A 57,671-nucleotide genomic window follows, 5' to 3' on the forward strand; every position below is an offset into this window, starting at 1 on the left:
CCTCGTTTCATTCAACGCGCGCGCCGCTTCGCGCAGAGCCTGATGATCCTTAAGCGACTTGCCCAATTGGCGGAATGCCGCGAATCATCCTCCTCGGATGATGCACAGATTTGTTTCTCCCGTCATCCGGTCTGACACATCGAGCAAAGGAAGACCTTTACCGCTGTTCGGGCGGGTTCAGGCCGAACCACTTGTCCTTGACGGCTTCGTAGTGATCTTCTGGCCGGTATTCTGCCACCTTGAGGTTCTGTCCGCGCACCGTCAGGACGCCCATGCTGGCGAGGAGCGAATAGCTTGCGACCACGGCATTGCGCTGCGAGGCGGCCAGGCTCTCGCGAGCAACGAGCACCGACTGCTGAGCATCGAGAACATCGAGGGTGGTGCGCTGGCCGACCTTCCGCTCCTCGATGACGCCGGCGAGCGCCTGGTTTGCGGCCCGGATCTGCTCCTTGTTGGCCGAAATGGACGCGCGGGCGGCATCCAGCTGGGCATAGGCACTGACGACGGTCTTCTGCACATCGAGACGGACACTGTCGACGGCAATCCGCTGCTGGCCGGCACGCTCCTTGGCTTGCCGGATCTGACCGTATTCCGCACCGCCCTGGTACAAGGGCACTTGCAGGCGGGCGGTGATCGATCCGGAGCTGTTGTCGATGCCGCCATTGCTGCTGGCATCGCCGGTGTTGCGGCTGACAGAGCCCTGGATCGTCACACCCGGCAGCATCGTGCCCTCGGCCTGTTTGACCTTGTAGCCTGCCGCGTCCACGGCATATTCCGCGGCAATGATCTGCGGGTTATCGCGGAAGCCTGCAGCGACCGCCTGATCCAGCGTGCGCGGCATGCCCGCCTTTGCAGGTGATGCCGCCTTGATGTTTTTGGGAGCGTCGCCGACGACCTGCACATAAACCGCTTCGCTCTGCGTCAACTGCGAGACGGCGGTTGCCAGCAGCGCCTTGGCGCTCGCCAGCTCCGCTTCTGCCTGGCTCACATCCGTCCGCGTGCCCTCGCCCACCGTCAGGCGGGCATTGGCCGCCTTCAGCTGTTCCTTGAGGAACGCCAGGTTCTGGCGCCGGATGCCGACGACCTGCTGGTCGCGCACGACATTGGCATAGGATTCGGCGGCGGACAGAAGGATGGAGATCTCGTTGGCCTTCAGGTTCTCGCGACTGGAGAGCACCGTCGACTCGGATGCCCGGACCTCGTTCAGGGTCTGGAACCCGTCGAAGATCTGCTGGGTGATCGTCAGGCCGGCAGATCCCTGATGAAAGTTCTGGGGCCGTCGCTGGAATTCGCTGTCATAGCGCGTCTGGGTAGCGCTCGCCACGGCCGAGACCTGAGGCCGATAGCCCGATTTGGCGATCGTGACGGACTCGTCGACGGCGCGAAGCCCCGCGCGCGCGGCGTTCAGGTCAGGATTGTTGACGTACGCCTTTGCCATGGCGTCCGCGATCGTCTCGGCCGCGGCAGGCGAACCAAAAGCCAGAGCGAGCACAACAGTGGTGCGCAGCATTTTCATGCGATGCCTCCAGTATGACAGGATCCAGCACTCCGGCACCCGCAGATCGGTATAAGGGTTCCCGGCGCAACAGTCACGCCGATGATCCGCCGGACATCCCGATCGGACCCCGCACGCCCATCCGAGACCGCGACAGGATGATTCCCTTATCGCATCTCAGTATCCAAGGCAGGTCTAATTGTCGAGAATGGCGCCGGGCTGACCATGCCGGGGATCCCGTCCATCGAGAAGGGGACGGGTCTCCGCCTGCAAACAGAAAAGCCGGATCGCATGTCGGCGATCCGGCCTGTCCAAGAAACTGATAAACCGTTCTTCTGTCGGGACGACCGGTCAGAAAACGAATTCTTTGGCGACGCGGAAGCCCGGCAGGGGCTTCACGGCCGTGTTGAACGCCTTCCGCTCGGATGTCCTTCCGCCTTCGCGCATGAACACCTTGGCGCGCGAGGCGTTGCCGAAACCCACCACGGCGATGAGACGCCCCCCATCTCGCAGCTGCGACGACAACGCTTCCGGGACCATCTCGATCGCGCCATTGACGAAAATGACGTCATAAGGTGCTTTCGACGAATAACCGGCTTCGAGCGGTCCCGTGACGACCTCGACATTGACGTAGCCAAGGGCAGAGAGGTTGGCTTTCGCTTCGGCAGCGAGCGCCGTGTCGCTCTCGAGCGCCGTCACGTCCTTGCCGAGCAGCGAGAGAAGCGCAGATGTGTAGCCCGTCGTGCAGCCGACCTCGAGCACGGTATCGGTCTTGGCGATCTCGCCAAGCTGCAGCAATTTGGCAAGCGGTGACGGCTCCATGACGTAGCGTCCGCCATCGGCCTGAGAGACTGCGATATCGGTGTCGATATAGGCCAGCTGCTTGCGGTTTTCCGGGACGAAAGCCTCGCGGGGTACGGCGAGGAACGCGGAAAGGACCGTATGAGAGGTGACATCCGTGGTGCGAACCTGGTTGTCGACCATCTTGATACGTGCTGCTTCGAAATCCATCGCGCGTGCCTCTTCGATCCGCTTTAAACGTCGCCCCTTTGGATCCTGATCCGGACGACCTGCGCTCGCCTTGATGGCGGGCTGCCTGTCAAAGCTCATAAATCGCCGAACCGCACGTTTCAAGCGGCGAATGCAGGGATGAAGAAATCGCCCGGCATCCCGGCGTCATCAACGGCCCACGGCGTGTCATGGCGCGGGAACGGCGCCCTCCAGGCCAACGAGCGCGATCTTGCTGTAGCCTGCCTGCTGGATCCGGTTCATCAGATCCATCAGGGCACCATAATCAACCGTTTTGTCCGCTCGCAGGAGGATGCGCGTCTGTTTGTTCCCGGCGGTCATTCCGTCGAGATCGGCAGCAAAGCGCGCCTTGTCCGTCGTTTCGTTGCCGAGCGCCAGCGTCAGGTCCGATTTGAGGGTGATGAACACCGGCTTGTCGTCGCTCCGGGGGCTCGGTTTGGCTGCGGATTGCGGGAGATCCACTTTCATGTCCACCGTGGCCAGCGGCGCTGCGACCATGAAGATGATCAGGAGCACCAGCATGACGTCGATAAAGGGTGTGACGTTGATCTCGGCGTTCTCCTCGAGATCACCGCCGCCGCTGTCGCCAAGACGCGTTGCCATGGTCACCTCCCCCGTGCAGCGGGCAGGTCGCCCTGCCGGTTCGCGTCGGAAAACCGCGGCGCGACGCGGCGCGCCAGTCGGAAATCGAGATCGCGGCTGACCAGACGGTCGACGGCCGCGGCGGTATCCGCCAGGATCAGCCGATAGCCGGCAATCGACCTTGCGAAGTAATTGTAGATGACGACAGCCGGAATGGCCGCCACGAGACCGATTGCCGTCGCCAGCAAGGCTTCCGCGATGCCCGGCGCGACGATGGCGAGATTGGTCGTCTGTGCCTGGCTGATGCCGATGAAGGAATTCATGATGCCCCACACAGTGCCGAACAGGCCAACGAAGGGCGAGATGGAGCCGACCGTCGCCAGCACACCCGTGCCGGCTGCGATCTTCTTGCCGGCGCCCGCTTCGATGCGCTGCAGACGGGAGGCGACCCGTTCCCGCACGCCCTCGCCCGGCACGAGATCGAGGATCGGCTCAGACTTGCTAAGCTCCTGTCCCGCGGCCGTCAGCATGTCGACGGCCGGCCCGGTGCGGACAGGACGGCCTTCCGACGCATCCCGCAAGCCAGTTGCCTCCGAGAACTGGAAAAGCGCCTGTCGGAGACGGGTCTTGGCCGCAGACAGTTCGAAGACCTTGACCAGCAGAATGGCCCAGGTCGCCACTGACGCAAGCGCCAAGGCCATCATGACGCCTTTGACCACATAGTCCGCCGCGAGGAACATGCCGACCGGCGACAAATCGTGCGGCAGAGCGGGATCTGCGCCCTCGGCGACCGCCGGCTCCGGCTGCCCTTGCGCGACATCGCCCGTTACCATTGTGCTTGGCGCCGGCGCTTCGGGTGCGACGGAGGGCGCACTCACTGATGGCGTCGGCGATGTCGCTGTCTGTGCGGCGGCCGTGAGCGGGAGGGCAAGCATCCCTATCAGCGCGACGGCGAATTTGAGCATGGAAAATATGCGGTTCGACATGATTCGTCCGTTTCAAGCGGGCCATCCGGTCCGTCGGAGCGGAGGATGAACCGGGGCACCGACCGGTGCCGGTTTCGTCACCTTGGTGACGTCATGACGCCCTCATATGCCACCGGAGACGGGTAAGGCAAGATTTGTAGACTAATTTCATCATGATTCTTTGGCAGGAGAAATCTAGGTTGGGGCGACACTCTCCGTCGGCGCTTCGGAATAGCGGTCTTGACGCCAGTCATAGGCGCGATGGCGCTGCCACGGGCGGGTGAGCCCATTCATGGCAGGAACGATCCGCCGCCCGTCCGGAGCTTTCGGATCAGCGTAGACTTCAAGCGCCCCCGTCCGTCAGAGCGACGGCCCGCTTGCCAGCATCGCGCCGGATCGGCACGTCGTGAAAGCCGGGCTTGCCGATGTCACGACGATATCGGCGCGGTCGCAGGCGACGCCGATCAGTCGCCGATCTTCCACGGTCACGATCACCCAGCCGTCACGCGAGGTGGTTGCGCACCATTGACCGGGCACGCAGGAAAAGCGGTCCCGCGTGCCCTCCGCGACGAGCCGTTGAAGCGAGGCTGCGGCTGCCCCGGGCGCAAAAGGCGGTCGCTTGCGCGTTTCGGATGCCCGCGCCGGCGGTTCTGGTAAAGCAAGATCCGCTCGTACAATGGGGGCGACGTGCCGGTCGAGCCGCAGGGCCCGCGTCCACTGGCCGTAGATCAAGGCGGGTGGCCGGCTGCGGTTGCTTGCACCTGCCCCGCCCTCGATGATCGCCGCCAATCGTCCGTCTTCGGCGATGACGAGGACAGGACGTTCCGAAGACGCGAGCCCGGCGACACAGAGACCGGCGGCGACGAGACCAAGACCGGCCAGGGCCAGCCACGTTCGCAGCAGACAGAGAACGAGACCTCCGATGGCGATTAACGCGAAGGCGGACGGCGGCAAACGTCCGGTGAAAATCTGCCCTCCAAGCGACGAGACGAACCGCGCCACCGCCATCATGACCTCAAGACCATAGCCCATGACGATCAGCGGCAGGGTGTCGAGCCCCAGCGGCATCAGAAGCATCGCGATCAGTCCCGCGGGCATGACGACGATGCCGATGACCGGCATGGCGAGCATGTTGCCCAGCAGGCCGTAGGCGGGCAACTGGTTGAAGTGCGCTGCCGAATAGACCATCGTGGAGACGCCGCCCATCAGAGAACTGAGGAAAAGTCCCGCGAGGAAGCTGCGAACCCCGGCAAGGATCTCGTTTCCGCCGCGACGGCCGCCCTTCACCTTGCGCTGCCGCCAGCGGGCATAGCCGGCGACAAGGGCCAGCGTCGCCGCAAAGGACATCTGGAACCCGGGACCGGAGACGGACGACGGATCGACAGCCAGAATGACAAGCGCCGCAACGGCGACATTGCGCAGGCTGATCGACGGCCGGTCGAAGAAGACCGCCACCAGCATGATGACGATCATGATCCAGGACCGAACCGCGGAGACCGCGCCGCCGGAGATCAGAATGTAGAAGCACACCATGGCGAGCGCCCCCGCGGCGGCGATCTTCTTGATCGGCACCCGATGCGCGAGACCGGGCACGAGGCTGAGGCCGGTGCGCAAGCCGACCAGAAGGGTACCGGCCGCCAGCACCATGTTCATCCCGGAAATCGCCAGGACATGGCCAAGGCCGGAGTTTCGCAGCGCCGTGATGCTGTCGTCGCCGATCGCACGCTCCTCTGCGGTCACGAGAGCTGCGCCGATCGCGCCGGCGTCGCCCGGGATGGTCGCCCGGATGCGAATGCCGATCGCTTCTCGCCAGATCGCCAACCCCTGCCATGCCGCCTCGATCGAACCTCCCCGCCCGGCCCTGTCCGGGACGGGGGTTGCAACGACCTGCGGATTGCCCAAGGCGTATCCCACCGCGCCGATACCCTTGAAGAAGCTGTCGAAGCCGAAGTCGTTGAGGCCGGCGAGTGCAGGTCCCGACGGCGGGGAGAGGCGCGCGCGTCCCTTGATCGTCTCCCCGACCCTCGCCGGCCTGCCGCCGCGGACCGTCAGCGTCAACGTGGCCGGCGGGCGCCGCAAAACCGGAGCCTCCGTGCTCTGCAGGGCCACGACGTAGCGGTAGGCGTTCTTGCCGGTGATCTCCCGGCTGACGATCCGACCCGTGAGGGTCGTCGTCACCGGCGAGTCGAGCAGGATGGTCGTCGTTCTCGCGGTCTCGAAGGCGGCGAAGGCAGCACCGAGCAGCAGGAATGTCGCGGCGATAAGCGCCAGGCTCAGCAAGCCCGGCCGTGCATGGAGTGCGACACTAGCTATGCAAAAAACACATGCCAGAACTGCGAGAGTGACCATGCTCGGGGGATCGCGCGCTGAAAACCACAGGATTGCGCCCAAAGCCATCAGCACCGGCAGGACAAGAAACGGATGCCCGAACGCTCTCTCCTCGTCCCAGGCGAGACGGATGCTGTTCGGCCATGTTCGGGGCAGCGACCGGAGCCTCCCAACCAAGGCACGGCCTTGGGGCCGGGAAGCGAACGACCGTCTGGCGGGAAGCGGCACCGGAAAAGGCATGCGAAGGTTGAAGCGGTCGGCTGGGACCGGCGCGCGCCCAGCGGGGCCATCGCTGCGAGGGCGAGCATCCACTGGCGTTTCCGGCACGTCACGCATCACATGCCATGCCCCTCTTGCCGCCCGGCAAAAGTCTCGCAGAAAACAGCGCGGGTTACAATTTTTCGTTCGTGCCTATTTCTTCATCATGTCGATCAAGGAGCGCTGGAAGCCGCAGCTTTCGTGAGCAGGCACGATTGGAACTGCCGCCTATCCATGCAACTATCGCGTCGCGAAATGATTATGCTGCATCGCAAAAGCACCGCCGCCGCACGCTTGGCAGGGGGTATCAAATGCGGTAGCACTGAGGCAACAATGACGAAATGCGGCACGATTTCGTGCCGTTTCGGTGCACATGGAGGATCGCTATATGGCAGGCAAAAGCGCAACGGTAACGGTCAACGATAAATCGGTCGAACTGCCCGTGCGGTCCGGTTCCATCGGCCCGGATGTGGTCGACATCGGCACGCTCTACAAGCAGACGGGTCAGTTCACCTATGACCCCGGCTTCACGTCGACAGCGTCATGTGAGTCCAAGATTACGTACATCGACGGTGACGAGGGCATTCTTCTCCACCGCGGTTTCCCGATCGAGCAACTCGCCGAACAGGGCGATTTCCTTGAGGTCTGCTATCTTCTTCTCTACGGCGAACTTCCGACGAAGGCACAAAAGATCGACTTCGACCATCGCGTCACGCACCACACCATGGTGCATGAGCAGATGTCGCGCTTCTTCACGGGGTTCCGTCGCGACGCCCACCCGATGGCCGTAATGTGCGGCTGCGTGGGCGCGTTGTCGGCCTTCTACCATGACTCGACCGACATCACCGATCCCCATCAGCGCATGGTCGCCAGCCTGCGCATGATTGCGAAGATGCCGACGCTTGCCGCCATGGCCTACAAGTACCACATCGGCCAGCCCTTCGTTTACCCGAAGAACGATCTCGACTACGCGTCGAACTTCCTGCACATGTGCTTTGCCGTGCCTTGTGAGGAATACAAGGTCAACCCGGTTCTCGCGCGCGCCATGGACCGGATCTTCATCCTGCATGCGGATCACGAACAGAACGCCTCGACGTCGACGGTTCGTCTTGCCGGATCGTCCGGTGCGAACCCGTTTGCCTGCATCGCGGCCGGCATCGCCTGCCTCTGGGGTCCGGCCCATGGCGGCGCCAACGAAGCGGCCCTGAATATGCTGGCCGAAATCGGCACCGTCGATCGTATTCCGGAATATGTCGCCAAGGCCAAGGACAAGAACGATCCTTTCCGCCTGATGGGCTTCGGTCACCGCGTCTACAAGAACTACGACCCGCGCGCCAAGATCATGCAGAAGACCACGCATGAGGTTCTGGCGGAACTCGGCCATAAGGACGACCCGCTCCTGCAGGTCGCCATGGAACTCGAGCGCATCGCGCTGACGGACCCCTACTTCATCGAGAAGAAGCTGTACCCGAACATCGACTTCTATTCCGGCATCACCCTGAAGGCGCTTGGCTTCCCCACGACCATGTTCACGGTTCTGTTCGCCCTGGCGCGGACCGTCGGCTGGATCGCACAGTGGAACGAAATGATCGAGGACCCCGAGCAGCGCATCGGCCGTCCCCGCCAGCTCTATGTTGGCGAGCCGAAGCGGGATTACGTCCCCGTTTCCAAGCGTTAAGCCGTTCGCACGGTAATGTGAGACGACAAGCCGCGGGCCTCGAGCCCGCGGTTTTTTTTCGCCGAATTGTCGCGCTCGCTGCGCGCCGCCTGGTTGTCATCCTGTTTTGCAGAGGGCTTGGTTCCGGGCTCGCTCCGACAAACGTAATGAAGCCAGTCTCGATCAGGAGACTGGCTTCATATCCGTGAACCAAACCTGGAACGGCGCGCTCAGCCTTCGATGCGGCGGACCTGGCGCGTGGCGTCGAAAGCACGGTTCATGTACATGTCGCGGTCGTAGACGTCGTCGAAATAGGCGATATGGCCATTCTTGTCCGGCCAGGCCGTGAAGTAGGCGACATAGACCGGGATGCGGCTTGGAACCGACACGCCCTTGTTGCGGCCATCGGCGATCTGCTTGGCGACGTCTTCGACGGTCGTTCCAAGCACGGCAGCCGCCATGCGGCGCGGGTCGGCAAGCCGAACGCAGCCGTGGCTGAGGGCCCGCATGTCCTTCTTGAAGAAGCTCTTGGACGGCGTGTCGTGCATGTAGATCGCATGCGCGTTGGGGAACAGGATCTTCAGTTCGCCGAGTGCATTGTCGTCCGACGGCGGCTGGCGGACAGAGACGGACTTGGTCGAGCCGTACCAGTCGACATCATAGGACGACACCGGACGGCCGCCCACCTCGACCTGATAACCGAGGCGATCGAGATAGCCCGGATCGCTGCGCAGCTTCGGCAGCATCTCGTTGATGATGATCGATTGCGGCACGCCCCAGTAGGGGTTGAACTCGACCGTCTGGATCTCGTCCTCGAAGAAATAGGTCTGGTTCGTTTTCGAACCCACGACGACGCGCATGTTGAACTGCTCGACGCCGCCATCATGATAGGATGCGGTAAATGCCGGCTGATTGATGAAGACATAGCGGCTGCCGAGATCCGCCGGAAGCCAGCGGGCCTGCTCCATGGCAATGCGCAGCTTGGAAATCCTGTCGGCATTGCTGTCGCCGCCGCTGAGGATGCGGATCGAGGCGCGGCCCACGATGCCATCGGGCTTCAGGCCGTTCTCCTTCTGGAAGCCTTCGACCAGCGCCACGAGATCCGGCGTGTAGGCCTCGCTGCCCTGATAGGCGTCGAGCGTCGCGGCATGCTCTGTCTTCAGGGCATCCGAGCCTTTTGCCTTGATGGCAGCCACGACCGCCGGCAGGCCGGGATCGGCGATGCCCGGCTTGAGAAGCGTCCCTTCCGGGATCTCGATGCGGGGCTGACCGTCGGCCGTTGCTTCAAGCCGCTTCAATTCGTTGCGCAGGGCCGTGAACTCGACGTTCGACGGCGTCTGCGTTGCCAGAAACGCCGCAACGTCATGGCTTGCCGCGATCACGCGCATCTTGCCCGCAAGGTTCACGTCCTTGCGCTTGAAATCATGGTAGCCGGAGATCGCGTTCGGATCGATGCGGCCGCGCACCGTATCCTGAACATAGGTCAAGACGGCCGCGCTCAGTCGGATCTCGAAGGAAACCAGGGCTTTCTCGCGGGCCGCCATATCCGTGGCATCCGGCGTCTCCGTGGGCAGGGTGACAGCATAGTCCTGCGGATCAAGGCCCACGCTTGCCGCGTCGGCCAACACGGCCATGGCGGCGCGGGCGCGATCGTTGACGCCCTTGGCGTCGATCCAGATCAGGGCATCGGTACCGGCATAATAGGCTTCGATCGTCTTGGCGACGTCAGGCGCTGCATAGGCCGTGACGGACGGCATATACGGGCGCGCATCGTTCAGCAGCGTGGTATCGCCCGTCGAGACGAGCTCCGGACGAAGCGAGCCGGTGACGACCGGATCGACCAGACGGTCGGTCTCGATGCGTCGGGGCGCTTCCGCCTTGTAGGTGTAATATTTCGGCCCGACGACACGGGGCGCAGGCGACGCGGATGCGCTGCGCCGTGCGGGCTGTTCCTGGGCTGGCGCCGGCGCTGCTTCCGGCAGCGTCTGGAAGGTTTCCGGCGCCCGGTTGCGACGGAACAGGTCCATCAGCGTCATGGCGTCGGCGTGACCGACGTTGAGCGTGGTCAGGGCGCACCCCGACATGAGGGTGACGATCGCTGCTGTCTTCTTCAATGTCATAGCCGAACTTTCCGTATCGCAGTGCCGCCTCATGGCGGGTGGCGCCCGATGCCGTTCATGTCACCAAGCATCCGACTTATAAGAAATGTTGGTGAATGAAAAGGAAACGCAGACGCCCTAAACGCAGTGACAAGCGCACCGAAACCTTGCGGAGCCTTCGCTGAAACATCGCAAGAATCTGATAGTTTACGCTTTTTGCCGCACAGGCCCGGCAGCACCGGCGGAAAATCGGCATCGCCCGCCATCCTTCGTTGCGAAGAGACATGGGGCCTGTGTTCCAAAAGGCACAGCCCTCTCGGGGTGGCCTCGGTCGAGACCTCACACGGTCTTCCGCCGCCGGTCGGTAGAACCGAGCGATTCTCCGCGCATCGCTCCGCCTCTTTCTCTTTACAATCGGGCCGGACCTGGGCCACAGAAGACGCCAGACCAGCCGGACCATGTCGAGACCGGCACGGAGGTTCTTGCGGCGCGCCGCGCGCTGCATCTGACGAAGCAGGGGAAAAGACGATGACGGCGACCCGCACGGAAACAGATACATTCGGCCCGATCGAGGTCGAAAATGACCGCTATTGGGGCGCCCAGGCCCAGCGGTCGCTTGGCAACTTCAAGATCGGCTGGGAGAAGCAGCCGTTGTCCATCGTTCGCGCGCTCGGCATCGTCAAGCAGGCGGCGGCCCGCGCCAACATGGCGCTCGGACGCCTCGACCCCGCCGTCGGCGAACCGATCATCCGTGCTGCGCAGGAAGTGATCGACGGCAAGCTCAACGAGCATTTTCCGCTGGTCGTCTGGCAGACCGGTTCCGGCACGCAGTCGAACATGAATGCCAACGAGGTCATTTCGAATCGCGCCATCGAGCTGCTCGGTGGCGTCATGGGTTCCAAGAAGCCCGTTCATCCGAACGACCACGTCAATATGAGCCAGTCCTCGAACGATACGTTTCCGACGGCCATGCATATCGCCTGCGCCGAGCGCGTCGTCCACGACCTGCTTCCGGCGCTGAAGCATCTTCATGCGGCGCTGGACGCAAAGGTGAAGGCCTTCGATCACATCATCAAGATCGGTCGCACGCACACGCAGGACGCGACGCCGCTGACGCTTGGCCAGGAGTTCTCCGGTTATGCCGCGCAGGTGGCCTCTTCGATCAAGCGCATCGAAATGACCTTGCCGGGCCTGCAGGAGCTCGCTCAGGGCGGCACGGCCGTCGGCACCGGGCTGAATGCTCCGATCGGCTTTGCGGAAAAGGTTGCCGAAGAGATCGCATCGATCACCGGCATCGCCTTCACCTCGGCGCCGAACAAGTTCGAGGCGTTGGCGGCGCACGACTCCATGGTCTTCAGCCACGGCGCCATCAATGCGACGGCGGCGGCGCTCTTCAAGATCGCCAATGACATCCGGCTTCTCGGCTCCGGCCCGCGGTCCGGCCTCGGCGAACTGTCACTCCCGGAAAACGAGCCCGGTTCCTCGATCATGCCGGGCAAGGTCAACCCGACACAGTGCGAAGCGCTGACCCAGGTCTGCGTGCAGGTTTTCGGCAACCACGCCTCGCTGACCTTTGCCGGCAGCCAGGGGCACTTCGAGCTCAACGTCTACAACCCGCTGATGGCCTACAATTTCCTTCAGTCGGTCCAGCTGCTCGCCGATGCCGCCATTTCGTTCACCGACAACTGCGTCACGGGTATCGAGGCGCGGGAAGACAACATCAAGGCGGCGCTCGACCGCTCGCTGATGCTCGTGACGGCACTCGCTCCGAAGATCGGCTACGACAATGCCGCTAAGATCGCCAAGACGGCGCACAAGAACGGCACCACGCTGCGTGAGGAGGCCGTCGGTGGCGGCTATGTCACGAACGAAGAGTTCGATGCCGTCGTTCGCCCGGAGACGATGATCAGCCCTGCCTGACCGTCGCGCCGACCGGGAGGCACGGCAGGAGGACCCGTCGAGGGTCCAGCCGGCTTACGCGCACTGTTGACAACGTAAGGAACCCCGCTTCCCCGAAGCGGGGTTTTTGATGTGCCGCAGGCCCTCCGTTCGAATTCGCCTTAGAAAGCGTCTGCTAACTGTAGTTTCGCGCATTCATTAAACTTTCTCACATCATTTAAACCCTAGAGTAGGGTTATTGCAGGACGGATTTTCGCAAGGCCGGAAAACCGCGCCTGCGGACGCGCGTGATTGCAGGCCGTTGAGGTCATCGTCAGCGATGCCAAGGTCATTTCAGGGAGGGCGACGTGCAGCCTGCGACTTCACCCAAGGGACAAGCACCGGATATCGCTGCGCAGGTCACCTTCGCAATGCGGATCATGGGAATTGCTCCCATTCCGCGCAATTACGAACTCTATTACGAGGCCTATATCGGTTCCAATCCGCGGCTGACGAAGGAACTCGCCGGCCTTGGAAGCAAGGCGACACAGGAGGAGCTGGACGAGATCGGCGCTCGATACTTCGCGCATATCCACCATGCGGCCGGGGTCGAGCGTGCTCATAATCGTCTCGCGGCGCAGCTGAACGATCTCCTCGCGATGATGCGCGAGGAACAGTTTGCGCTGGAAAGTTACAACCGCGTTCTCGGCGAAGCGGCGATGAACATCAACAGCAAGAGTGCTGCCGGTGCAGAAATCCTGCGCAGCGCTGTGACGCTGCTGACGCAGGCCACCGAAGATACGATGACCCAAGGCAAGGAGCTGGTCGAGAACGTCTCGCTCAAGTCGGTGGAGATGGACGTCATCCGGCAGGAACTCGATGAGTACAAGCGCATTGCCAATACCGATTCCCTGACGCGTCTCGCCAACCGTCGAGCCTTCGACGAGAAATTGTCCGCGGTTTACAATTCCGATCAGATCCGCACCTATACGGGTCTCCTGATCTGCGACATCGATCACTTCAAGAAGGTCAACGACACCTTCGGCCATCCGGTGGGCGACAAGATTCTCGCCACGGTCGGCACGGTCATCCGTTCGAACCTGCGACGCGAGGCCTTCGTGGCGCGGACCGGCGGCGAGGAGTTTGCCATCATCCTCAACGACCAGACGGTCGAGGAGTGCGTCCAGATCGCAGACCGCATCCGTCTGGCGCTGGCCAATACGCCGTTCAAGAACTCGAAGACGGGCGTGAATTACGGTCCGATCACGCTGTCGATCGGCGTCTGCCAGGCATCTCTCGCCGATGATCCGGTCGACCTCTACAACAAGGCGGACGTTGCGCTCTATTGTGCAAAGAACGCCGGGCGCAACCGGACCACGCTGTTCGAAGAGGGCATGAAGAAGGACACGGGCCGTAACTGGCTTCTCTACCGCCGTTGACGGTTCTTAACCGTCGCGATCAGGCGACGGTCCCCTGTTGCTCGGCGAGGAGGCGGAGGCATTCGTCAAAGGCCACAAGGTCCGTATAGAGCGCATCAGGGGCCGCCCGGCCGACCACGAGCGCGCCGCCCCGTGCGGCGATACCGCCGTCGAGCATCAGATTATCGGCCATGTCGAAATTCTCGATCGAGATCCCGTCCGGCCCGCGGTGGCGTCCGTCCGTCGTCTCCCGGATGTCGCCGCCGTAATAGGCGGAGCAGCGATCGTAGTGGGATTGCGCGACATTGGTGTAGGCATAGACCAGCTTGCCCTGCGCGCACATGAAACCGACCTCGAATGCCGTGCCGACATCGGCGGCAACGCCGCGAAAGGGCGTGAGGTTGGCAATCACGGCATCGGCCGCCCGCATCATGCCCTCGTTGATCTGGCTGATCGCAAGGCCCATGCCGAACTTCGTCTCGGACGGCGGAATGGCAAGATCGCCCGGACTGAGCGGCTCGAAGCCTGCAGCGCGTGCGCGCGCGGCCTTCAGGTCGAGGATCTCCCGCGCATTGGGCAGAAACACCTCAGGACCGGCAAGATAGACTTTCAGGGGCATGATGCTTCCCGTTTTGCTCGAGTTACGGCGTCGGCGCATCCGCTTGCGCGTTCGCGCTTAGGACCTGGCCTTCAGCGTCACATACTCCCAGACGGCCACGATGACGAGGATGGCGAAGGAGATGATCAGCAGGACATGGGGCTCGACCACGAAGGCGAGCGGCGCGGCCAGGATGAACAGGCCGATACCGCCGAGATGCGAGACCGACAGACGCGGCGCGACCGAGCTTTTGATCCAGACATTGCCGGCGAGGAAGACGATGGGGCCGCCGATGATGGCGCTTGCCGTCTTCAGATCGATCGCGCCGTAAGGGTGCGCGAGAACGAATTCATCCGCAACCGCACAGAGGATGATCCCGGCCACGACCGGTATGTGGGCATAGGTGAAAATGGTGCGCGCGACTTCGCCCGGCGAGTCGTCGCTTTCGATCTGGGCAGCCGCCCGCTCCTGCCCAAACCGGAAGTAGATCCACCACATGGTGACGGTCGAACCGAAGCTGCTGAGAGCGAGCACGAAGACGAGCGGGGTCACGTCCATTTCGGCCAAGGTGCGGCCCGTAACGAGAATCGTTTCGCCGAGGCAGATGAGCACGAAGAGAGCGCAACGTTCGGCCATATGCGCGCCGAGAACATCCCAGTCGTCGAAATCGGAGCGACCCAGTCCGGGCACCCGGAAACCGACGGCAGGCGAGACGTATTCGATCGCAAGGGCTGCCATCCAGATGAAAAGCTGGGCCTCGCCGCCGATCAAGGCGCCGGCAATCCAGAAGACTCCGGACAGCATCAGCCAACAGGTGATCCGCACAAAATCGCGTGCATTGTCCGGGCTGTGACCATGGAGCGCGTAGACAGTAAAGAGAGACCGACCCACCTGCATGCCCACGTAGGACAGGGCAAACAGCAGCGCCTTGTCGCCGAAGGCATCATCGATGGCGGTGGAAAGCAGAAGCGCGCCGAACATGAGCGCGAACAGCATCGCGCGGACCGGCATGCGATCCGGATCGAGCCAATTTGTCACCCAGGTCGTGAAGATCCACACCCACCAGACGGCAAGGATCATCAGCAGCGCTTCCAGCGCGCCCAGCAGCGAGTAATGCCCGGCGAGCGTGTGCGACAGCTGGATCAACGAGAAAACAAAGACGAGATCGAAGAACAACTCGGGGAAGGCGACCTTGTCGTCTTCGCCCTCGCGCCGATCGCGCATCCTGCCGGCTCTATCGCGCAACGACTGGAAAAGCCGGCTCATCGACCACCCTCAGCCTGTCCGCCGCGCTCACGCCCTCGGTCGAGCCCCTTGGCGCCCAGCTCCTGCTCATAGGCGGCAAACAGGGCGGTGCCGTCGGTCGCAAGCGTCCGCAGGTAGGTCCAGGTGAAAATGCCCGTGTCGTGGCCGTCGTCGAACGCGATGCGGACCGCGTAATTTCCCGTCGGCGTCATCGCGGCGATGGCCACGTTGCGCTTGCCCGGAACGGTAATCTTCTGGCCCGGCCCGTGTCCCTGAACCTCGGCCGAGGGCGAGAGCACACGCAGCATCTCGGCGGGCAGGATACCCGCAAGCCCATCATTGAAGGTCACGGTCAGCGTTCTTCGATCCTTGGAGACCCGCAGCTCCTTCGGCCAGATGTCGCTCGTCATGTCCGTTCTCCGCGCGCATCTCGTCATGCGCCTGCTGCCGCTTGATTTTTTCGAGACCTAGCGCAGATTCACCTGCAAGGAAACCGACACGCTCGACGATCCCATGGCGTGAACAGAAACCGTCCCGTCCAAGCCGGCCTTGACGCATCCCGTCGCAGGCACGATGTTTGCACACAGGACGACGGAGACGCTTGTGAACACCATCATCATCGACAGACGCCCGATCGATCAGCGGGGCGCCGCGGCGCTTGCCGCTTCAGCCGCGCCGATGATCGACCCTTTCGGCCGGGCGGTCACGTATCTGCGCGTCTCCGTGACCGATCGCTGCGACTTCCGCTGCACCTATTGCATGGCGGAAAACATGAACTTCCTGCCGAAGAAGGATCTCCTGACGCTCGAAGAGCTAGAGCGCATCTGCTCGGCCTTCATCGAGAAGGGCGTGCGCAAGCTCCGCCTCACCGGCGGGGAACCGCTGGTGCGCAAGAACATCATGCACCTCGTGCGCGCACTCGGCAAAAAGATCGAGGAAGGGACGCTGGACGAGCTGACATTAACGACCAACGGTTCCCAGCTGGCGCGCTATGCGCAGGACCTCGCGGACGCCGGAGTCCGGCGCATCAATGTCTCGCTCGATACGCTCGACCCTGACAAGTTCCGGGAGATCACGCGGTGGGGCGACCTCTCCAAGGTGCTGGAAGGGATCGACGCCGCCCAGGCAGCGGGCATTCACGTCAAGATCAATGCCGTCGCCCTCAAGGGCTTCAATGATCTCGAGATCCCCGACATGATCCGCTGGGCGCATGGTCGGGGCATGGACCTGACACTGATCGAGACCATGCCGATGGGCGAGATCGAGGAGGATCGGACGGACCGCTACATGCCGCTGTCCGAAATGCGGGACCGGCTGTCGAAGATCTTCACCCTGACCGACAATGCCTATGCCACCGGCGGCCCTGCCCGCTACATGACCGTCGCGGAAACCGGAGGGCGGCTCGGCCTCATCACGCCGATGACCCACAATTTTTGCGAGAGCTGCAATCGCGTCCGGCTGACATGCACAGGCACGCTCTATATGTGCCTTGGTCAGAACGATGCTGCCGACCTTCGCGCCGCCGTCCGGGCCTCCGCCGAAGATGCCTACCTGTCTCAGGTGATCGACGAGGCGATCGGACGCAAGCCGAAGGGCCATGATTTCATCATTGACCGCACGCAGAACCGACCGGCGGTCGCGCGCCACATGAGCGTGACCGGCGGCTGAGATGACCGCCCGGACCCTCGACAGCCATGATTGCAGGATGGGCTGACCGATGCGCCCGGTTCACGCAGAAGACCTCCCGCGGACGGTCCTCGGGATGGTCCTTGCCGGCGGCTTGTCTAGCCGGATGGGGCGCGACAAGGCCGGCGTTCCCCTGGCCGGGACATCGCTGGCGGTGCTCGCTCTGGATCGTCTGCGACCGCAGGTCACTGCCCTCGCCTTCAATGGCAATCTGCCCCTACCTCTGCCGAGCCTCTCGACCGGCATTCTGACGGTTCCGGAAACGTCGCCCGGACAGTTTGGTCCGTTATCCGGCGTCCTCGCCGGGCTGCGTCTGGCCCAATCGATGGACGCTCCGCTGCTGGCCACCGTCCCCGTCGATGCACCTTTCTTTCCGAGCGACCTTGTCTTCAGGCTGCGCACAGCGCTCGAAGAGACACGCAGCATGATCGCGGTGGCGCGTTCGCGAGACGAACTGCATCCCGTCTTTGCGGTCTGGTCGTCCGCGCTGGCGCGCGATCTCACGCATTTCATCGCGACCGATGCCAAGCGCAGGGTCCGCACCTTCATCGAGCAACATCCGCATGTCGTGGTCGATTTCACCTCGGCGGGTGAAGCTCCTGGCGGGATCGACCCCTTTTCCAACATGAACAGCCCCGAGGATCTCGAGAGGATCGAACACATGCTGGCACGCGACGAAGCTGGACATCGATGAGCACACCCAAGATCTTCGGCATTGCCGGCTGGAAGAATTCCGGCAAGACGGGCCTGGCCGTCCGGCTCGTGACGGAACTCACGGCGCGGGGATATAAGATCTCGACCGTGAAGCACGCCCATCATGATTTCGACATCGACAAGATCGGCGCGGATAGCTGGCGGCACCGGGAGGCAGGGGCACATGAGGTGACGATCGTGTCGGGCACCCGCTTCGCCATCATGCACGAACTCCGCGGAGAAGCGGAGCCATCTTTCGAGGCGATCCTGGCACGGCTCGCTCCCTGCGATCTCGTCCTCGTCGAAGGCTACAAGCGTGAGCCGATCCCGAAAATCGAGGCGCGGCGGCTGGATGCGAAGAACCGCGAGCCGCTCGCACCCGGAGACGCCTATATTTGCGGCATCGCAGCCGATCATTCGGTTCCCGACACGACCCTCCCCGTCTTCGACCTCGACGACACCGCATCGATCGCCGACTTCGTGGAGATGACCTGCGGTCTCACAAGACGTTAAAAGGCGTTGCGTGAAAAAGGATTCACGCAACGCGCCTTAAGGTCTTGTTTTCATGCATGTCATTTCCCGAAACCGCTGCACGCTTTCGGGCGACATGCCTTAGGCCGATCCTTCAGTTGACCGTCGCGTTCGTGCCGTCCTCGTGGACGGCATCCAGCCGCACGAAGGCGTACCCCTTGGCCTTGAGCGCGAGAATGCCCGCCGCAACGCCTTCTCCCGCCGCGTGCGTCGGCTGGTTGATATGGGAAATGATCACATCGCCATCTCGCGCGCCGGCAATGCGGCGCGTGGCCATCTTCGCGCCCAGAAGGGACCCGTCGTCGCCATTGAGCGAATAACCCGCCACGTCGAAGCCGAGGGCCCGGATCTGGGCGATGGACGACGCGGTGTATTTTGCCGTCGCGCCGCGAAACCAGTGCGGCTGCGGCGCGCCATCTGCCACAAGCGCATGCGCGCCGCCCGACACTTCCGCCTCGACGGCCTCTGCCGACCCGGCGGACGCTATTCCGTAGACCGCCTGCGGTCGATCGATCGCGGGGACATGCATCGCACCATGATTCTCGAGCTCGAACAGATCGGGATGCGCCAGGAAGATCGCTAGCGTCGCAGCATTCCGCTTCAACCAGCGCTCCGTGATGAAGATCGTTGCCGGTATCCGATTGTCGACGAGGACAGACAGGATCCGCTGATCGGCAAGGCCCATGCAGGCGTCGAACGTCAACGCCACACGCGGCGTCTTGCCACCCGGAGCGACGTGGAGCCGCGGCTCCAGGAGACCGTCACGGGCCGCAGCCTGGGAGCCGAAGCCGAGGGCCGCCAGCAGCGGCAATAGATACAGAGCTTTCATGAGACGTCCAGACGGCAAGAACCCGGCGCGAGGCGCACCGGGTTCTTTATCATCAAGACGGCCAAGGTGGCAAAATAGGGGCGGCGGCCGGAAGCGAGCGCCGTCCCCTTCGTCAGCCTTTACTTCTGCGCGACGGGACGCACCAGCGGCGTGACGCGGCGGATGGTGACGCGACGGTTTTCCTGCTCGGCTTCCGACGTGCGGACCTTGAGGAAGCGTTCGCCATAGCCCTGCGTGACCAGGTTTTCCGGCGGGATCTCGTAGATATCCGTCAGAAGTGCGGCGACCGATTCGGCACGCTCATCGGAAAGGACGAGGTTGGACTGGTCGGAGCCGACGGCATCGGTATGACCTTCGATCAGGAAGGTCTCGCCGGGATCCTTGTCGATGACCTCCAGCATGGCGTCCGCCACCTTGCGCAGCGTCTTCGCCTGCGATGTCGGCACTTCTGCGCTTCCCGTGGCGAAGGTGATCGTATCCAGATCGATACGACGGACCTTGTCGCGGATACGCGCGGAGTTGCGGACCTCGTCCAGCGAATAGGTTCGCTCGACCCGCTCGACCGGCGGCTCTGCCAGGAAGTCGTAGTAATCGCGATCCGGCTCGGTCGACGTGTCGATGATATAGTCGCGGACCGGAACGGTCAGACGCATCGGCGGAAGATCCTCGCCGACGTCGTAGAGCGGCGGGCGCTTCTCTTCGTCGACCTCTGGCGCATAGACCATCAGGTATTCCTCGCCGTCACGGTTGATGCGTGTGCGCTGGATCACGTCGCCGTAGCGGTTGTAGATCGTCACGACGCGCATGCCGTTCGGGCGCTCGATCACCTCGCGGGTGCGGCCACGCGGCAGTTCCTCGTAGGAGGTCTCGCGTGCGTCGCGCCGCAGGCGCGGGCGATCGTCGCTCCGCACGACGATCTCGTCACCGAAATCGAGAACTGTGCGGTTGTTGCGCGTTTCCTCGATTCGCGGACGCTGACCGGTCAGAGCGTCGATCAGATCGCGGGCATCGAATTCCGGTGCCTGATCGATACGACGCCCGCGTTCGTTGATCGCGGCATTCAGCTCTTCACGATCCGGACGACGCTCGCGGTGCTCGGACTGCGCATCGGCATCCGTGCGCGGCGGCGGCTGGTTGTCGCGTTCCTCGCGAACCTGCTCGCGTTCGCGGCGACGCCGATCGCGCGAGTCTCCGTCGCGATTGTCGGCGTCCTTGTCACTGTCGAGCACGGCGGCACCATTCTCGACCGGGAGGACAACGGTCTCGTCGCTCTTGGACGGGTCGCGTGCCAGCTTCTCGCGTTCCTCGCGCGACCGCTTGTCGACGACAGGGCGATCGCGGTTTGCACCGTCGTCGCCTGCCTGATCGGCATTCGTGCCGGCGTCCTGCGCGTCACGCGGGCGCGCCGGATCGTCGGTCCCCTGACCTTCGGCTTCACGCTGCTTGCGGCGCTCGGCACGGAGACGGGCACGCTCCTCGTCGGTCATCTCGGCTGCAGCGGGCTGCTCGGCGGAATCGCCTGGCTTGGCCTGCTGCTCGCCATCCTGCTGACCCTGCAGGCGTTCGGCCTCGCGCTTGCGGATACGCTCTTCGCGCTGCCGCTTGCGTTCGGCGTCCTCGTCCGCCTTGGGTTGACCAGCCGCGTCGGAATCGCCAGTCTTCGCCGCGTCGTTCGCATCCGCGCCGGCTTTCTTCTGCTGCTCTTCGGTCTTCTGCTGCTCGGCATCCCGTTGCTTGCGGCGCTCTTCGCGGCTCTGACGCGGCGTAGCCTCGCCCGATGGCTCAGCCTGCGGCTGCTCGTCGCTCTGCTTCTGCTGCTCGGCATCCCGCTGCTTGCGGCGCTCTTCGCGGCTCGGACGCGGCGCATCCTCGCCCGATGACTGGGCCTGCGGCTGCTCGTCGTTCTGCTTCTGCTGCTCGGCATCCCGCTGCTTGCGGCGCTCTTCGCGGCTCGGACGCGGTGCATCCTCACCCGATGGCTGGGCCTGCGGCTGCTCGTCCGACGGGTTCTGCTGTTCGCTGTCGCGCTGCTTGCGACGCTCTTCGCGGCGGGGCTGCGCGTCCAGGCCGGAAGACGGCTCGGCCTCACGCTGCTTCTTTCCCTCGCCTTGCTGCTGGTCGGAGTCGCGATCCTTGCGACGTTCCTCCCGCTTCTGACGGCCTTCGCCGTTCTCCGACGGCTCTGCGCCGCCGTTCGGGGCGGACTCTTCCTGCCCTTCTACGGGTTTGCGCTTGCGAAGAAGCTCGTCTTCATCGGCCTGGGCCAACTGGAAGGACTTGATCTGGGCGTCAGCCAAAGCTGGCTGCAGCCCGACGGTCATGGCGAGCAAAGGCATGGCTACCGTTGCGAAAAGCTTGGATCGAATGGTCATGGTGTCTCCTCCTGCGAGAGATCCCGTTCTTGTTCTTGTGTCCGATGCCGAACATTCGGACCGGCATAACGTCGAACGCCGCGTATCGGCCGGTCGCAACTCATGCTGCGATCCAGAGGCGGAGCGGTAGCAACAAGCGCATGAATTGGCGATGAATGCCGCGTTCATCGGCGGACATAGGCTTTCCGCATCCGACCGCCAGAGCCGGCTCACGCTTTTCTCTGCGGCTGCTTTTTCCTGTTGCATTTGCGAACGGGTGACGGAATATCGCAGCCGAAGCGACCGTTTGCCGTCGCTTGCGAATGTCCCGGAACACCAAAAAGAAGCCGGGACTGCGCCAACAGAGAGGATCGACATGCCTATCGCCAAACGTTTCACCATGGCTGCCGCTGCAGCCGTTTTCGTCCTCACCGCGAGTACGGCTCTTGCCGCGGGCGAGAAGATCACCATCGGCACCGAAGGCGCCTATCCGCCCTTCAACGTTCTGGAATCCGACGGCTCGCTGACGGGCTTCGACATCGACATCGCCAAGGCGCTCTGCGTCGAGATGAAGGCCGAATGCACCTTCGTTACCCAGGATTGGGACGGCGCCATTCCCGCCCTGATCGCCAAGAAATACGACGCCTTCATCGCCTCGATGTCGATCACGGCCGAGCGTAAGCAGAAGGTGGACTTCACCGAGAAGTACTACAACACGCCGCCGGCCATCGCCGTGCCGAAGGACAGCCCGATCACCGAAGCGACCGAAGCCGGCCTTGACGGCAAGACGCTCGGCGCGCAGGCCTCCACGACCCATTCCAACTATGCCGAAGCGCATATGAAGAAGGCCGAGCTCAAGCTCTACCCGACGTCCGACGAGTACAAGCTCGACATTGTCAACGGCCGCATCGATGCCGTGATCGACGACGTCGTCGTGCTCTCGGAATGGCTGAAGACCACGGATGGCGATTGCTGCAAGCTGCTCGGCACGCTGCCGGTCGATCCGGTCATCAATGGCGAAGGCGCCGGCATTGCGCTGCGCAAGGGTGACAACGAGCTGCGCGAAAAGTTCAACGCCGCGATCAAGGCGATCCGCGCCAACGGGAAGTACAAGGAAATTAACGACAAGTACTTCGCTTTCGACGTCTACGGCGGCTAAGCCCGGTCCTTGCCGAAATCCTGCGGCGGGAGCTTGCCCTCCCGCCGTTTTTGTTTGACAACAACGACGTAAGCAAGAAGCGCCCAACAAGGAGCGCCTCAAGGGGACGATCAGACAATGAGCGGAATCATGGCCGCGCTTTCATCCGCCGTGTCATGGCTCGGCGCCACGCTGGACCCGTGGTGCGGACCTCTCGGCATCTTTCGGATCCTCGCCGGCAACACGCTGCTGGCGTGCGGAGATGCAGGCTGGGGCGACGAGATCGGTTATGGCTTTCTCATCACGGCGTCCCTGGCAATCGCCACGCTGCCCTTCGGACTGATGCTCGGCTTTTGCGTGGCTCTCGGCAAGCAGTCGAGCGAGCGATCGCTCCGCTTGTCCTCGGACATCTACACGACGATCTTCCGAGGCCTGCCGGAGCTGTTGACCCTCTTCATCGTCTATTACGGCCTCCAGATCGTGGTGCAGCAGGTGCTCGCCGGCGTCGGCTACGCGGGTCCGGTCGAAATCAACGCCTTTTTCGCCGGAATGGTCGCACTTGCCGTGGTCTTCTCGGCCTACTGTTCCGAAGTTCTGCAATCCGCCTTTAAGGCGATCCCCAAGGGCCAGTACGAGGCCGGCGATGCGCTCGGGTTCAGCCGCGGAAAGACCATGCGCCTGATCGTGCTGCCCCAGTTGTTTCGGATCGCCCTGCCCGGCCTCGGCAATCTCTGGATGGCGCTCCTGAAGGACACTGCTCTCGTTTCCGTCATCGGACTGCCCGACATCCTGCGCCAGACGGGCGTGGCCGCCCGGGTGACCAAGCAGGCGTTCGAGTTCTTCGGACTTGCCTGCATTCTCTTCCTGCTGCTCGCCGCAGCATCGTCCGTCGTCTTCTCGGCGCTCGAGCGCTGGGCGCGTCGTTCGGAGATGGCCCGATGAGCACCACGCCTCCGCTTCCGCCCGCAGGCGCCCCGCCGGCCCTCGACACAGATCTTTCGCTGCCCGACGCCCGCTCCGTCCAGGCCTATGTCTCGACGGATCTGATCGCGCCGCAACCGGCGCCGCGCGAAGACAGCCGCCCCTACACGCTGTCGCGTTTCTTCGGACGCGCTCTTCTCGGTGTCTGGCTGGCCGTTTTCGTCGGTCTCGGCATGCTGGTCGTCGGTGGCTTTGATCTCGAAAAATTCCAGCGTTACGGACCGGCCTATATCTCCGGCCTCGGCGTGACACTCGGCCTCGTCTCGACCTCCATCGTCCTTGGCGCGCTTCTGTCCCTGCCGGTGGCGCTGGGTCGCATGTCCAGAAACAAGATCGCGAACTGGCTGGCCTATATCTACATCTACTTCTTTCGCGGCACGCCCCTGATCATGCAGCTCTTTCTGATCTACTACGGTCTTGGCAGCTTTCGGCCGCAACTGACGGAGATCGGGCTGTGGTGGTTTTTCCGCGAGGCCTGGTACTGTGCGCTCCTGACGTTCGTTTTGAACACGGCGGCCTATCAGGCGGAGATTCTGCGCGGCGCGATCAACAGCGTGCCCCGAGGCCAGCGCGAAGGCGCCGCCTCGCTCGGTCTCCCGCCCCGCATCGCCTTCTTCAAGGTCATCCTGCCGCAGGCGATGATTGTTGCGCTCAGACCCTATGGCAACGAGATCATCCTGATGATCAAGGCGTCCGCCATCGTGGCCATCGTGACGGTGTTCGACCTCATGGGCGAAACCCGTCGCGCCTTCTCGCGGACGTTCGACTACCAGACCTATCTCTGGGCGGCGATCTTCTACCTCATCATGGTGGAGGCCCTCCGGAACCTCTGGGCTTGGCTGGAAAAGCGTTTGACCCGCCACCTGAAACGCTAGCAGCAGCTCTTGGCAGCACTCATGCCTATATGCTGCCAAGCTCCTGGAATGTAACAATATTTTTTGTCACCGAGCCGACATTAACGCTTGATTAACCCTTCAGGCGCTTCATTCTAGAAACCGTCATTCAGCAAAGATGAGGTTTCGCATGGCTTCTGACATGGAACTGCAACTGAAAGGGTACGGCCTGACCACGGCCGAGATCCTCTACCGTATGCCGGATCGCCAGGCGATCCTGCAGAGTTACATCTGGCAGCACTACGATCTGGCGCCGCACTTTCCCGAAATGAAGAACTTCCTGAAATTCTGGCGGGAAACGCTCGACGGGCCGTTGCATTCGGTGCGGTATGTGCACCGGAAACTGATCTCGGCCGGTGATTGGCGCGCGCTCCAGGGAGAGTTCATCATCAACTGAGCCGGCGATCGGCGTGTCGAGATGCGCGGATCGGGATTGCCATCGGGCAGGACCCATCCTACAAAGCGGCCATGCAAAAGAAGATCGACGAAGAGGCCTTGGCCGAGGCCTATAACCGCGCACTCGCCCTCGAGAAATCCGGCGATGTCGAAGGGGCTGTCTCTGCCTACCGGCAGGTGCTGGAACTCGACCCGGACGACCACGGTGGCGCAGCCGTGCGCATCGCGTCCATGGGACGTGGTGAGACGCCGGACAAGGCGTCGGACGCCTATGTGACCACCCTCTTTGACCAGCATGCCGATGTGTTCGAGGATGTCCTCGTCGAACAGCTCGGCTATTCCGTGCCGATGATGGTGCGCCAGCGGCTGCAGAGCCTCGGGCTTGGTCCCTTCAAGAGCCTTCTCGATCTTGGTTGCGGCACGGGCCTGACCGGCAGCGCCTTGCGCGACATGGCCGAGACCGTGACGGGCGTCGACCTGTCGGAAAACATGGTCGAGATCGCGCACGAGAAGGATCTCTACGACGCGCTCTACGTCGCCGAAGCGGTGGACTATCTCGAGGACAACGACGACGGTCCGTTCGATCTCGTCACGGCCACGGATGTGCTGCCGTATCTCGGCGGCCTCGAAGCCCTGTTCTTCGCCGCCTCCGAAACCATCGAGCCGGGCGGGTTGTTGATCTTCTCCAGCGAGACATTGCCGGACGACGTCTTTGCCGGACGTCGTTTCATGGTCGGACCGCATCAGCGTTTCGCGCATGCGCGGGACTATGTGCTGGAACGCCTGGACGCGACCGGGTTCGATCTTGTCGAGCTCACCGACATTGTGGTGCGCATGGAAGACGGCGCCCCGATTGCCGGGCACCTGGTCATTGCGCGACTGCGAACGGCATCGTAGATCGCTTTTTTCCGTCATCGCTAGCCTGAGGAGAACCCCGTGGCAAAAGTCGCCTTCATCGGTCTCGGAGTCATGGGGTATCCCATGGCGCGCCATCTCGCATCGAAGGGCGGGCATGACCTGACCGTTTTCAACCGGACCGGGGCGAAAGCCGAAAAATGGGTCGCGGAAAACGGCGGCCGCGCGGCGGCAACGCCCGCCGAGGCGGCTCGGGACGCGGATTTCGTCTTCTGCTGCGTCGGCAATGACGATGACCTCCGCTCCGTCACGACGGGCAAGGATGGCGCGTTCGAGACATTGCGCGCTGGCTCCATCTTCATCGACAATACGACGGCGTCTGCCAAGGTGGCGCGGGAGCTGGATGCTGCCGCCCGGGCGCGGGGTGCACACTTTATCGACGCGCCGGTGTCGGGCGGGCAGGCAGGCGCGGAAAACGGCGTTCTGACCGTCATGTGCGGCGGGGATGCCGACGTTTTCGATCGGGCAAAACCGGTGATCGACGCCTATGCGCGCATGGTCGGGCTGATGGGGCCCGCCGGCAGCGGACAGCTGACGAAGATGGTCAACCAGATCTGCATTGCCGGCCTCGTTCAGGGACTGGCGGAAGCCGTGCATTTCGGAAAGAACGCCGGCCTCGACATGGAGGCCGTTGTCGACGTCATCTCCAAGGGGGCGGCCGGTTCCTGGCAGATGGAGAACCGTCACAAGACGATGATTGCCGGCACCTATGATTTCGGCTTCGCCGTGGACTGGATGCGCAAGGATCTGGATATCGTGCTGACGGAAGCACGCCGGAACGGCGCGAAGCTTCCCGTCACCGCCCTGGTCGACCAGTTCTACGGCGATGTGCAGGCGATGGGTGGACGGCGATGGGATACGTCCTCGCTGCTGGCCCGGCTGGAAAAGAAGTAGGCGCCCCCGCGCCTGCTTCCCCTTTCGGACGCCTGGAACCTCAGTCTTCCTGTGACTTCGCCTGTTCGAGGATCATGTAGTCGAGCGGCATCTGGGTCGTGTACTTGATCTGCTCCATGGCAAAGGCCGAGGAGACGTCGCGGATTTCGATCTTCGCAATCAGGCGCTTGTAGAACGCATCATAGGCGGCGATGTCCGGCACGACGACGCGAAGCAGATAATCGACGTCTCCGCTCATGCGGTAGAGTTCCACCACTTCGGGAAACTCTCCGACCACCTCGGAAAAACGCCGAAGCCATTCGACCGAGTGCGCGTTGGTGCGGATCGATACGAAAACCGTGACCTTGGTGTTGATCTTCGCAGGATCGAGAAGCGCGACGCGGCCACGAATGACGCCTTCCTCCTCCATCTTCTGAATGCGGCGCCAGCAGGGCGTGGTCGACAGGCCGACCTTTTTGGCGAGGTCCGCGACGGCGAGTGTCGAATCTTCTTGCAGCAGTCGCAGGATCTTGCGGTCGAGACGATCCATTTCAGTAGCCCCCTTCGAATAATATTCCTTCTATAGCGTCAAAGCGGGAAGAAGCGAGATCGAATTTTTACGATATCCGCAATTGGATTTCTGCGCGCAGCACCGGCAGGAGCTCCGCTTCGAACCACGGATTCTTTCTCAGCCACGGCGTGTTGCGCCAGCTCGGATGCGGCAGCGGCAAGCACTTTGGCCCGTTGTCCTGCTCGAACCACCGCCGCCAGTCCGCGACCGTGGCCGTCATCGACACCTGGCGCGATGTGCCGAGGTGATAGGCCTGAGCGTAGGCGCCGATGACGAGGATGAGCGAGGCATTGGGAACCGCAGCGAGCGCCGTCTCGCGCCAGGCCGGCGCACATTCCCGGCGCGGCGGAATATCCCCGCCGTGCTTGTCATATCCGGGAAAACAGAAGCCCATGGGAACGATGGCGAACCTGTCCGCATCATAGAAGGTCGCCCTGTCCACGCCCAGCCAGTCGCGCAGCCGATTTCCCGACGGATCGTCGAAGGGAACGCCGCTGAGATGCGCCCGCATGCCCGGCGCCTGGCTCGCGATGAGGATCTGCGCCTTGTCGGACAAGACGAAGATTGGGCGTGGTTCGTGCGGCAGCGGCTCGCCGAAGGTCGGCATGTCACGACATATGCGACATGCGGAGATCGTGGTCGAAAGGCGATCGATCGCGTCTTTGGTCGGGGTCAGCGGCTTGTCCATGCAGTCTCGAGGTGGCGCAGCAGCGCCTTGATCCAATCTCCGTCGATATGGGGCGTTTCCGAAGTTCTGCCATGGCGGGCGCGCCAATCTCGCGGTTGATCGAAGGAACCGGCCCACAGCCCTGACCGGCGGGCGCGCGCAACGGCCTCTTCCGCTGCATAATCGCCGAAGGCAACCGCGAAGCCATCGTTCACCATGCGGGCATTCACCTCTTCGCCCCCCGTGCGACAGGCCGCCAGCCGTCGGCCGTAGCGATCGTCGGCACCGCCCTTGCAGGCGATCGGCAACCCGCCAATCAACTGGATGAGATGCCGGCGGGCCTCCTGTCCGCACGCCCATGTCTTCCCATCGCGCTCGCAGTTCTGGCTCAGCTCCGGGGCATCGATGCCCGCCAGACGGATCCGATCGCGGCCAAGGGCCAGCGTATCGCCGTCCACGACGCGCGGCACGCCGGAGAGCGTTGCGTCGCCCTGGCGGGAGATGCGGTCCGCAGCCAGCCAGACGAGCCCCAGAAAGAGGACGGTCAATACGCCGTCGAGCAACAGCGACCGGGGCTTCCTCATAAAAAACATTCCGGTAACCGGTTCTTCATCACGTAACGAAGGAAAACAGGAAGCAAGTTCTTAACAATTCCTACCTAGAATCTGCCGGGGTATCCGTCAGGCTTTCCGGACAAAATGAATCAGGGCGTCAGCACATCGACCGACAAGATCATTGTCGACAAATCTCGCAGCCATCGCAACAAGGCTGTGTCGAAAGCCGTGCGCACCAATCGCGAACGCCTCCAGTCCGGTCCGTCGAATGCTGCGGGCTTCGACAAGGAAATGCTGGCCCTCTATGTCGCATCGGTGCTGCAGGGCGCTGCTGCCATGCCGATCCTCCTGATGATGATCGCCGCAAGCGGGCTCTATTTGACGGAGAACCTGCAGATCATCGCCTGGTTGACCGTTGCGCTCCTCGTTCATGCCCTCGGCCTCATGGCCGCGAAGCGTGCGTTGCGCAGGGACCTGACGCCCGAGAACATCATCGACTGGCGCCGGCGGTTTCTCCTTGTCCAGATGCTGATGGGTATCGTCTGGATGGTTTTTCTGGTGCAGGACTGCGAGAGCTGCGTCGCCCGGGATCTGGAGCTGTACAAGGGCGTCGCCCTTCTCGTCGCGCTTGCCGCCACCGCGATCGCGACGGTCCTGATGCGCTATGCCCTGATCGTCACGTTCGTTCCGTGCGTCGTCCTCCTCGCCGGAAAGGCGATCCTGGTGGGCAGCGGAAATCTGGTCGCGCTCGCCGTGGTGCTCGGGACATCCCTCGCCTTCCTCGTCTACATGACCGCGCGCATGCGCCGCGCCAATATCCAGATCCTCTCCGTTCAGGCGGAAAAGGACGATCTGATCGCCGAGCTCGAAGTGGCCAAATCCATGTCGGACGAGGCGCGCCGCCGGGCGGAAGAAGCAAACCTTGCCAAGTCGCGTTTCCTCGCCTCGATGTCCCACGAACTTCGCACCCCGCTGAATGCCATTCTCGGTTTTTCCGAGGTCATGTTCACCGAAGTGATGGGTCCGCTGAACAATCCGACCTACAAGGAATATACCGGTGACATCCACAGGTCCGGCAAGCATCTGCTCGACCTGATCAACGAGATCCTCGACCTCTCCCGCATCGAGGCGGGCCGTTACGATCTCAATGAAGAAGCGATCCAGCTCGCGGAAATCACGGAAGACTGCATCGGGATGGTCCAGCTGCGCGCCCGCACCAAGAGCATCACCATCACCGAACAGTTCGAGCAGGGCATGCCCGCGGTATGGGTCGACGAGAAGGCCATGCGCCAGGTCACACTCAATCTTCTGTCGAATGCCGTGAAGTTCACCCCGCAGGGCGGGCAGATCTCGGTCAAGGTTGGCTGGACGGCGGGTGGCGGGCAGTATCTGTCCATCAAGGACAACGGTCCTGGCATTCCCGAAGACGAGATCCCCGTCGTGCTCTCGGCGTTCGGACAGGGATCGATCGCCATCAAGAGTGCTGAGCAGGGCACGGGCCTCGGTCTGCCGATCGTTCAGGCGATCCTGGCCAAGCATGATGGGGAATTCATCCTCCGCTCCAAGCTGCGCGAGGGCACGGAGGTCATCGCCATCCTTCCGGCGCGCCGTGTCTTGGAAACGGTGCCCGCCGTGCAGGAAACCGCCGCCGTCGCCCGCCGCCGAAAGAGCTTTGCCTGACGGATAAGTCCTGATGGCGTCAGCCGGGCAGAACGTGTCCCTGCCCCACGACTTCGATCGCAACCGTCTCTCCCGGCGCCGCAACGTCAAAACCCGACACCCGGAGGTCGAGAACGGCACGCGACGGGCCCTCGCCCACCTCCACCGTCAGCCGGCAGAGGCCGCCGCCGAATTCGCTTTCCAGCACCCGCGCACGCGCGCCCTTGACGAGATCCGCTTCCCCGAGACCGAGCCAGCGGATACGCAACTGCTCCGGCCGCAGCATCACCAGTTTGTGCGCGGTCGAGCCACCGCGGTCGGACGCGTCGTCGGTCGTGCTTACGGGGATGGTGCCGAGCACCGTTTCCGCCTGCCCCGACGTCACGACGGCGTCGAGCAGCACGGCGTCTCCGAGAAAGAGCGCCGTCTGCCGATCCGCCGGCCGTCGGTACAGGGACTGCGGGCTGCCGGCCTGCACCAGCCGACCTTCCCGGAAGACCGCCACGTGATCGGCAAAAGACAGCGCTTCGCCCTGATCGTGTGTGACGAGGATGGATGTCGTTCCCGAAGCGGCGAGAATGCGTGCGACCGTGCGGCGCATGGTATCGCGCAGGCCGGTGTCGAGCGCCGAAAAGGGCTCGTCGAGCAGCATCAGCCGCGGTTCGAGCGCCAGAGCGCGGGCCAAGGCCACGCGTTGCTGTTGACCTCCGGAGAGCTGGTGCGGACGCCGCGAGCCCATGTCCGCATCAAGCTCCACCATGTTCATCAGCGCCGCGATGCGCTGGTCGCGACCCTCCTGCCGTCTCGGCAGACCAAAACCGATATTCTCGCCCACGGTCAGGTGGGGAAACAGGGCGCCATCCTGCGAGACGATGCCGATGCCCCGCTTGTGGGCCGGCACGTGAATGCCCTCGCCGGCGAGATCGGTGCCATCGAGGGTGATGCGGCCGGCGTCGGGACGCTCGAAGCCGGCGATCAGCTTCAGCAGCGTGGTCTTGCCAGAGCCGGACGGACCGACGATGGCCGTCCGCGCACCGGCCGGAACGGTGAGGGAGACATCGATCAGCGCGCGGGCGCTGCTGCCATAGGTCTTGCTGACGGACGTGATCGACAGAAGACTCATGCGGCGCTCCCGCTTGCACGGCTCGACTGTCGGTGAAGGACCAGTGTCAGCGGCAACGACAGGACGATCATCATCAGGGCATAGGGCGCGGCCGCGACATAGTCGATCTCGCTCGTCAGCGACCAGAACTTGGTCGCAAGGGTTTCGACACCGGTCGGCGACAGCATGAGCGTGGCCGTTAGCTCGTTGGTAATCCCCAGCGCCACGAGCGCCGTGCTGGCAGCCGCACCCGGTGCGGCGAGCCGCATCGTCGTCACGCGGACCGCCTGGAGGGGAGCCCGGCCGAGCGCCATGGCCGCGCGCTCCAGTTCGACCGGAGCCTGCGCGATGCTCGCCCGCAGTGCCACGAGGGCGCGGGGCAGGAACAACAGCCCGTAGGCCAGCAGAAGCGTGGCGAAGGTCTGATAGAGCGGCAGAACGAGCCGGACGGTGATGGTGACAAGCGCCAGCGCAACGACCACGCCCGGCAGGGACCCGACATAATAATGGCAGGCCTCGAGGATGCGCTGCAAACGGCCGGGCGCGCGAACCGAGAGCCACGCCATAGGGGCGGCCGCGACTGTCGTCAACATGCCGCCCATGACGGCCAGAAGAACGGTCTGAAGCACGGCATTCCCAACCGCCTGCAGGGGCCAGATGTCGAACCCGCCAATCGCCAGCCAGCGTGTCAGCGTCGTGAAGGGGACGCCGATGGCCAGCGCGGCCGTCACGAGGTTCAGCGCCAGCGCCGGCCAGATCCACGGCCCGAGCGCGTGGCGCGTCACCATGCGTGGTGCGCCGGAGCCGACACGCGCATAGCGTTCGCCGCCGCGCGCCAGCGCTTCCGTACCGAGAAGGGCAAGACAGCAGAGCACAAGGACGCCCGACAGCATGTTGGCGGCCGGCCCATTGAAGGCGGACTGGAACTGATCGACGATGGCGGTCGAGAACGTGTCGAAGCGGATCATGACGAAAAGGCCGTATTCGGCAAGGAGATGCAGGCCGACGAGCAGGCTGCCGCCGCAGATCGCCACCCGCAGTTGCGGAAGGACCGCGCGGACGAAGACGCGCCAGGGGCTGAGGCCGAGCGACGCAGCAGCGTCCTCGATGGCCGGGTCAAGCCGGCGCAACTGGGCCGCAACCGGAAGATAGAGAAACGGGAAATAGGCAAGCACGGACACGAGCACACCGCCGCCGAGCCCTTTGAGACCGGGAACGAGGCTGATCCACGCATAGGAATGCACGAACGCGGGAACGGCAAGCGGCGCCACGGCGAGCCAGGCCCAGAGCCGCGAGAACGGCAGGTTGGTGCGTTCCGTCAGCCAGGCAAGGGCGACCGCGAGAACGATCGTCAGCGGCACCGTGGCCGCTTCGAGAAGCGCCGTGTTGATGAGCAGGTCGCCGACCCGCCCGCGAAAGACCAAAGCGACCACCTGATCCCAGCCCGTCTGCACCGTCACCACGGCAACGAATCCCAGCGGAATGAGGCTGACCAGGGCCACCAGCAGAGCTGGCAGGGTCACGAGCGGATAGGCGACACGCGCGCGCTCGCGCTGCGAACCGCTCAAATGGCCCGGCGTTGCGTTCGGGGCGACGGCAAAAGACTTGGCATCGGCATGCGGCACGGGTGGCGCCTTTACTCGGAACAGAGGGTGCGCGCTTCGGCAAAGAAGCGCGCACGGATCGCGATACCCTATTGCGGCGATTGTGGACGAAATCAATCCAGAATCGTCACGCAGGTGTCATGATGCGTCGCTTCGACGCTTAGAGGATGCCGGCTTCCGTCATCAGGTCGGTCACCGACTTGCTGTTCAGCTGCTGCGGATCGACCTTCGGGTAGTCCAGCGTCGAGAGCGCCGGCAGCGCCGCATTGGACGACGCATCCTTGGCAACGGCATATTCGAAGGAGGTGCCGTCTCGCAGCACGGCCTGGCCGCCCTTGCCGGTGAGCCACTTCAGGAAGAGCTGAGCCTCCGACTTGTGTTGGCTGGAGGCCAAGATGCCGCCGCCGGAGATGCTGACGAAAGCGCCGGGATCCTGGTTCTTGAAGAAGTGCAGAGCGACGTTCTTGCTGTTCTCGCCCGTCTTCGCCTGATCGCCGTAATAGTAATAGTGGTAGATCACCGCGCCTTCGACCTCGCCGGCATTGACCGCCTTCATCGCGGTCGAATTGCCCTTATAGGCCGTGAAATTGGTCTTCATCGCGGCGAGCCATTCCTTGGTGGCGGGTTCGCCCTTGAGCGCGAGAAGCGCGCTGACGATCGCCTGGAAGTCTGCACCGGCAGGCGAAGCAGCCCAGCGGCCCTTCCACGCGGGATCGGCAAGATCGAGCAGCGACTTCGGCAGCTTGTCCTCGGTCAGCTTCGTCTTGTCATAGGCGAAAACGGTCGAGCGGGCAGCAACGCCAACCCAGTGGCCGTTCGACGGTTGAAACGTTTCCGGCACCTGCGCCAGGGTTTCCTTGGCGACGGGCTCGAACAGGCCGGCCTGATCAACCAGCGACATGGCCGGCGAATTCTCGGTGAGGAAAACATCGGCGGGAGAGGCTGCGCCCTCCTGCACGATCTGGTTGGCGAACTCCATGTCGCTGCCCTTGCGCAGCGTCACCTTGATGCCGGTCTCCTTCGTGAAGGCCTCGGCCCAGGCGACGCCGAGGCTTTCGTGCTGGGCATTGTAGATGACGATGCCGGCGGATTCGGACTGGGCGAGCGCGGGGTTCATCGCGGCCAGAAGAGCTGCTGCGGCGACAAAGCCTGCGGCACGGACGGAAATTTTCATGACGGCCTCCTGAGAGTGTCCGGACGACGTGCCCGGCAGAGGCGGTATAGATAAGATGAACCTAAAGGTCAACTTTAGAGCTGCGATCTTTTCGGCCGCGTCTTTTCAACAAAAGTCACGGTTTTTCAGGGGATCGGGGCCGCCGTTTGCGCGCCACGCTCCCTCCGTGCGGATCACCTTCGTGTTATTGAAAGCGGTCAGAGACCGGTCAGCGGCATGTCGCTCACGACGCCGGACAGAAACACGACATAAAAGGCATAGCCGGCATTTGCGAGGATGAGACAAAGGCAGGCGAGCGAGCCCAAATCCTTGGCATTGCGGCCCATTTCGGAAATCTCCGGCGACACGCGATCGACGATTTCCTCGATGGCCGTGTTCAGTGCCTCGAACGCGATCATCAGCAAGAACAGGAGCATCATCGCGACATACTGAAACAGGGTCGCGCCGCTGATCGCAAATCCCAGCATGGCGACGCCAAAGCCGATCAGTTCCTGCCGAAAGGCCGCTTCCCCGAGGAGACGCCGGGCTCCGCCGAGCGAATAGGTGGCGGCGGCAAAGAAGTGCTGCAGGCCGGTCAGCTTTCGCGGCAGCGTCTGACCCGGTGTCGTTGCGCCGAGTGCCGATGCGCCCGCAGCTTCCGGGCCAGGCGCGGTCTGGCCACGCGCCGTCTGTCCGGGCACCCTCTGTTTTCCGGCCTCGTGACCGAGACCCTCGCGGGTCAATCCCTCGTGGCCCGGCACCTCGTAGGGTGGCTCTCGCTCCTGCATGCGCAGCGCATTCCTGTTCATATCAGCTTCTTGCCACGCAGGGCGCGAAAGCATCCAGCTCGCGGTTATAGACATCCGTCTGGATGTTCATCATGCCCAGAACCGTGTGAAACAGGTTATCGTGCGACATGGCCGCATCCGAATAGGCGAGAAGGCACTTGGTATCAAGCCCCATGGCTTGCGCGTAGGACGGCGAGAACCAGGAGATGAAGGGCACATGGGTCTGCTCCGTTGGAGCAATCGCATAGGGCGCGCCGTGGAGATAGATCCCGTTCTCTCCAAGCGATTCGCCGTGGTCCGACATATAGATCATCGCTCCGGCCAGCGTGTCTTCGTGCTTCGCCAGCAGCTTGGCGACGCTTGCAAGGAAGTGATCGGTGTAGAGGATCGAGTTGTCATAGGCATTGACGATCTCTTCCGGGGAGCAGTTCATCAGCTCGTCCGTGCGGCAATCCGGCTTGAAGCGACGGAATTCTTCCGGGTAGCGCGCAAAATAGCCGGGTCCATGGCTCCCCAACTGATGAAGGACGATGACCGTGTCGTGCTTGACGTCCGCCAGCTTGCTGTCGAGGCCATCGAGGAAGATCCCGTCCAGGCACTCGCCATTGTTGCAGAGCGGGCTGTTCTGCCGATCGGTCTTGGTCGCGTAATCCGTGAGCCTGGCGATGCCCTTGCTGCCGGTGTTGTTGTCCCACCAGGAAACGCTGATGCCGGCATGCGTCAGGACGTCGATCAGGTTCTGGCGCGTATGAGCCTTCGTCTCGCTATACTCGGTCCGCTTGTAACCGGAGAACATGCAGGGCAATGAGACGGCCGTGGCCGTGCCGCAGCTGGTCGTGTTCGTGAAGTTCGTCACGCCCAGCGCCTTGAGCTCCGGGTTCGTTTCGCGGGCATAGCCATTGAGCGAGAAGCTGGCAGCGCGTGCGGTCTCGCCCGCAACCACCACGACGACCACCGGCTTCTTCTCGGCTGCGAGCCGGTCCCCTGCCCTGGCATCCAGACCAAAAGGTGCGACCACCAGATCAACGTCCTGATAGGCGGAGCGGGCATAGCGGACGACAGCGGACAACGGGGCAGCCGGATTGAAGACATTTAGCACTTCCTTCCGCTCGCGCGCGACATAGGCGATGGCCGCGTAATTGTAGCTGACCAGCGTCAGCGCCACGGCCAGTGCCGGAACAACGAGAGCGAGGTTGCGCACGGCCTTCTGAAAGAAGGGACGGTGCCGGACCCGCACGAGCGCGATCATGACGGCCGGCAGAACGGCGAACACCAGAATGTGGAAAAAGAAGTTCGGCGTCAGCAGATGACCGGCTTCAGCGCCCGTCGTCACGAAGGCGCTTTCCACCATCGCCTTGTCCACGACGATTCCGTAGACGTCGGTGAAATAGGACGCGACGCCGGCGGCGAGGACGCAAAGGATCAGGACCGGCTTGATGATGTAGCGCACCGAAAGCGTGACGAGGGCACAGACGGTCAGCAGCGAGATCGCAACAGAGAAGGCAAGGAGACTCGTCTTGTTGGACGAAAACGCCGCGGCGGCGCGACCCCAGAACGTGATGTTTGTGGCAAGGAGAAGATAGGCCGACACGATCAGGGTCAGCGGGATGCTGCCGATTTCGGGCCGCAGATGTTTTGAGATCTTCAAGGGACACTCCCGTCAGGATGCCGGCGGGAACCCGTCAGGCTATGCTGGGGTGTCGTAAAGCCGACATCCTGTCCGGACACTGTCAGGGCAGGCCACCTCATCATGAGGGTCCAGCAGAGAGGCGCAACGGATCTGCTGCGCCTCTTGTCCAGCCAGCTTCGGCTTCAGCGCGGTGTGCGCTACTCCCAGTCCTCGACCGCCGGCTTCTGACCGTGACCGAGCCGACGGTCGAGTTCGCCGGCTTCCGTCTCTGTCAGTCGGAGATCCAGACGTATCGTGCCGTCTTCCAGGTCTTCGCGATGGTCGACGATCGCATGTTCGTAAAGCCAGGGCAGCAGTTGCAGCCGATCGACGGGAAGCGTAACGGTCGTTTCCATCATCACGCCGGAGAGACGACGGTTGATCTCCTGCATGAGGGCATCGACCCCCTCACCCGTGACCGCCGAGACGGTGATGGTGTTGGGCGTATGCGCTGCCTTTTCGAGCAGAGCGGCATGCGGCTCCTCTTCCAGCCGGTCGATCTTGTTCCAGACCTCCAGCAGGCGTTCGGTCCGCGCCTTCTCGTCGATCCCGAGATCCTCGAGAATGCGCTCAACGTCGTCCGACTGGGCCACGTGATCCGGGTCCGAGACATCGCGGACATGCAGGATGAGGTCGGCTTCCAGCACCTCTTCGAGGGTCGCCCGGAACGCGGCCACGAGGTGCGTGGGCAGGTCGGAGATGAAGCCGACCGTATCCGACAGGATGACGGTCCGCCCCTGGGGAAGCTTCATCCGGCGCAGGGTCGGGTCCAGCGTCGCAAAGAGCATGTCCTCAGCCAGCACGCCCGCCCCGGTGATCCTGTTGAACAGGGTCGATTTTCCCGCATTGGTGTAGCCGACCAGTGCCACGATCGGATGCGGCACCTTGCGGCGCTTGGAACGGTGAAGCTGGCGCGTACGGCGCACCTGCTCCAGTTCCTTCTCCAGCTTGATGATCTTGTCCTGCAGCTGCCGTCGGTCGGCTTCGATTTGTGTTTCGCCGGGACCACCCATGAAGCCCGCACCCCCGCGCTGGCGCTCAAGGTGGGTCCAGCTGCGGACCAGGCGGCCTTTCTGATAGTTCAGATGGGCCAGGTCGACCTGAAGGGTGCCTTCCTTGGTGGAGGCGCGACGGCCGAAGATCTCGAGAATGAGGCCCGTGCGGTCGATGACCTTCGCGTTCCATTCCTTTTCGAGGTTGCGCTGTTGGACCGGCGTCAGCGGATGGTCCATGATGACGAGACCGGCATCCTGCGTGTCGAGGAGATGCTTGATTTCCTCGATCTTGCCGCTGCCCAGCAGCGTTCCCGGCTTCGGCTGGGCGATCGGAACGACGAGCCCCTGGACGACGGAGAGATCGATGGCCCGGGCGAGACCGATCGTTTCCTCAAGTCGCGCGTCATCCGTGCGAACCGAATGCGGCTGCTCGGCCTGCTGGCGGCCTGTTTTCTTGACGACCGGGACGATGACCAGCGCCCGCATGTCGTCGCGGTGCTTTTCGGTCTCGGGGATGATGCTGTCTGGCGTATCGTTGTGTTTTGTGATGGCTTCAGTCCGGTGTTCAGGATGCGGATTCTTCGCTCTCGAACATCTGCATGGGCTGGCCCGGCATGATGGTCGAGATGGCATGCTTGTAGACGAGCTGGGAATGCCCGTCGCGCCGCAGCAGCACGCAGAAGTTATCAAACGAGGTAACGACGCCTGTCAGTTTGACGCCGTTGATGAGGAAGATGGTGAGAGAGATCTTCTGCTTACGGACCGTATTGAGAAATAGATCCTGCAGGTTCTGAGAACGTTCCGCCATAGCGCCGCTTCTTTCTTTATTGCCGGTTCGAAAACAACCGGTTGATAGGTCTGCAATTCGAGAGTTGCCCCGCGCGCCTGCCCCTCAGACGCTGCGGAATCTGGTATCGCATCGACGTCTCTTTCGCAATGTCGAAAAAGGCTGGGCGTCGTTTCCGCCATACCGTGCGTCGTAGCTTTCGCAGGGGTTCAGACCCCGAGAGACTTGAGTTTGCGGTGCAGAGCGGAACGCTCCATCCCGACGAACTCCGCGGTGCGCGAGATGTTTCCGCCGAACCGGTTGATCTGTGCGATCAGATAGTCCCTCTCGAACATCTCGCGCGCTTCGCGCAGCGGGAGCGTCATGATGTGCTGGTCGCCCTGCGCGGAAATCTTCGGCAGGCTGTCGCCCACCTCCGTCGGCAGCATGTCGGCCGAAATGACCGTATCGGGCCCGTCCGAGCGCGCGAGGATCATCAGGCGTTCGATGTTGTTGCGCAGCTGGCGGATGTTGCCCGGCCAGCTGTGCGCCTGAAGCACCGCCAGCGCATCGTCGCCGATCTTGCGCGAGCGGATCCCGGCCTGCTCGCTGATCTGCCGCATGAACATGTCAACGAGGAACGGGATATCCTCCCGCCGATCGGCCAAGGCAGGCACGCGAACCGGGATCACGGCCAACCGGTGATAGAGATCCTCGCGGAACGCACCCTCGGCGATCAGGCTTTCGAGATTGTACGCCGTCGAGGAGATGATGCGCACATCGACCTTGACGCGCTTCGAGCCGCCGACGCGCTCGAACTGCTGATCCACAAGCACACGCAGGATCTTGTTCTGCGTTTCGCGCGGCATCTCGCCGATTTCGTCAAGATAGAGCATGCCGCCATGGGCTTCCTCAAGGGCGCCCGTCTTGCGTGGCTGGCCGGGCGTTCCCTCCGTGCCGAACAGGGCGATCTCCATGCGGTCGGGCGTGATGGCCGCCGCATTCAGCGCCACGAAGGGACCTGCGGCGCGCGCAGACTTCTTGTGGATCATGCGCGCAACCAGCTCCTTGCCCGAGCCCGAAGGCCCATGGATCATGATGCGGCTGTTGGTCGGGGCAACCTTCTCGATGGTCTGGCGCAACTGCGAGACGGCAACGGAGGTGCCGATCAGTTCGACGGGGTCGCCGGATCGTTTCTTGAGTTCGGTGACCTCGCGCTTGAGCTTGGAATTTTCCAGCGCGCGCTCCGCGATCAGGATCAGGCGGTCTGCCTTGAACGGCTTTTCAATGAAATCATAGGCTCCACGGCGGATCGCAGACACCGCCGTCTCGATATTGCCGTGACCCGAGATCATCACGACCGGAAGGTCGGGATGCCGGCTCTTGATCTCGTCCAACAGGGCAAGACCGTCGAGCCGGCTGCCCTGCATCCAGATATCGAGAAAGACGAGACGCGGCACCCGGTCGGAAATGGCCGCGAGCGCACTGTCGCTGTCGAACGCCATGCGCGTTTCGTAGCCTTCGTCCGAGAGGATGCCCGAGACGATCTCGCGAATGTCCTGCTCGTCGTCCACAACCAGAATATCAGCCGCCATCGGTCATTTCCCTACTCTGTCTATCGTCGTCTTTATGCCCCGCATCCGCGGCGCCAGATTGTTTCGGACGGACCTCGTGGGAGGCCTCGATACGCGCGCCGGCAGAACCGGCGGCGGCTTGCCGCTCCCGCTCGACCTCGGCATTGACCGCGGGCGGAAGAATGACCCGGATCATCGCGCCGTGGCCCTGGTCGAAATCCGGTGGCGCATCGTGCAGTTCGAGATGCCCCCCGTGGTCCTCGATGATCTTCTTCACGATCGCGAGGCCGAGACCTGTCCCTTTCTCGCGCATCGTCATGTAGGGCTCCAGGATCCTATGCCGGTTCTCCGTCGGAAGACCTTTGCCGTTGTCGACGATATCGACGACATAGGTGCCGCTCTTCTCCGCAAACCGCGACCGGATCATGATCTTCCGCTCGTGGCGTTCTGCATCGGCCGGTAGCGATTCGATCGACTCGACCGCGTTCTTGATGATGTTTCCGAAGGCCTGACCCAGCATGCGACCGTCGAAGGAGCCGTCCAGCGCCTCGTCGCCGAAGTCGCGGATGAATTGAATGTCACTGCTGCCCATCTCCCGCAGGAAGACCGCGTCCTTGAGGATGGCACGAAGGTCCGAGCGCTCCTTCGTCGGCTTCGGCATGCGGGCGAAGGACGAGAACTCATCGACCATACGGCCGATATCCTCGACCTGACGGACGATCGTGTCGGTGCACTGGTCGAAGACAGATCGATCGTCCGGATTGATCTGCTTGCCGTAACGGCGCTTCAGCCGCTCTGCCGACAGCTGGATCGGCGTCAGCGGATTCTTGATCTCGTGCGCGATGCGACGGGCGACGTCCGCCCAGGCGGTCGAACGCTGGGCAATGACGAGGTCGGTGATATCGTCGAGGGTGATGACGTAGGACTCGGCCGTATCGATCGCCTCCTCGCGCGTCACCTGCACGTTCAGCGTGCGTTCCTTGCCGTTGCGCATGATGTTGATCTGCTTGCGGAAGTCGTTCCGCGGCCGCGAGATCGCCTCGGTCAGCACCTCGTCGATCTCGGGCGCCACGTCGGAAAGACGCTCGCCGACGATATCGAAGGTCGAGCGGGACAGGAACACTTCCGTCGAGGGGTTGGCGATCGTAATCCGCCGATCGTCCTCGACGCCGATGACCGCTGCGGTCACGCCGGACAGCACGGCTTCGATGAAGCGGCGGCGGTGATCCATCTCGTCCTTGGCCTCGAGGAGCTGGTGCTGCTGGGTGCGGATCTCGACGATCATCTTGTTGAACGTGCGCGACAGACTGCCAACGTCGCCATCCACCGTGTGGACGGGAACGACGACGTTGAGATTGCCGGATGCGACGCTGTCGGCGGCCCCGATAAGCAACCGAATCGGACGCACGATGCGATCCGCAACGGCAATGGCCGCCCAGATCGCCGCCAGCAGCACGATGAGCGCGAAACCGAGGTAGAGAACGCCGAAGGCGACCTGGAGCGAGGTTCGACCGGCAGCGAGATTGCGGTATTCTGCAACGTTCTCCTCCATCAGCCGCATGGAGCTCATCACCTTGGGATCGACGGTGCGAACGGTGTAGAGATAGGCGCCGGCGATGTTGTCGAGCGGAATGATCGCGCCGACGAGATTGGTGATGCCCGGCGGAATGAGGGTCGGCTGGCCAGAAACCGTGCTGGCCAGCGCGTCGACCGGAATAGCGGGGAGCGGCCGGTCCGTCGGAATGTTTGCCTGAAGGATGGCCGTGCCATCGGCGCGCACGAGAAACGCACCCAGCATACCGCGTGCCCGGGCCTGCCGTGTCATGAGATCGACGAATCCCGTGCGATCGAGGCTGTAGAGCTGGCGGTTGCGTTCGAGATCCGTCGCCATCGAGGCGGTCTGCCCCTGGAGGTAGCTCGCATTCTCCAGCACATAGGCCTGCGCGACGTCGATGGAGGAGCGGACGATGGCTTGGGTCCGCAGGGAAAACCAACGGTCAAGCCCGACGTCGAGCGTGATCGAAGCAAAGATGGCCACGAGAATGGCCGGCGTAATCGCGACGATCGAGAACAGCGCGACGATGCGCACATGCAACCGTGCGGCCGCACGCCCCTTGTTGCGGGCACGAAGGAGACGCAGGATCTCGCGACCGATCAGATAGATCAGGCCGATGACGAACAGCGCGTTGACCGCGGCCGACGCGATGACGATGTTGGTTTCCGGCTTGATCGGCGTCAGTCCGAGCAGCACCAGCAGCGAGATGATGGCGCAGGCCAGCGCGCCCGAGGCCAGCACGAGGCCCGGCAGCGCGAAAGCGGCGCGACGATCCGTGCCGTTCCCGGTCTCGTCCGTCGCCAATGGCAGTATCAGCCCTTCGGCCATGCAAATTCCACCCACCAACGGTTACCGGCAGCGCCGGCTCCGCGTCCGCGCGCGCGTCGGGAGACGTCGAGCGCTTTGCCTGCGACCATGAGACGACATCGGCTCCAGGCCGAGTCGATCGCATGTGTCATCCAAGCAACACAATGTGGCGTAAATGCAACGGTCGCTTTTTCGTGTCAAGCGTTCCGCGAGCTGCGATAGACGGAGACGCCGAGTTCACGGATTTTCTTGCGCAGCGTATTCCGGTTCAAGCCGAGAAGATCGGCAGCTTTGATCTGGTTGCCGCGGGTCGCCGTCAGGGCCGCGAGGATGAGCGGATACTCCATCTCCGCCAGGACACGGTCATACAGACCGGAGGGCGGCAAGCCGTCCCCGAAGCCCGCAAAATACTGGCGCATGTTCTCCTCGACGGCCTGCGAGATGGACATCGAGCCCGACCGTGCGCTTGCCTTCTCGATCGGGCTGTCGGGGATGTCGGACCGGAGTTCGCTCTCGATGATCTCCCGGCTGATGACCTCCTGCGGATACAGCGCCGTGAGACGGCGAACGACGTTCTCGAGTTCGCGCACGTTGCCCGGCCAGGGATGTGATTTCATCAACTCCAGGGCTTCCTGCTCGAAGCGCTTGACGTCGAGCCCCTCCTTCTCGGCCATCTGCACGAAGTGGCGCACGAGATCGGGGATATCCTCTGCCCGGTCGCGCAGCGGCGGCAGGCGCAGCGGCACCACGTTCAGGCGATAATAGAGATCCTCGCGGAAGAGACCCTGGTTGATCGACTGCTTCAGATCCTTGTTGGTCGCCGCGACGATACGGACGTCGGAGCGGATCGGCGTGCGTCCGCCCACGGTCGTGTATTCGCCCTGCTGCAGCACGCGCAGCAGCCGCGTCTGGGCATCCATCGGCATGTCGCCGATTTCGTCGAGGAACAGCGTACCGCCTTCAGCCTGTTCGAAGCGGCCGGTCGAACGGTTCTGCGCGCCGGTGAAAGCACCCTTCTCGTGGCCGAAGAGTTCGGACTCGATGAGATCCCGCGGAATGGCGGCCATGTTGATGGCGACGAAGGGGCCGTTCCGGCGCTTGCCGTAATCATGCAGCGCGCGCGCCACCAGCTCCTTGCCGGTGCCGGACTCACCCGTGATCATCAGGGTCAGGTCCGTTTGCATCAGCCGCGCGAGCACCCGGTAGATTTCCTGCATGGCGGCAGAGCGACCGACCAACGGCATGCCGTCCTGCGTATCGTCGTCCATCTTGGCCGGCTTGCGCTTGGGTTCCGCAAGGGCCCGGCCAATGATGGCGATCAGTTCCGTCAGGTCGAAGGGTTTGGGCAGATAGTCGTAAGCCCCTTTTTCCGAGGCCTTGATGGCCGTCATGAACGTGTTCTGCGCGCTCATGACGAGAACGGGCAGCTCCGGCCGGGCTTTTTTGATGCGCGGCAGCAGATCGAAGGCATTCTCGTCCGGCATCACGACGTCCGTCAGCACGAGATCGCCGTCCCCCGCCGAGATCCAGCGCCAGAGGGTCGCGGCGTTCGAGGTGATGCGGACATCGTAGCCGGCACGGCTCAAGGCCTGGTTGAGCACGGTACGGATGGCTGCGTCGTCGTCGGCGACGAGAATCGTGGCGCCAGTCATCGGGTCTTCCCTTTTACAGCAATGGGATCGGGGTCCTCCGCGGTCGGTCCTTTTGACGCGGGCATGAGAACGCGGAATATGGTGCGGCTGGTCTGACTGTCGCATTCGACGATCCCGCCATGACCGCCGATGATCTTTGCCACCAACGCGAGGCCAAGGCCGGAGCCGTTGGTCTTTGTGGTGATAAAGGGATCGAACAGATGCGGCACGAGGTCAGCAGGCACGCCCGGCCCGTTGTCGTGAACGCAGAATTCAAGCGGCAGCGAAATCTTCTCCTGCGTACCGGCAACCGAAAGGCGGATGCCGGGCCGATACGCCGTCGTCAGCACGATCTCGCCATCCGGCTTGTCGCCGATCGCCTCGGCCGCATTCTTCACGAGATTGAGGAACACCTGCACGAGCTGATCACGATTGGCATAGACCGGCGGCAGGGACGGATCGTAGTTCTCGGTGATGCGGATGCGGCGCGCAAAGCCCGCCCCTGCCACCGCTTTGACATGGTCGAGAATGGAATGGATGTTCACGGGATGCCGATCGACCGGCCGCTCGTCCGAGAAGACCTCCATGCGGTCCACCAGAGACACGATTCGATCGGTCTCGTCACAGATGAGACGTGTCAGCGCGCGGTCCTCGTCGTTGACGGAGCTTTCCAGCAGCTGCGCGGCTCCCCGAATGCCGGAGAGCGGATTTTTGATTTCGTGGGCCAACATCGACGCAAGGCCGGTCACGGATCGCGCGGCGGCGCGATGGGTCAGCTGCCGGTCGATCTTGTCGGCCATGGAGCGTTCCTGAAAGACGATGACGACGCTGCCCGGCTCGGACAGGACCGGCGCGACATAGAGGTCGACCAGCTTGTCGGCACCCAGACGCGGCGATGAAAGATCGACGCGGTATTCGTTGACCGCCGCCCGGCGTTCGCGCACCTGCTCGATCAGGGTCAGGAGCGGACTGCCGAAGGGGATGAAGGTGCTGATATCATGACGCGCGAGATGGGTGGCGCTCGCGCCGAAGAAGGCTTCCGCCTCCCAGTTGGCAAAGGTCACCAGCCCTCTCTCGTTGACGAGAACCACCGGATTCTGGATCGCGTTCAGCACCGCCATCGGCAGGGCGGCCTTGGTGTCGTCGCTCATCGTGCCGCTCATGCCGCCATCGTCCTTTCAACCGCCGTCTCGCCGTCCCGAAGAAGCTCGAGGAGACCGGACAACGCCGTCTTGTGATCCGTCGCCGTCAGTACAAACGCCTTGCGGTGCCCGGGCGCATTGGCTGCGAACCGCTCGATGTACCAACCGAGATGTTTTCGCGCATGACGAAGCCCCGTCTCGATGCCGTAGAAGGCGAGCATCATGCCGTAGTGCTCTGCTATGACATCGAGGCGCGCCTGGCCATCGGGTTCAGCGCAGGCGCCGGCGAGAACACCGGCATGCCAGGGCCGCCCCTGACAGGCACGCCCGGCCATCACCGCATCGGCGCCCGAGCGCCTGAGGATTTCGGCCGCATCCTCGGGCGTCGTCACATCCCCGTTGGCCACGAGCGGCAGTGACATGGCGTTGCGCACGGCCCGGATCGCATCCCAGTCCGCATGCCCCTTGTAGAACTGCATGCGGGTCCGACCATGGATCGTGACCATGCGGATACCGGCCGCCTCGGCACGGCGGGCAATGTCAGGAGCGTTCATCGTCGTTTCGTCCCAGCCGAGCCGCATCTTCAACGTCACGGGGATGTCGACCGCGCGAACCGTCGCCTCGATCAGTGACAGCGCGTGATCCGGATCCCGCATCAGCGCTGACCCGGAATAGCCGCCCGTCACCTTCTTGGCAGGGCATCCCATATTGATGTCGATCACGTCGGCGCCGTTACCAGCTGCGATTTTTGCGGCCTCCGCCATCCAGTGTGCTTCCCGCCCGGCCAGCTGGACCATATGCGGCGTGATTCCCGCATTTTTGAGCCGGGCCCAGCTCTCGCCTGCACTGCATGCCAGCTCGCGACTTGCTACCATCTCCGTCACCACAAGGCCGGCGCCATAGCGCCATGCCAGCTGGCGAAACGGCAGATCGGTGACGCCCGACATGGGCGCGAGCACCACGCGGTTTCGAAACGACATCCCCTCGATCGCGAAGGGCGATGACAAAGCTGGATGCTGCAATTGATTATCTTTCAGGCACATCAGTTTTCTGCACTATTTTTAGACATAGATATCGCCCTTGCCAAGCGCTTTCGCGCGACATGCGCAATTTTCCTCAATCACCTGCCCGCTTGTCTGGCAAAGCCCGGTCATGCGGGTTAAACGCGCTCTGACGGATTGCGCAGGGCAAGCTTCATGCGGCCGGGTGCTTCGTTTGAAGGCAGGCAGGGAGGCGTCTTACAGCAGATGCAAAGAGAACGCGAACTTTCATGCGGCGTCGTGATCGTCGCAGCCGGTCGCGGTGAGCGGGCCGGTGCGTCGATCGAGGGTCCGAAGCAGTATCGTCGGATCGGTGGACGCCCCGTGATCTCCTGGACACTTGATGCGTTTGCGGCCTGGGGCAAGGCCGGTCCGATCGTTGTCGTCATCCATGCGGATGATGAAGCCTTGCTCGAAACGGCGCTCGCGGCCTGCCGGTCCCGCCCGGTCGTGACGATCGTCCGTGGCGGCCCGACGCGACAGGCATCCGTGTTGGCCGGCCTGAGGGCCCTCTCCCGCCAAGGTATCCGGCACGCGATGATCCAGGATGCGGTTCGGCCGTTCGTAACGTCGGACCTTCTCGACCGCTGTCTCGCTGCCTTATCGTCCGGTGTCCGAGCGGTGCTTCCCGCCATTCCTGTCACGGATACGCTGAAGCGCACCAATATCTCCGGTGACGTGGGGGAGACCGTCTCGCGGGACAGGCTGTTTGCGGCGCAGACACCCCAGTGTTTCGACCTCCCCAGCATCCTCGCGGCGCACGAGTCCGCCGCGACCTCCGGGCGGTCGGACTTCACCGACGACACCTCCATCGCTGAGTGGGCGGGTCTGCCGGTCGTCCTGGTCGCGGGATCGGCAGACAATGTGAAACTCACGACGCAACAGGATCTACGCATGGCAGACGAGCGACTGAACGGGCATCGGATCGATGTGCGGACCGGCAACGGCTACGACGTCCACCAGCTGGTCCCGGGCAACGGCGTCACGCTGTGCGGCATCTTCCTGCCGCACGATCAGTCGCTGCTCGGCCACTCCGACGCCGATGTCGCGCTTCATGCCTTGACGGACGCGCTGCTGGCCACCTGCGGCGCTGGCGATATCGGCGATCACTTTCCGCCATCCGACGACAGATGGAAGGGTGCCCGGTCACGGATCTTCCTGGAACATGCCGCCGGCATCGTGCGGCAGCACGGCGGCGTCGTCATGAATGCGGACATCTCCCTGATCGCGGAAGCGCCGAAGGTCGGCCCGCACCGGGACGCCATGCGGCAGGCCCTGTCCGACATGCTGGGCATTTCGCTCGACCGCTGCTCGGTCAAGGCGACAACCAACGAGAGGATCGGCTTTGTCGGCCGGCGCGAAGGCATCGCGGCGATCGCCACCGCGACGGTCAGCTTTCCCGACGGTTTTCGATGACGCTCTGGCCCGACGATATCCGGCAGTCCGCCGAACGGCTCCTTGAGCGCTGCGCCGGCCGAGGCTGGACGATTGCCACGGCCGAGTCGTGCACCGGCGGGCTGATTGCCGGCGCCCTGACCGAAATCCCCGGCTCTTCCCGGGCGGTCGATCGCGGCTTCGTCACCTATTCGAACAGGGCCAAGGCCGACATGCTGGGCGTCACGACAGCGACCCTCGAGGCGTTCGGGGCAGTGTCGCGCGAAACCGCGCTCGAAATGGTGCGAGGCGCCCTCGCGCGCTCCGACGCAGACATCGCCGTCGCCGTGACGGGCATCGCAGGGCCCGGCGGCGGATCAGAGGAAAAGCCGGTGGGCCTCGTGCATATCGCCGCCGCATGGCGCGGGGGAGCCGTCCTGCATCGCGCGATGCGATATGGCGACATCGGCCGGGACCAAGTACGGCTTGCCACAGTCAGGACGGCGCTTGACATGCTGGATCAGTGCGTCGATCAGGCGTCCGCGCCGGTATAGACCGTGTCGGCCCGCTTTTCGAAGGCTTCCGCGAAAAGCCGAAACGCGCGGTCGAACATCGACCCCATCAGCGCCCCGAGAATGCGGTTCTTGAACTCGTAATCGATGAAGAAATGGACCGAGCAGCCGCCGTCGGGCGTCGCTTCGAACGTCCAGCGGTTGTCAAGATAGCGGAAGGGTCCATCGATATACTTGACCTCGATCCGGTGCTCGGCGCGGTTCAAAAGCACCTGCGTCGTGAACGTCTCGCGGATGGCCTTGTAGCCCACCGTCATGTCGGCAAGGAGCAGCTCCTTGCCGTCGCGCTCCTTGCGGGTTCGCACCGTCAGGGCCTCACAGAGCGGCAGGAATTGCGGGTAGGACTCGACGTCGGCAACAAGGTCGAACATCTGGTCGGGAGAATGCTTCACCAAGCGTCTGGTTTCGAACTTCGGCATAAGACGCAGTTAGTCGGCGGCGGACACAAGATCAAGGAGGCGGGCCACCTCCCGGCGCGATTTCAAGGTGAAAATCGGGACGTTCGGACCGTATGTCGCCATATCCCTTTCAACGGGCGGAGCGACACGGGTCTCGAAATTCCAGATGTAGGAGAGGAATTCCCGGTCGGGAAACCGTTCCGGACAACCGGGCGCCATGTCACGGCGAACACGGCCATGGCTCCCGGCAGCCCGGCGGAAGACGCCGAGCAGGCACAGCCAGCGCGGCAGGCGCAACCAGAGAACGACATCCGTCCGAGGCATGCGCAGGTCGAAGCTCGAGGATCCCGTTCCGTCCATGATCCAGCGCTCGGTGGCCACCGCTTGCGCAATCAGCGCGCGTTCCTCGGCTTTGTTGCGCTTCTTCCAGCCCGGGAGCCAGAAGAACGCCTTGTCCATCGACATGTGCGGCAGGGACAGTCGTTCGCCGAGCGCTCTTGCAAGTGTCGTCTTGCCGCTGCCGGAACAGCCGATCACGCAGATCCGGTTGGCGCCGGAGATCACCGCGGCCGCTTGCGCACCGGTCAGTAACACGTGCAGCATGGTCACCCTCCTGATGAAGACAAACCGTGCAGACCCGCGACCCTGCTGCCGCGCCGTCGCGCATGAGCGCCCGCGCGGTCCGGGCCGAACACTCCCAGGTTCTCATCGCTGGCCCTCATCCGTCTTGATCGCGGGAGAGGATTGACGTGCCAACCGAAACGCGGAGCAGACCTTACTCGGCGGCGAGGAGAACCTTCTTTTCCCGTGCTGCCCGCAGGCGTGCGAAATCGTCGCCCGCATGATGCGACGACCGGGTCAGGGGGCTCGACGCCACCATCAGGAAGCCCTTGGTATAAGCGACTGTCTCGTAGGACTTGAACTCTTCCGGCGTGACGAAGGCTTCGACCTTATGGTGCTTGCGCGTCGGCTGCAGGTACTGGCCGATGGTCAGGAAGTCGACATCCGCGGTCCGCAGATCGTCCATGAGCTGGAGCACCTCGTTCCGCTCCTCGCCAAGGCCAACCATGATGCCGGATTTGGTGAACATGGTGGGATCCAGCTCTTTCACACGCTGCAAAAGGCGGATGGAGTGGAAGTAGCGGGCGCCCGGACGGACGGTCAGGTAGTTGCCCGGCACGGTTTCCATATTGTGGTTGAACACGTCGGGCTTTGCCGCCACGACCCGCTCTAGCGCGCCGGGCTTCTTGAGGAAATCCGGCGTCAAGATTTCGATCGTCGTCTCCGGCGACGCCAGACGGATGGCCCATATGACCTTTTCGAAGTGCTCGGCGCCACCATCGGGCAGATCGTCGCGATCGACCGAGGTGATGACGACATGCGACAGCCCCATCTGCCGAACGGCCTTGGCGACGTTTTCCGGTTCGGCCATATCCAGTGCATTGGGCTTGCCCGTTGCAACATTGCAGAAGGCGCAGGCACGGGTGCAGATCTCGCCCATGATCATGAACGTCGCGTGCTTCTTTTCCCAGCACTCGCCGATATTGGGGCAACCCGCCTCCTCGCAAACCGTCACCAGCTTGTGCGAGCGCACCAGATCGCGTGTCTCGTGATAGCCCTTCGAGGTCGGAGCCTTCACGCGGATCCACTCCGGCTTGCGCAACATCTCGGTGTCCGGCTTGTGGGCCTTTTCCGGGTGGCGCACGCGCGGCACATCGGTCGTCGTCTGAGTCCGGTCGAGAATGGTGACCATGGATCGTTCTTTCTTTCCGCTTTGGTCCGCCCGACGTGTCGGCCGGACCATCAGCTTCTGGTGCTCGTCCTGTCGCCGCAGCCGTGTCGCCGGGCGCTCAAACCTTCGAGCCGGCGAAACCGCCCGCTCCTGCTCGTGTCGGTCCGGGAGAACGGACCGTTCATGCAAGGCCTCTCAGATGCGACCGCGCGCAGCCGACGTCAAGTCACGATCAGGCGTTCAAGGCCCGCCCGTAGGCGTCGAGCACGCTTTCCTTCATCGTTTCCGAAATGGTCGGATGCGGGAAGATGGTGTGCATCAGGTCTTCCTCGGTCGTCTCGAGGTTCATCGCGACGACGAAGCCCTGGATCAGTTCGGTCACCTCGGCGCCAACGAGATGCGCTCCGATCAACTCTCCCGTCTTCTTGTCGAAGATGGTTTTCACCATGCCCTGGTCTTCGCCAAGCGCGATCGCCTTGCCGTTGGCGACGAACGGGAAGCGACCGACGCGGATATCGCGACCTTCCGCCTTGGCCTTCGCCTCGGTCAGGCCGACAGACGCGACCTGCGGATTGCAATAGGTGCAGCCCGGGATCTTCAACTTGTCCATCGGGTGGACGTTCGGCAGTCCTGCGATCTTCTCGATGCAGATGACGGCTTCATGCTCCGCCTTGTGCGCCAGCATCGGCGGACCGGCGACGTCGCCGATCGCATAGAGGCCAGGCACATTGGTCTTGCCGTAGCCGTCGCTGACGATGCAGCCGCGATCCGTCTTCACGCCGAGCGCTTCCAAGCCGAGGTTCTCGATGTTGCCGACGACGCCGACAGCCGAGATCATGCGGTCGGCCGTAATCTTTTCGATCGTTCCGTCCTTCTTCTCGACATGGGCGGTGACGCTGTCTGCGCCCTTCTCGACCTTGGATACCTTGGCCTCCAGCAGGATCTTCATGCCCTGCTTGTCGAACTGCTTCTTGGCGAAGGTCGAGATCTCCGCGTCCTCGACCGGCATGACCTGGCTGAGAACTTCGACGACCGTCACATCCACGCCCATGGTCCGGTAGAAGGATGCAAACTCGATGCCGATCGCGCCCGATCCCATGACCAGAAGCGACTTGGGCATCTTCTCGGGCTTCATCGCCTCGAAGTAGGTCCAGATCAGCTTTCCATCGGGCTCGATGCCGGGAAGCGCCCGGGGGCGCGCACCGGTCGCGACGATGATGTGCTTTGCGGTGTAGGTGCCCTCGCCGAGCGTGTTCTTCGGAATGGGGCCCTGCGGCTGGACGATCGGCTTGGTGATCGGACCGACGACGATCTCGCCGGGCTTTGTCAGCTTTGCCTCGCCCCAGATGATATCGACCTTGTTCTTCTTGAACAGGAAGCTGACGCCACCGTTCATGCGCTCGGCGATGCCGCGCGACCGGGCGACGATTGCCTGCAGGTCCGGAGAAATCGTTCCTTCGAGCTTCAGCCCGTAATTCTTGGCGTGCTGGGCACTGTGCAGAACGTCGGCGGACCGGAGCAGTGCCTTGGTCGGGATGCAACCCCAGTTCGAGCAGATGCCGGCGAGATGTTCGCGCTCGACGACGGCCACCCTCATGCCCAACTGCGCCGCGCGGATCGCCGCGATGTAGCCGCCCGGGCCGGAGCCGATGATGATGACGTCGTAATTCTGAGCCATGCCTTGCGTTTCCTGTCGGTTAAAGGCGCGCTTGGGGCGCTGCCATTCACAATGGTTGTTGCCACCGCATCGTCGCGGCGAAGATGGGGATTCCGCCCGGCGTGCGCTAGAGGCCGAGCATCACGCGGACGATCGGCTCGAGGCCGCGTCCGATGGCTCTGGTGTTCTCCGCGTCGAGATGAATCCCGTCGATCGGCGTGGTTTTCGCAACCGAACCTGCATCGAAGAAGCCGCAGCCCGTTTCGTCGGCCAGATCCGCATAGAGCGAGGCGAGCATCGCAGACTGCTCACGCGCGCCGGCAAACATCGCAGCGAAACCGGCATTCGCCGTTTCGCAGGCCGGAGGCGGCGAGACGATCAGAACGTCTGGCGCGTCGGCCTCAAAGGACCACGCATGATGCCGGACGAGCTCGACCAGCCGCTCGATGCCCTGAACCGCTCCGAATGCGGTCCCGTGCACGACGGGCTTCATATCATTGGTGCCGAGCAGAAAGATCACGAGATCAATCGGATCGTGGCTGTGGAGCACGGTCGGAAGAATCCGGGCGCCATTGCGGTCCGCATCGGCCAGATGGTCGTCATAGGCCGTGGTGCGTCCGTTGAGGCCTTCTGCGATGACATGAACGCCTTCGCCCAGCGCATTGCCGAGAACGGTCGGCCAGCGGTCCGCCAGTGCATGGCGCCCGGGCGCGGCGGCGTCATATCCCCAGGTGAGGCTGTCGCCGTAGCAGAGGACTGTCTTCATCTCGTCGCCGCCTCCCTGTCATTCCCGAAGATCGTTGCAGACATCGTTCCTGAGAAACGACGGAGCGTTGCTCCACGCTCCGTCGTCTCGGATCACACCAGCATGCCCATCGGATTTTCGATGTAGCGCTTGAACGCGCCCAGCAGCTCGGCACCCAACGCGCCATCGACCGCGCGGTGGTCGGTCGAGAGGGTCACCGTCATGACGTTGGCGATTTTCATCTCGCCCTTCTTCACGACGACACGCTCTTCCCCGGCGCCGATCGCAAGGATCGTCGCATGCGGCGGGTTGACGACGGCGGCAAAGTTCTTGACGCCCATCATGCCCATGTTGGAAACGGCCGTCGTGCCGCCCTGATACTCTTCCGGCTTCAGCTTGCGGCCCTTGGCGCGGGCGCCGAGGTCTTTCATCTCGTTGGAGATGGCCGAAAGGCTCTTCAGTTCGGCCGAGCGAACGATCGGGGTGATGAGACCGCCCGGGATCGACACGGCCACGCCGACATCGGCATGCTTGTGCTTGACCATATTGGTCTCGGTCCAGGAAACGTTCGCATCCGGCACATCGCGCAGGGCAAGTGCCAGCGCCTTGATGACCATGTCGTTGACCGAGAGCTTGTAGGCCGGCTTGCCGTCCTTCTCGGGAGCCGCAGCGTTCAGCTGTGCGCGCAGCGACAGCAGCGCATCCAGTTCGCAATCCACGGAGACGTAGAAATGCGGGATCGTCTGCTTGGATTCCTGAAGGCGCTTGGCGATCGTCTTGCGCATGCCGTCATGTGGCACGAGATCGTAGGAGCCCTCGGCAAAGTTCTTCAGGACCTGCTCGTCGGACATGCCCTTCGGCGCCGATGCCGCGACCGGTGCGGCCGCTGTCGCAGGTGCTGCGGAAGGAGCGATCGATGCCTTGCCGATGCCGCCGGCAACCGCTTTTTCGACGTCGCTCTTGATCACGCGGCCCTTCGGGCCGGTGCCGGTGACCGCCGAAAGATCGAGACCGGCCTCCTTGGCGAGACGGCGGGCGAGCGGCGACGAGAAGACGCGCTTGTCCCCATCGGTCTTTGCGGCGGAAGGTGCCTGTGCCTGCGGTGCCGACGATGTGTTCGCGGCAGCCGGCTCGGCAGTCTTCGAGGGCTCGGACGGAGCCTTGGCAGGCTGAGCCTCGGCCTTTGGCGCCGAAGCGCCGCCGCCTGCGGCGGCAGCGCCAACATCCTCGCCATCGGCGGCGAGAATGGCGATCAGGGCGTTGACCTTGACCCCTTCGGTGCCGGCGGGAACGACGAGCTTTGCGACGACGCCTTCATCGACGGCTTCGACTTCCATTGTCGCCTTGTCGGTCTCGATCTCAGCGATGACATCGCCGGACTTGACGGTATCGCCTTCCTTCACGAGCCATTTGGCAAGGTTACCCTCCTCCATGGTCGGAGAAAGCGCGGGCATGGTGATGTTGATCGGCATGATCCCGCTTCCCTTACTTGTAGCAGACGGTCTTCACCGCCTCGACGACTTCACCGACATTCGGCAGAGCCAGCTTTTCGAGGTTTGCCGCGTAGGGCATCGGAACGTCCTTGCCGGCAATCGTCAGGATCGGCGCATCGAGATAGTCGAAGGCCTGCTGCATGACGCGCGTTGCGATCTCGGTGCCGACGGACGACTGCGGATATCCCTCCTCGACGGTCACCAGGCGGCCGGTCTTCTTGACCGACTCGATGATCGTCGGCAGGTCCATCGGCCGGATCGTGCGCAGGTCGATCAGCTCGACGTCGATGCCGTCCTTCTCGAGTTCGGCGATCGCCTTCAGCGAATAGGTCATGCCGATGCCGAACGACACGATCGTGACGTCCTTCCCGGTCTTGTGGACCCGCGCCTTGCCGATCGGAAGAACGAAATCGTCCAGCTTCGGAACGTCGAAGGACTGGCCGTAGAGGATTTCGTTTTCGAGGAAGATGATCGGGTTCGGATCCCGAATCGCCGCCTTCAGGAGACCCTTGGCATCCGCAGCCGTGTAGGGTGCGATGACCTTCAAGCCGGGGATGTGGCTGTACCAGACTGCGTAATCCTGGCTGTGCTGCGCGCCGACGCGGGCGGCCGCGCCGTTCGGCCCACGAAATACGATCGGGGCACCCATCTGGCCGCCTGACATGTAGAGCGTCTTGGCTGCCGAGTTGATGATGTGGTCGATCGCCTGCATGGCGAAGTTGAACGTCATGAACTCCACGATCGGCTTCAGGCCGGCCATGGCCGCGCCGACGCCGACGCCGGCAAAGCCGTGTTCGGTGATCGGCGTGTCGACGACGCGACGCGCACCGAACTCCTGCAGCAGGCCCTGCGTGATCTTGTAGGCGCCCTGGTACTCGGCAACTTCCTCACCCATGATGAAGACGTCACCGTCGCGGCGCATTTCCTCGGCCATCGCATCGCGCAGCGCTTCACGCACCGTCGTGGAGACCATTTCCGTGCCGGCCGGGATATCCGGATCGGCGGCAACATCGACCTTCGGTGCCGCGGGCACCTTGCTGTCGGCCTTGGCTGTCGGCTCTTCGCCCGATTCCCGTGCCTTGCCACCGGCATCATTCGAGGTCGCGGCTGGCGTGTCGGCATCGGCCTTCGGAGCGGCCGGCTTCGCGCTCGCCGCGTCGTCGGCGCTCTCGCCTTCCTGGAGCAGCAGCGCGATGGCCGTGTTGACCTTCACGTTCTCCGTGCCGGCTTCGATCAAGATCTTGCCGATCGTGCCTTCATCGACGGCCTCCACTTCCATGGTGGCCTTGTCCGTCTCGATTTCCGCGATCACGTCGCCGGACGCAACGGTATCGCCTTCCTTCTTCAACCATTTGGAGAGCGTGCCTTCTTCCATGGTCGGGGAAAGGGCGGGCATCAGAATTTCAATAGGCATGGATCAATCCCTCGTCCCGGATCACAGAAGAATGTCGGTGTAGAGCTCGGATACATCCGGCTCCGGATCGTTCTGCGCGAAATCGGCGCTGTCGGCCACGATGTCGCGGACGTCCTTGTCGATCGCCTTCAGCTCGTCCTCGGTGGCCCAGCCCTTCTCCAGCAGGCGAACCTTTACCTGCTCGATCGGGTCGTGCTCGGACCGCATCTTCTGAACCTCGTCCTTCGAGCGATACTTCGCCGGGTCGGACATGGAGTGGCCGCGATAGCGGTAGGTCTGCATTTCCAGAATGACCGGACCCTTGCCTTCGCGGCAGTGGGCAACGGCCTCGTCGCCGGCCGCCTTGACGGCGCGGACATCCATGCCGTCGACCTGATAGCCGGGAATACCGATGGCGGCGCCACGCTGCGAGAAGTCGACGCCGGCAGATGCACGGGCGACCGACGTGCCCATGGCGTAACGGTTGTTCTCGATGATGTAGATGCAGGGGAGCTTCCAGAGCGCCGCCATGTTGAAGCTCTCATAGACCTGGCCCTGATTGGCCGCGCCGTCGCCGAAATAGGCGAGAGAAACATTGTCGTTGCCGCGGTAGCTGTTGGCGAAGGCGAGACCGGTGCCGAGCGACACCTGCGCTCCGACGATGCCATGGCCGCCGTAGAAGTTCTTTTCCTTGGAGAACATGTGCATAGAGCCGCCCTTGCCCCGGCTGTAGCCGCCCTGGCGCCCGGTCAGCTCGGCCATCACGCCGCGCGCACTCATGCCGGTTGCCAGCATGTGCCCGTGATCCCGGTAGCCGGTGATGACCTGATCACCGTCCTTCAGGGCCATCTGCATGCCGACGACAACAGCCTCCTGACCGATGTAGAGATGACAGAAGCCGCCGATGAAGCCCATGCCATAGAGTTGGCCGGCCTTTTCTTCGAAACGACGGATGAGGAGCATCTCGCGATAGGCTTTCAGATCCTGCTCGCGGTCGAAGTCTACGATCGTACCGTTGGCGAAATCCTTGGCTGCGAATTTGCCGCGGCTGGATACGGGCGCGTTTTGACGCGGTGCCATGCGATCCTCCCTTTGGTTAGCGTTTTGCGGCTACCATAGGGAAAGTGCGCAACAACAGCAATGCTATATTTGCATGGCTTATATTCGTCTCAAGACACTGAGAAGATTGACTTAATCAGGATTAACAAAATTCCGGTTAAGTGTCCAATCAGTGAAAGATGACGATCTCGTCGGCGCGAGACATGTTGAGTCCGAAGCGGGCTTTTTCATCCAGCATGTCGCGCTCCATGGAGCCGTCGCTCAGCAAGGCGACCTCCTTCTCCAGCAGCTGGCGTTTTTCGGTGAGGTCTTTCAACGTGGCCTGACGCTCGACGCGCTGGCGATCGAAGACCTCCGTGGCCCGCAAGCCGAAGTCGCCATGGATCGAGTGATAGGAGAAATAGGAGAGGAAGGCGACCGTGATCAGCGGCATGGCAAACCGCCCGAGTTTCCGCTTCCGATGATGTTTGGTCCACATACGCTGACGCCCTGCTACGCTACTGCGCTCACTGTAACCGGCATGTGTTAATCGAGCGTTGACCATAGTGAACATCGGGACGCGGCGGACCGAAAACGAAAAAAGCCCGGACCTCGCGGGGAGGTCCGGGCTTTCGACGATCAGGCTGGACGAGACGTATCAGCTGCGCAGGATCGAGCGACCCATGTACTGGGCCTGCGGGCCGAGCTGCTCTTCGATGCGGATCAGCTGGTTGTACTTCGCGGTCCGGTCGGAGCGCGCAAGCGAACCGGTCTTGATCTGTCCGCAATTGGTGGCGACCGCGAGATCGGAAATCGTGCTGTCTTCGGTTTCGCCCGAACGATGCGACATGACGGCCGAGTAACGCGCCTTGTGCGCTGTCTCAACAGCGTCGAGGGTTTCCGACAGCGAGCCGATCTGGTTCACCTTGACGAGGATGGAGTTGGCGACACCCATCTTGATGCCATCGCGCAGACGCTTGGAGTTGGTCACGAAGAGATCGTCGCCGACGAGCTGGACCTTGGAGCCGATCTTGTCGGTCAGGTACTTCCAGCCGTTCCAGTCGTCTTCGCCCATGCCGTCCTCGATCGAGAAGATCGGGTACTTGCCGGCGAGTTCGGCGAGGTAGTCCGCCATGGCTTCCGGCTCGAGGACG

At 63.1% G+C, this 57,671-nt stretch carries 51 protein-coding genes (1 of these 51 cut by a window edge); 15 read left to right on the forward strand and 36 right to left on the reverse strand.

Annotation, left to right across the window (positions count from 1 at the left end; translation table 11 throughout):
* Nucleotides 1-157: 157 nt before the first annotated feature.
* From ASG25_RS00560 to ASG25_RS00580, 5 genes are all read right to left on the reverse strand, one after another.
* Nucleotides 158-1,516, reverse strand: a complete 1,359-nt coding sequence (locus ASG25_RS00560) for a TolC family outer membrane protein (RefSeq protein ID WP_062468084.1) — start codon at nt 1,514-1,516, stop codon at nt 158-160.
* A 330-nt stretch (nt 1,517-1,846) separates the two neighbouring features.
* A complete protein-coding gene (locus tag ASG25_RS00565; RefSeq protein ID WP_062471786.1) occupies nt 1,847-2,506 on the reverse strand; it encodes a protein-L-isoaspartate O-methyltransferase in 660 nt (219 codons plus the stop codon).
* Nucleotides 2,507-2,692: 186 nt separating this feature from the next.
* Nucleotides 2,693-3,127 (reverse strand): TonB system transport protein ExbD, encoded by a 435-nt coding sequence (gene exbD / locus ASG25_RS00570; RefSeq protein WP_062468085.1) that lies wholly within the window; start codon nt 3,125-3,127, stop codon nt 2,693-2,695.
* Nucleotides 3,128-3,129: 2 nt separating this feature from the next.
* Complete coding sequence (exbB, locus tag ASG25_RS00575) at nt 3,130-4,092, reverse strand: tonB-system energizer ExbB (protein WP_062468087.1); 963 nt, start codon at nt 4,090-4,092, stop codon at nt 3,130-3,132.
* A gap of 339 nt (nt 4,093-4,431) precedes the next feature.
* Entirely contained in the window at nt 4,432-6,735 is a 2,304-nt protein-coding gene (locus tag ASG25_RS00580) for a ComEC/Rec2 family competence protein (RefSeq protein WP_348271261.1), read from the reverse strand.
* Nucleotides 6,736-7,045: 310 nt separating this feature from the next.
* Between ASG25_RS00580 and gltA the strand changes: the two genes are divergently transcribed.
* The gene (gltA, locus tag ASG25_RS00585) at nt 7,046-8,335 is read left to right on the forward strand and encodes a citrate synthase (protein ID WP_062471789.1); all 1,290 of its coding nucleotides are present in this window, start codon (nt 7,046-7,048) and stop codon (nt 8,333-8,335) included.
* Between the two features lie 209 nt (nt 8,336-8,544).
* Here the strand turns inward: gltA and ASG25_RS00590 are convergent, their stop codons facing one another.
* Nucleotides 8,545-10,434 carry a L,D-transpeptidase family protein gene (locus tag ASG25_RS00590; RefSeq protein ID WP_062468088.1) on the reverse strand — a complete coding sequence of 630 codons (1,890 nt, stop codon included), beginning with the start codon at nt 10,432-10,434 and terminating at the stop codon, nt 8,545-8,547.
* Nucleotides 10,435-10,941: 507 nt separating this feature from the next.
* Between ASG25_RS00590 and fumC the strand changes: the two genes are divergently transcribed.
* Both fumC and ASG25_RS00600 read left to right on the forward strand, forming a co-directional pair.
* Nucleotides 10,942-12,333: a class II fumarate hydratase gene (gene fumC / locus ASG25_RS00595; RefSeq protein ID WP_062468090.1), complete on the forward strand. Its 1,392-nt coding sequence runs from the start codon at nt 10,942-10,944 to the stop codon at nt 12,331-12,333.
* 326 nt (nt 12,334-12,659) lie between these two features.
* Entirely contained in the window at nt 12,660-13,730 is a 1,071-nt protein-coding gene (locus ASG25_RS00600) for a GGDEF domain-containing protein (protein ID WP_062468092.1), read from the forward strand.
* A gap of 19 nt (nt 13,731-13,749) precedes the next feature.
* Here the strand turns inward: ASG25_RS00600 and ASG25_RS00605 are convergent, their stop codons facing one another.
* From ASG25_RS00605 to ASG25_RS00615, 3 genes are read right to left on the reverse strand one after another with little or no spacing between them, the layout of a single operon-like run.
* Nucleotides 13,750-14,328, reverse strand: a complete 579-nt coding sequence (locus ASG25_RS00605) for a nucleoside 2-deoxyribosyltransferase (protein ID WP_062468094.1) — start codon at nt 14,326-14,328, stop codon at nt 13,750-13,752.
* A 57-nt stretch (nt 14,329-14,385) separates the two neighbouring features.
* Nucleotides 14,386-15,531: a low temperature requirement protein A gene (locus ASG25_RS00610; protein ID WP_062468096.1), complete on the reverse strand. Its 1,146-nt coding sequence runs from the start codon at nt 15,529-15,531 to the stop codon at nt 14,386-14,388.
* A 38-nt stretch (nt 15,532-15,569) separates the two neighbouring features.
* Complete coding sequence (locus ASG25_RS00615; RefSeq protein WP_062468097.1) at nt 15,570-15,962, reverse strand: DUF971 domain-containing protein; 393 nt, start codon at nt 15,960-15,962, stop codon at nt 15,570-15,572.
* A 208-nt stretch (nt 15,963-16,170) separates the two neighbouring features.
* Between ASG25_RS00615 and moaA the strand changes: the two genes are divergently transcribed.
* Genes moaA through mobB form a run of 3 tightly spaced genes read left to right on the forward strand, consistent with a single transcriptional unit; the run spans nt 16,171 to nt 18,444 of the window.
* Nucleotides 16,171-17,220, forward strand: coding sequence for a GTP 3',8-cyclase MoaA (gene moaA, locus ASG25_RS00620; RefSeq protein WP_200934725.1), 1,050 nt, complete (start codon nt 16,171-16,173; stop codon nt 17,218-17,220).
* A 49-nt stretch (nt 17,221-17,269) separates the two neighbouring features.
* Nucleotides 17,270-17,932 (forward strand): molybdenum cofactor guanylyltransferase MobA, encoded by a 663-nt coding sequence (gene mobA, locus ASG25_RS00625; RefSeq protein ID WP_062468099.1) that lies wholly within the window; start codon nt 17,270-17,272, stop codon nt 17,930-17,932.
* Nucleotides 17,929-18,444 carry a molybdopterin-guanine dinucleotide biosynthesis protein B gene (gene mobB / locus ASG25_RS00630; RefSeq protein ID WP_062468100.1) on the forward strand — a complete coding sequence of 172 codons (516 nt, stop codon included), beginning with the start codon at nt 17,929-17,931 and terminating at the stop codon, nt 18,442-18,444. The genes mobA and mobB overlap by 4 nt, the downstream gene beginning before the upstream one ends.
* A 112-nt stretch (nt 18,445-18,556) precedes the next feature.
* Here the strand turns inward: mobB and ASG25_RS00635 are convergent, their stop codons facing one another.
* A complete protein-coding gene (locus ASG25_RS00635; protein ID WP_062468102.1) occupies nt 18,557-19,291 on the reverse strand; it encodes a polysaccharide deacetylase family protein in 735 nt (244 codons plus the stop codon).
* Nucleotides 19,292-19,410: 119 nt separating this feature from the next.
* Nucleotides 19,411-21,663 (reverse strand): OmpA family protein, encoded by a 2,253-nt coding sequence (locus ASG25_RS00640; RefSeq protein WP_062468104.1) that lies wholly within the window; start codon nt 21,661-21,663, stop codon nt 19,411-19,413.
* Between the two features lie 355 nt (nt 21,664-22,018).
* Between ASG25_RS00640 and ASG25_RS00645 the strand changes: the two genes are divergently transcribed.
* The 6 genes from ASG25_RS00645 to ASG25_RS00670 all read left to right on the forward strand — a co-directional run bounded on the left by ASG25_RS00645 (nt 22,019) and on the right by ASG25_RS00670 (nt 26,859).
* Entirely contained in the window at nt 22,019-22,801 is a 783-nt protein-coding gene (locus ASG25_RS00645; RefSeq protein ID WP_062471795.1) for an ABC transporter substrate-binding protein, read from the forward strand.
* A 117-nt stretch (nt 22,802-22,918) separates the two neighbouring features.
* Nucleotides 22,919-23,722 (forward strand): ABC transporter permease, encoded by an 804-nt coding sequence (locus ASG25_RS00650; RefSeq protein ID WP_062468106.1) that lies wholly within the window; start codon nt 22,919-22,921, stop codon nt 23,720-23,722.
* Nucleotides 23,719-24,636: an ABC transporter permease gene (locus ASG25_RS00655; RefSeq protein WP_082479787.1), complete on the forward strand. Its 918-nt coding sequence runs from the start codon at nt 23,719-23,721 to the stop codon at nt 24,634-24,636. Before ASG25_RS00650 ends, ASG25_RS00655 begins: the two co-directional genes overlap by 4 nt.
* Before the next feature lie 148 nt (nt 24,637-24,784).
* A complete protein-coding gene (locus ASG25_RS00660) occupies nt 24,785-25,051 on the forward strand; it encodes an aspartate-semialdehyde dehydrogenase (protein WP_062468108.1) in 267 nt (88 codons plus the stop codon).
* Nucleotides 25,052-25,122: 71 nt separating this feature from the next.
* Nucleotides 25,123-25,947, forward strand: a complete 825-nt coding sequence (locus tag ASG25_RS00665) for a class I SAM-dependent methyltransferase (RefSeq protein ID WP_062468110.1) — start codon at nt 25,123-25,125, stop codon at nt 25,945-25,947.
* Between the two features lie 39 nt (nt 25,948-25,986).
* Nucleotides 25,987-26,859 carry an NAD(P)-dependent oxidoreductase gene (locus ASG25_RS00670; protein ID WP_062468112.1) on the forward strand — a complete coding sequence of 291 codons (873 nt, stop codon included), beginning with the start codon at nt 25,987-25,989 and terminating at the stop codon, nt 26,857-26,859.
* A 40-nt stretch (nt 26,860-26,899) separates the two neighbouring features.
* Here the strand turns inward: ASG25_RS00670 and ASG25_RS00675 are convergent, their stop codons facing one another.
* The 3 genes from ASG25_RS00675 to ASG25_RS00685 all read right to left on the reverse strand — a co-directional run bounded on the left by ASG25_RS00675 (nt 26,900) and on the right by ASG25_RS00685 (nt 28,660).
* The gene (locus ASG25_RS00675) at nt 26,900-27,388 is read right to left on the reverse strand and encodes an Lrp/AsnC family transcriptional regulator (protein ID WP_062468114.1); all 489 of its coding nucleotides are present in this window, start codon (nt 27,386-27,388) and stop codon (nt 26,900-26,902) included.
* Between the two features lie 67 nt (nt 27,389-27,455).
* Nucleotides 27,456-28,097 (reverse strand): uracil-DNA glycosylase family protein, encoded by a 642-nt coding sequence (locus ASG25_RS00680; RefSeq protein ID WP_062468115.1) that lies wholly within the window; start codon nt 28,095-28,097, stop codon nt 27,456-27,458.
* Nucleotides 28,082-28,660: a thermonuclease family protein gene (locus tag ASG25_RS00685; protein ID WP_162241413.1), complete on the reverse strand. Its 579-nt coding sequence runs from the start codon at nt 28,658-28,660 to the stop codon at nt 28,082-28,084. The genes ASG25_RS00680 and ASG25_RS00685 overlap by 16 nt, the downstream gene beginning before the upstream one ends.
* A 114-nt stretch (nt 28,661-28,774) precedes the next feature.
* On the opposite strand from ASG25_RS00685, the gene ASG25_RS00690 reads away from it, so the two are divergent.
* Nucleotides 28,775-30,310 (forward strand): HAMP domain-containing sensor histidine kinase, encoded by a 1,536-nt coding sequence (locus ASG25_RS00690; RefSeq protein ID WP_062468119.1) that lies wholly within the window; start codon nt 28,775-28,777, stop codon nt 30,308-30,310.
* 19 nt (nt 30,311-30,329) lie between these two features.
* Here the strand turns inward: ASG25_RS00690 and ASG25_RS00695 are convergent, their stop codons facing one another.
* The 12 genes from ASG25_RS00695 to dusB form a co-directional block, all read right to left on the reverse strand.
* Nucleotides 30,330-31,412, reverse strand: coding sequence for an ABC transporter ATP-binding protein (locus ASG25_RS00695; RefSeq protein ID WP_062468121.1), 1,083 nt, complete (start codon nt 31,410-31,412; stop codon nt 30,330-30,332).
* Nucleotides 31,409-32,959: an iron ABC transporter permease gene (locus ASG25_RS00700; protein WP_062471800.1), complete on the reverse strand. Its 1,551-nt coding sequence runs from the start codon at nt 32,957-32,959 to the stop codon at nt 31,409-31,411. The genes ASG25_RS00695 and ASG25_RS00700 overlap by 4 nt, the downstream gene beginning before the upstream one ends.
* 196 nt (nt 32,960-33,155) lie before the next feature.
* Nucleotides 33,156-34,169: an iron ABC transporter substrate-binding protein gene (locus ASG25_RS00705; protein ID WP_062468123.1), complete on the reverse strand. Its 1,014-nt coding sequence runs from the start codon at nt 34,167-34,169 to the stop codon at nt 33,156-33,158.
* A gap of 197 nt (nt 34,170-34,366) precedes the next feature.
* Nucleotides 34,367-34,759 carry a diacylglycerol kinase gene (locus ASG25_RS00710; protein WP_062471803.1) on the reverse strand — a complete coding sequence of 131 codons (393 nt, stop codon included), beginning with the start codon at nt 34,757-34,759 and terminating at the stop codon, nt 34,367-34,369.
* 199 nt (nt 34,760-34,958) lie between these two features.
* On the reverse strand, nt 34,959-36,584 hold the full coding sequence (locus ASG25_RS00715; RefSeq protein ID WP_082479791.1) for a phosphoethanolamine--lipid A transferase: 1,626 nt from the start codon (nt 36,582-36,584) through the stop codon (nt 34,959-34,961).
* 179 nt (nt 36,585-36,763) lie between these two features.
* A complete protein-coding gene (hflX, locus tag ASG25_RS00720; RefSeq protein ID WP_062468125.1) occupies nt 36,764-38,086 on the reverse strand; it encodes a GTPase HflX in 1,323 nt (440 codons plus the stop codon).
* 79 nt (nt 38,087-38,165) lie between these two features.
* Nucleotides 38,166-38,408 (reverse strand): RNA chaperone Hfq, encoded by a 243-nt coding sequence (hfq, locus tag ASG25_RS00725; RefSeq protein ID WP_018325164.1) that lies wholly within the window; start codon nt 38,406-38,408, stop codon nt 38,166-38,168.
* A gap of 188 nt (nt 38,409-38,596) precedes the next feature.
* Nucleotides 38,597-39,961 carry a sigma-54 dependent transcriptional regulator gene (locus tag ASG25_RS00730; protein ID WP_062468127.1) on the reverse strand — a complete coding sequence of 455 codons (1,365 nt, stop codon included), beginning with the start codon at nt 39,959-39,961 and terminating at the stop codon, nt 38,597-38,599.
* Complete coding sequence (locus tag ASG25_RS00735; RefSeq protein WP_082479793.1) at nt 39,951-42,323, reverse strand: PAS domain-containing sensor histidine kinase; 2,373 nt, start codon at nt 42,321-42,323, stop codon at nt 39,951-39,953. The genes ASG25_RS00730 and ASG25_RS00735 overlap by 11 nt, the downstream gene beginning before the upstream one ends.
* A gap of 176 nt (nt 42,324-42,499) precedes the next feature.
* Nucleotides 42,500-43,954 (reverse strand): nitrogen regulation protein NR(I), encoded by a 1,455-nt coding sequence (ntrC, locus tag ASG25_RS00740; RefSeq protein WP_062468130.1) that lies wholly within the window; start codon nt 43,952-43,954, stop codon nt 42,500-42,502.
* On the reverse strand, nt 43,951-45,096 hold the full coding sequence (locus tag ASG25_RS00745; protein WP_062468132.1) for a nitrogen regulation protein NR(II): 1,146 nt from the start codon (nt 45,094-45,096) through the stop codon (nt 43,951-43,953). Before ASG25_RS00745 ends, ntrC begins: the two co-directional genes overlap by 4 nt.
* Entirely contained in the window at nt 45,093-46,118 is a 1,026-nt protein-coding gene (gene dusB / locus ASG25_RS00750; protein WP_156379905.1) for a tRNA dihydrouridine synthase DusB, read from the reverse strand. Before dusB ends, ASG25_RS00745 begins: the two co-directional genes overlap by 4 nt.
* Before the next feature lie 204 nt (nt 46,119-46,322).
* Between dusB and ASG25_RS00755 the strand changes: the two genes are divergently transcribed.
* Together ASG25_RS00755 and ASG25_RS00760 are read left to right on the forward strand one after the other, a co-directional pair.
* Entirely contained in the window at nt 46,323-47,531 is a 1,209-nt protein-coding gene (locus tag ASG25_RS00755) for a bifunctional 2-C-methyl-D-erythritol 4-phosphate cytidylyltransferase/2-C-methyl-D-erythritol 2,4-cyclodiphosphate synthase (RefSeq protein WP_082479794.1), read from the forward strand.
* Complete coding sequence (locus ASG25_RS00760; protein ID WP_062468139.1) at nt 47,528-48,043, forward strand: CinA family protein; 516 nt, start codon at nt 47,528-47,530, stop codon at nt 48,041-48,043. Before ASG25_RS00755 ends, ASG25_RS00760 begins: the two co-directional genes overlap by 4 nt.
* Here ASG25_RS00760 and ASG25_RS00765 read toward each other — a convergent pair.
* The 10 genes from ASG25_RS00765 to eno all read right to left on the reverse strand — a co-directional run.
* Nucleotides 48,022-48,480 carry a type II toxin-antitoxin system RatA family toxin gene (locus ASG25_RS00765; protein ID WP_062468141.1) on the reverse strand — a complete coding sequence of 153 codons (459 nt, stop codon included), beginning with the start codon at nt 48,478-48,480 and terminating at the stop codon, nt 48,022-48,024. The genes ASG25_RS00760 and ASG25_RS00765 overlap by 22 nt on opposite strands.
* A 9-nt stretch (nt 48,481-48,489) precedes the next feature.
* Complete coding sequence (locus ASG25_RS00770) at nt 48,490-49,062, reverse strand: AAA family ATPase (protein WP_062468143.1); 573 nt, start codon at nt 49,060-49,062, stop codon at nt 48,490-48,492.
* Nucleotides 49,063-49,234: 172 nt separating this feature from the next.
* Nucleotides 49,235-50,212, reverse strand: a complete 978-nt coding sequence (gene lipA, locus ASG25_RS00775; RefSeq protein WP_062468145.1) for a lipoyl synthase — start codon at nt 50,210-50,212, stop codon at nt 49,235-49,237.
* A 211-nt stretch (nt 50,213-50,423) separates the two neighbouring features.
* Nucleotides 50,424-51,869, reverse strand: a complete 1,446-nt coding sequence (gene lpdA, locus ASG25_RS00780; protein WP_062468149.1) for a dihydrolipoyl dehydrogenase — start codon at nt 51,867-51,869, stop codon at nt 50,424-50,426.
* A gap of 106 nt (nt 51,870-51,975) precedes the next feature.
* The gene (locus ASG25_RS00785) at nt 51,976-52,614 is read right to left on the reverse strand and encodes an SGNH/GDSL hydrolase family protein (RefSeq protein ID WP_062468151.1); all 639 of its coding nucleotides are present in this window, start codon (nt 52,612-52,614) and stop codon (nt 51,976-51,978) included.
* A 92-nt stretch (nt 52,615-52,706) separates the two neighbouring features.
* Nucleotides 52,707-54,065 (reverse strand): pyruvate dehydrogenase complex dihydrolipoamide acetyltransferase, encoded by a 1,359-nt coding sequence (locus ASG25_RS00790; protein WP_062468153.1) that lies wholly within the window; start codon nt 54,063-54,065, stop codon nt 52,707-52,709.
* Nucleotides 54,066-54,078: 13 nt separating this feature from the next.
* Nucleotides 54,079-55,500, reverse strand: coding sequence for a pyruvate dehydrogenase complex E1 component subunit beta (locus ASG25_RS00795; protein ID WP_062468154.1), 1,422 nt, complete (start codon nt 55,498-55,500; stop codon nt 54,079-54,081).
* Nucleotides 55,501-55,521: 21 nt separating this feature from the next.
* Nucleotides 55,522-56,559 (reverse strand): pyruvate dehydrogenase (acetyl-transferring) E1 component subunit alpha, encoded by a 1,038-nt coding sequence (gene pdhA, locus ASG25_RS00800; RefSeq protein WP_062468156.1) that lies wholly within the window; start codon nt 56,557-56,559, stop codon nt 55,522-55,524.
* 148 nt (nt 56,560-56,707) lie between these two features.
* Nucleotides 56,708-57,016, reverse strand: a complete 309-nt coding sequence (locus ASG25_RS00805; protein ID WP_062468159.1) for a septum formation initiator family protein — start codon at nt 57,014-57,016, stop codon at nt 56,708-56,710.
* 159 nt (nt 57,017-57,175) lie between these two features.
* Nucleotides 57,176-57,671 carry the end of a phosphopyruvate hydratase gene (gene eno, locus ASG25_RS00810; protein WP_062468160.1) on the reverse strand. Its footprint extends 779 nt past the window's final position, so only the last 496 of its 1,275 coding nucleotides appear in the window; its start codon lies off the right edge, out of view; the stop codon is at nt 57,176-57,178.

Source organism: Rhizobium sp. Leaf384 (assembly GCF_001424065.1).
Classification (GTDB): domain Bacteria; phylum Pseudomonadota; class Alphaproteobacteria; order Rhizobiales; family Rhizobiaceae; genus Ferranicluibacter.

Coding starts and splice junctions, on each gene's coding strand:
- ASG25_RS00655 (WP_082479787.1), top strand. CDS start 23,719: ATGAGCACCACGCCTCCGCTTCCGCCCGCAGGCGCCCCGCCGGCCCTC.
- ASG25_RS00695 (WP_062468121.1), bottom strand. CDS start 31,412: ATGAGTCTTCTGTCGATCACGTCCGTCAGCAAGACCTATGGCAGCAGC.
- ASG25_RS00645 (WP_062471795.1), top strand. CDS start 22,019: ATGCCTATCGCCAAACGTTTCACCATGGCTGCCGCTGCAGCCGTTTTC.
- gltA (WP_062471789.1), top strand. CDS start 7,046: ATGGCAGGCAAAAGCGCAACGGTAACGGTCAACGATAAATCGGTCGAA.
- ASG25_RS00650 (WP_062468106.1), top strand. CDS start 22,919: ATGAGCGGAATCATGGCCGCGCTTTCATCCGCCGTGTCATGGCTCGGC.
- fumC (WP_062468090.1), top strand. CDS start 10,942: ATGACGGCGACCCGCACGGAAACAGATACATTCGGCCCGATCGAGGTC.
- hflX (WP_062468125.1), bottom strand. CDS start 38,086: ATGCGGGCGCTGGTCATCGTCCCGGTCGTCAAGAAAACAGGCCGCCAG.
- mobA (WP_062468099.1), top strand. CDS start 17,270: ATGCGCCCGGTTCACGCAGAAGACCTCCCGCGGACGGTCCTCGGGATG.
- ASG25_RS00615 (WP_062468097.1), bottom strand. CDS start 15,962: ATGACGAGCGACATCTGGCCGAAGGAGCTGCGGGTCTCCAAGGATCGA.
- ASG25_RS00665 (WP_062468110.1), top strand. CDS start 25,123: ATGCAAAAGAAGATCGACGAAGAGGCCTTGGCCGAGGCCTATAACCGC.
- ASG25_RS00785 (WP_062468151.1), bottom strand. CDS start 52,614: ATGAAGACAGTCCTCTGCTACGGCGACAGCCTCACCTGGGGATATGAC.
- ASG25_RS00760 (WP_062468139.1), top strand. CDS start 47,528: ATGACGCTCTGGCCCGACGATATCCGGCAGTCCGCCGAACGGCTCCTT.
- exbD (WP_062468085.1), bottom strand. CDS start 3,127: ATGGCAACGCGTCTTGGCGACAGCGGCGGCGGTGATCTCGAGGAGAAC.
- lpdA (WP_062468149.1), bottom strand. CDS start 51,869: ATGGCTCAGAATTACGACGTCATCATCATCGGCTCCGGCCCGGGCGGC.
- mobB (WP_062468100.1), top strand. CDS start 17,929: ATGAGCACACCCAAGATCTTCGGCATTGCCGGCTGGAAGAATTCCGGC.
- ASG25_RS00770 (WP_062468143.1), bottom strand. CDS start 49,062: ATGCTGCACGTGTTACTGACCGGTGCGCAAGCGGCCGCGGTGATCTCC.
- ASG25_RS00610 (WP_062468096.1), bottom strand. CDS start 15,531: ATGCGCGATCGGCGCGAGGGCGAAGACGACAAGGTCGCCTTCCCCGAG.
- ASG25_RS00705 (WP_062468123.1), bottom strand. CDS start 34,169: ATGAAAATTTCCGTCCGTGCCGCAGGCTTTGTCGCCGCAGCAGCTCTT.
- lipA (WP_062468145.1), bottom strand. CDS start 50,212: ATGGTCACCATTCTCGACCGGACTCAGACGACGACCGATGTGCCGCGC.
- ASG25_RS00790 (WP_062468153.1), bottom strand. CDS start 54,065: ATGCCGATCAACATCACCATGCCCGCGCTTTCTCCGACCATGGAGGAG.
- ASG25_RS00795 (WP_062468154.1), bottom strand. CDS start 55,500: ATGCCTATTGAAATTCTGATGCCCGCCCTTTCCCCGACCATGGAAGAA.
- ASG25_RS00745 (WP_062468132.1), bottom strand. CDS start 45,096: ATGAGCGGCACGATGAGCGACGACACCAAGGCCGCCCTGCCGATGGCG.
- ASG25_RS00560 (WP_062468084.1), bottom strand. CDS start 1,516: ATGAAAATGCTGCGCACCACTGTTGTGCTCGCTCTGGCTTTTGGTTCG.
- ntrC (WP_062468130.1), bottom strand. CDS start 43,954: ATGACTGGCGCCACGATTCTCGTCGCCGACGACGACGCAGCCATCCGT.
- dusB (WP_156379905.1), bottom strand. CDS start 46,118: ATGTGCCTGAAAGATAATCAATTGCAGCATCCAGCTTTGTCATCGCCC.
- ASG25_RS00605 (WP_062468094.1), bottom strand. CDS start 14,328: ATGCCCCTGAAAGTCTATCTTGCCGGTCCTGAGGTGTTTCTGCCCAAT.
- ASG25_RS00675 (WP_062468114.1), bottom strand. CDS start 27,388: ATGGATCGTCTCGACCGCAAGATCCTGCGACTGCTGCAAGAAGATTCG.
- ASG25_RS00805 (WP_062468159.1), bottom strand. CDS start 57,016: ATGTGGACCAAACATCATCGGAAGCGGAAACTCGGGCGGTTTGCCATG.
- hfq (WP_018325164.1), bottom strand. CDS start 38,408: ATGGCGGAACGTTCTCAGAACCTGCAGGATCTATTTCTCAATACGGTC.
- exbB (WP_062468087.1), bottom strand. CDS start 4,092: ATGTCGAACCGCATATTTTCCATGCTCAAATTCGCCGTCGCGCTGATA.
- pdhA (WP_062468156.1), bottom strand. CDS start 56,559: ATGGCACCGCGTCAAAACGCGCCCGTATCCAGCCGCGGCAAATTCGCA.
- ASG25_RS00735 (WP_082479793.1), bottom strand. CDS start 42,323: ATGGCCGAAGGGCTGATACTGCCATTGGCGACGGACGAGACCGGGAAC.
- ASG25_RS00765 (WP_062468141.1), bottom strand. CDS start 48,480: ATGCCGAAGTTCGAAACCAGACGCTTGGTGAAGCATTCTCCCGACCAG.
- ASG25_RS00680 (WP_062468115.1), bottom strand. CDS start 28,097: ATGGACAAGCCGCTGACCCCGACCAAAGACGCGATCGATCGCCTTTCG.
- ASG25_RS00730 (WP_062468127.1), bottom strand. CDS start 39,961: ATGGCGGCTGATATTCTGGTTGTGGACGACGAGCAGGACATTCGCGAG.
- ASG25_RS00590 (WP_062468088.1), bottom strand. CDS start 10,434: ATGACATTGAAGAAGACAGCAGCGATCGTCACCCTCATGTCGGGGTGC.
- ASG25_RS00685 (WP_162241413.1), bottom strand. CDS start 28,660: ATGAGGAAGCCCCGGTCGCTGTTGCTCGACGGCGTATTGACCGTCCTC.
- ASG25_RS00755 (WP_082479794.1), top strand. CDS start 46,323: ATGCAAAGAGAACGCGAACTTTCATGCGGCGTCGTGATCGTCGCAGCC.
- ASG25_RS00660 (WP_062468108.1), top strand. CDS start 24,785: ATGGCTTCTGACATGGAACTGCAACTGAAAGGGTACGGCCTGACCACG.
- ASG25_RS00690 (WP_062468119.1), top strand. CDS start 28,775: ATGAATCAGGGCGTCAGCACATCGACCGACAAGATCATTGTCGACAAA.
- ASG25_RS00635 (WP_062468102.1), bottom strand. CDS start 19,291: ATGAAAGCTCTGTATCTATTGCCGCTGCTGGCGGCCCTCGGCTTCGGC.
- ASG25_RS00580 (WP_348271261.1), bottom strand. CDS start 6,735: ATGCGTGACGTGCCGGAAACGCCAGTGGATGCTCGCCCTCGCAGCGAT.
- ASG25_RS00565 (WP_062471786.1), bottom strand. CDS start 2,506: ATGGATTTCGAAGCAGCACGTATCAAGATGGTCGACAACCAGGTTCGC.
- ASG25_RS00640 (WP_062468104.1), bottom strand. CDS start 21,663: ATGACCATTCGATCCAAGCTTTTCGCAACGGTAGCCATGCCTTTGCTC.